Origin of the sequence: Facklamia sp. P13069 (genome assembly GCF_050409405.1) — a bacterium.
Lineage (GTDB): Bacteria > Bacillota > Bacilli > Lactobacillales > Aerococcaceae > Facklamia.
On record NZ_JBNUPN010000002.1, the window covers coordinates 1 to 57,671 of the forward strand.

General features: G+C 37.5%; 49 protein-coding genes (1 of these 49 running past the window's edge). 3 read left to right on the plus strand and 46 right to left on the minus strand.

What is annotated here, in order from left to right; translation table 11 throughout:
* Positions 1–154 precede the first annotated feature (154 nt).
* From ACQV2T_RS00740 to ACQV2T_RS00765, 6 genes are all read right to left on the minus strand, one after another.
* On the minus strand, positions 155–331 hold the full coding sequence (locus ACQV2T_RS00740; protein WP_428881823.1) for a hypothetical protein: 177 nt from the start codon (positions 329–331) through the stop codon (positions 155–157).
* Between the two features lie 514 nt (positions 332–845).
* Positions 846–1,781 carry an excalibur calcium-binding domain-containing protein gene (locus tag ACQV2T_RS00745; protein WP_428893103.1) on the minus strand — a complete coding sequence of 312 codons (936 nt, stop codon included), beginning with the start codon at positions 1,779–1,781 and terminating at the stop codon, positions 846–848.
* A gap of 210 nt (positions 1,782–1,991) precedes the next feature.
* Positions 1,992–3,194 carry a M20 metallopeptidase family protein gene (locus ACQV2T_RS00750; RefSeq protein WP_428873662.1) on the minus strand — a complete coding sequence of 401 codons (1,203 nt, stop codon included), beginning with the start codon at positions 3,192–3,194 and terminating at the stop codon, positions 1,992–1,994.
* Between the two features lie 12 nt (positions 3,195–3,206).
* Positions 3,207–4,316: a M20/M25/M40 family metallo-hydrolase gene (locus ACQV2T_RS00755; protein WP_428893104.1), complete on the minus strand. Its 1,110-nt coding sequence runs from the start codon at positions 4,314–4,316 to the stop codon at positions 3,207–3,209.
* A gap of 13 nt (positions 4,317–4,329) precedes the next feature.
* A complete protein-coding gene (locus ACQV2T_RS00760; RefSeq protein WP_428893106.1) occupies positions 4,330–4,995 on the minus strand; it encodes a hypothetical protein in 666 nt (221 codons plus the stop codon).
* 20 nt (positions 4,996–5,015) lie between these two features.
* Entirely contained in the window at positions 5,016–5,717 is a 702-nt protein-coding gene (locus ACQV2T_RS00765; protein ID WP_428881830.1) for a DUF5058 family protein, read from the minus strand.
* A 191-nt stretch (positions 5,718–5,908) separates the two neighbouring features.
* Here ACQV2T_RS00765 and ACQV2T_RS00770 point away from each other — a divergent pair, with 191 nt between their 5' ends.
* Positions 5,909–6,832 carry a LysR family transcriptional regulator gene (locus ACQV2T_RS00770; RefSeq protein WP_428884788.1) on the plus strand — a complete coding sequence of 308 codons (924 nt, stop codon included), beginning with the start codon at positions 5,909–5,911 and terminating at the stop codon, positions 6,830–6,832.
* A gap of 64 nt (positions 6,833–6,896) precedes the next feature.
* Here ACQV2T_RS00770 and galU read toward each other — a convergent pair whose 3' ends face one another.
* The 28 genes from galU to tig form a co-directional block, all read right to left on the minus strand.
* On the minus strand, positions 6,897–7,769 hold the full coding sequence (gene galU, locus ACQV2T_RS00775) for a UTP--glucose-1-phosphate uridylyltransferase GalU (protein WP_428893138.1): 873 nt from the start codon (positions 7,767–7,769) through the stop codon (positions 6,897–6,899).
* A 26-nt stretch (positions 7,770–7,795) separates the two neighbouring features.
* Positions 7,796–9,298, minus strand: a complete 1,503-nt coding sequence (locus ACQV2T_RS00780) for an oligosaccharide flippase family protein (RefSeq protein ID WP_428893107.1) — start codon at positions 9,296–9,298, stop codon at positions 7,796–7,798.
* Positions 9,282–10,733 carry an O-antigen polysaccharide polymerase Wzy family protein gene (locus tag ACQV2T_RS00785; RefSeq protein ID WP_428881833.1) on the minus strand — a complete coding sequence of 484 codons (1,452 nt, stop codon included), beginning with the start codon at positions 10,731–10,733 and terminating at the stop codon, positions 9,282–9,284. Before ACQV2T_RS00785 ends, ACQV2T_RS00780 begins: the two co-directional genes overlap by 17 nt.
* Positions 10,733–11,746 (minus strand): glycosyltransferase family 2 protein, encoded by a 1,014-nt coding sequence (locus ACQV2T_RS00790; protein WP_428881835.1) that lies wholly within the window; start codon positions 11,744–11,746, stop codon positions 10,733–10,735. Before ACQV2T_RS00790 ends, ACQV2T_RS00785 begins: the two co-directional genes overlap by 1 nt.
* 24 nt (positions 11,747–11,770) lie before the next feature.
* Entirely contained in the window at positions 11,771–12,796 is a 1,026-nt protein-coding gene (locus tag ACQV2T_RS00795; RefSeq protein WP_428893108.1) for a sugar-transfer associated ATP-grasp domain-containing protein, read from the minus strand.
* A 13-nt stretch (positions 12,797–12,809) separates the two neighbouring features.
* Positions 12,810–13,817: an ornithine cyclodeaminase family protein gene (locus ACQV2T_RS00800; protein WP_428881837.1), complete on the minus strand. Its 1,008-nt coding sequence runs from the start codon at positions 13,815–13,817 to the stop codon at positions 12,810–12,812.
* A 14-nt stretch (positions 13,818–13,831) separates the two neighbouring features.
* Positions 13,832–15,073, minus strand: a complete 1,242-nt coding sequence (locus ACQV2T_RS00805) for an ATP-grasp domain-containing protein (RefSeq protein ID WP_428881838.1) — start codon at positions 15,071–15,073, stop codon at positions 13,832–13,834.
* Positions 15,074–15,093: 20 nt separating this feature from the next.
* On the minus strand, positions 15,094–15,684 hold the full coding sequence (locus tag ACQV2T_RS00810) for a sugar transferase (RefSeq protein ID WP_428893109.1): 591 nt from the start codon (positions 15,682–15,684) through the stop codon (positions 15,094–15,096).
* A gap of 5 nt (positions 15,685–15,689) precedes the next feature.
* Positions 15,690–16,922, minus strand: coding sequence for an ATP-grasp domain-containing protein (locus tag ACQV2T_RS00815; protein WP_428881841.1), 1,233 nt, complete (start codon positions 16,920–16,922; stop codon positions 15,690–15,692).
* Between the two features lie 2 nt (positions 16,923–16,924).
* A complete protein-coding gene (locus ACQV2T_RS00820; RefSeq protein WP_428893110.1) occupies positions 16,925–18,118 on the minus strand; it encodes a DegT/DnrJ/EryC1/StrS family aminotransferase in 1,194 nt (397 codons plus the stop codon).
* A gap of 122 nt (positions 18,119–18,240) precedes the next feature.
* Complete coding sequence (locus tag ACQV2T_RS00825) at positions 18,241–19,218, minus strand: acyltransferase (RefSeq protein WP_428875876.1); 978 nt, start codon at positions 19,216–19,218, stop codon at positions 18,241–18,243.
* A gap of 28 nt (positions 19,219–19,246) precedes the next feature.
* A complete protein-coding gene (locus ACQV2T_RS00830; protein ID WP_428893111.1) occupies positions 19,247–19,828 on the minus strand; it encodes a YdcF family protein in 582 nt (193 codons plus the stop codon).
* Between the two features lie 32 nt (positions 19,829–19,860).
* Complete coding sequence (locus tag ACQV2T_RS00835) at positions 19,861–20,193, minus strand: hypothetical protein (protein WP_428893112.1); 333 nt, start codon at positions 20,191–20,193, stop codon at positions 19,861–19,863.
* On the minus strand, positions 20,147–20,587 hold the full coding sequence (locus ACQV2T_RS00840) for a DUF3307 domain-containing protein (protein ID WP_428893113.1): 441 nt from the start codon (positions 20,585–20,587) through the stop codon (positions 20,147–20,149). The genes ACQV2T_RS00835 and ACQV2T_RS00840 overlap by 47 nt, the downstream gene beginning before the upstream one ends.
* Positions 20,574–21,236, minus strand: a complete 663-nt coding sequence (locus tag ACQV2T_RS00845) for a SatD family protein (RefSeq protein WP_428893114.1) — start codon at positions 21,234–21,236, stop codon at positions 20,574–20,576. Before ACQV2T_RS00845 ends, ACQV2T_RS00840 begins: the two co-directional genes overlap by 14 nt.
* Positions 21,237–21,513: 277 nt before the next feature.
* Positions 21,514–25,449, minus strand: a complete 3,936-nt coding sequence (gene addA, locus ACQV2T_RS00850; protein ID WP_428893139.1) for a helicase-exonuclease AddAB subunit AddA — start codon at positions 25,447–25,449, stop codon at positions 21,514–21,516.
* On the minus strand, positions 25,424–29,026 hold the full coding sequence (locus ACQV2T_RS00855; RefSeq protein WP_428893115.1) for a PD-(D/E)XK nuclease family protein: 3,603 nt from the start codon (positions 29,024–29,026) through the stop codon (positions 25,424–25,426). The genes addA and ACQV2T_RS00855 overlap by 26 nt, the downstream gene beginning before the upstream one ends.
* Positions 29,027–29,098: 72 nt before the next feature.
* Positions 29,099–30,325 (minus strand): peptidase T, encoded by a 1,227-nt coding sequence (gene pepT / locus ACQV2T_RS00860; RefSeq protein ID WP_428873639.1) that lies wholly within the window; start codon positions 30,323–30,325, stop codon positions 29,099–29,101.
* Between the two features lie 14 nt (positions 30,326–30,339).
* Complete coding sequence (locus tag ACQV2T_RS00865) at positions 30,340–31,143, minus strand: Nif3-like dinuclear metal center hexameric protein (protein ID WP_428893116.1); 804 nt, start codon at positions 31,141–31,143, stop codon at positions 30,340–30,342.
* Positions 31,124–31,867, minus strand: a complete 744-nt coding sequence (locus ACQV2T_RS00870) for a tRNA (adenine(22)-N(1))-methyltransferase (RefSeq protein ID WP_428884804.1) — start codon at positions 31,865–31,867, stop codon at positions 31,124–31,126. Before ACQV2T_RS00870 ends, ACQV2T_RS00865 begins: the two co-directional genes overlap by 20 nt.
* A gap of 62 nt (positions 31,868–31,929) precedes the next feature.
* The gene (locus ACQV2T_RS00875) at positions 31,930–32,625 is read right to left on the minus strand and encodes a YjjG family noncanonical pyrimidine nucleotidase (protein ID WP_428884805.1); all 696 of its coding nucleotides are present in this window, start codon (positions 32,623–32,625) and stop codon (positions 31,930–31,932) included.
* A 183-nt stretch (positions 32,626–32,808) separates the two neighbouring features.
* Complete coding sequence (locus tag ACQV2T_RS00880) at positions 32,809–33,651, minus strand: aldo/keto reductase (RefSeq protein WP_428873635.1); 843 nt, start codon at positions 33,649–33,651, stop codon at positions 32,809–32,811.
* Positions 33,652–33,775: 124 nt separating this feature from the next.
* A complete protein-coding gene (rpoD, locus tag ACQV2T_RS00885) occupies positions 33,776–34,918 on the minus strand; it encodes an RNA polymerase sigma factor RpoD (RefSeq protein WP_428873634.1) in 1,143 nt (380 codons plus the stop codon).
* Between the two features lie 12 nt (positions 34,919–34,930).
* Positions 34,931–36,772: a DNA primase gene (dnaG, locus tag ACQV2T_RS00890; protein WP_428893117.1), complete on the minus strand. Its 1,842-nt coding sequence runs from the start codon at positions 36,770–36,772 to the stop codon at positions 34,931–34,933.
* A gap of 34 nt (positions 36,773–36,806) precedes the next feature.
* Complete coding sequence (locus tag ACQV2T_RS00895; RefSeq protein WP_428873632.1) at positions 36,807–38,063, minus strand: MFS transporter; 1,257 nt, start codon at positions 38,061–38,063, stop codon at positions 36,807–36,809.
* A gap of 11 nt (positions 38,064–38,074) precedes the next feature.
* Complete coding sequence (gene yihA, locus ACQV2T_RS00900; protein WP_428873631.1) at positions 38,075–38,668, minus strand: ribosome biogenesis GTP-binding protein YihA/YsxC; 594 nt, start codon at positions 38,666–38,668, stop codon at positions 38,075–38,077.
* 16 nt (positions 38,669–38,684) lie between these two features.
* Positions 38,685–39,929: an ATP-dependent Clp protease ATP-binding subunit ClpX gene (gene clpX, locus ACQV2T_RS00905; RefSeq protein ID WP_428875885.1), complete on the minus strand. Its 1,245-nt coding sequence runs from the start codon at positions 39,927–39,929 to the stop codon at positions 38,685–38,687.
* A gap of 113 nt (positions 39,930–40,042) precedes the next feature.
* Entirely contained in the window at positions 40,043–41,323 is a 1,281-nt protein-coding gene (tig, locus tag ACQV2T_RS00910) for a trigger factor (RefSeq protein ID WP_428873629.1), read from the minus strand.
* Between the two features lie 210 nt (positions 41,324–41,533).
* On the opposite strand from tig, the gene recU reads away from it, so the two are divergent.
* Entirely contained in the window at positions 41,534–42,136 is a 603-nt protein-coding gene (gene recU, locus ACQV2T_RS00915; RefSeq protein WP_428873701.1) for a Holliday junction resolvase RecU, read from the plus strand.
* A 29-nt stretch (positions 42,137–42,165) separates the two neighbouring features.
* Positions 42,166–44,637: a transglycosylase domain-containing protein gene (locus ACQV2T_RS00920; RefSeq protein ID WP_428892005.1), complete on the plus strand. Its 2,472-nt coding sequence runs from the start codon at positions 42,166–42,168 to the stop codon at positions 44,635–44,637.
* 117 nt (positions 44,638–44,754) lie between these two features.
* On the opposite strand, the gene ACQV2T_RS00925 is transcribed toward ACQV2T_RS00920, so the two are convergent.
* The 12 genes from ACQV2T_RS00925 to ACQV2T_RS00980 form a co-directional block, all read right to left on the minus strand.
* Complete coding sequence (locus ACQV2T_RS00925) at positions 44,755–45,483, minus strand: DnaD domain-containing protein (RefSeq protein WP_428873703.1); 729 nt, start codon at positions 45,481–45,483, stop codon at positions 44,755–44,757.
* 19 nt (positions 45,484–45,502) lie between these two features.
* Positions 45,503–46,801 carry an asparagine--tRNA ligase gene (gene asnS / locus ACQV2T_RS00930; protein WP_428874784.1) on the minus strand — a complete coding sequence of 433 codons (1,299 nt, stop codon included), beginning with the start codon at positions 46,799–46,801 and terminating at the stop codon, positions 45,503–45,505.
* Between the two features lie 15 nt (positions 46,802–46,816).
* Positions 46,817–47,293, minus strand: a complete 477-nt coding sequence (locus tag ACQV2T_RS00935) for a hypothetical protein (protein ID WP_428893118.1) — start codon at positions 47,291–47,293, stop codon at positions 46,817–46,819.
* Between the two features lie 36 nt (positions 47,294–47,329).
* Positions 47,330–49,864: a 3'-5' exonuclease gene (locus ACQV2T_RS00940; protein ID WP_428884810.1), complete on the minus strand. Its 2,535-nt coding sequence runs from the start codon at positions 49,862–49,864 to the stop codon at positions 47,330–47,332.
* Between the two features lie 26 nt (positions 49,865–49,890).
* Positions 49,891–51,105 carry a CCA tRNA nucleotidyltransferase gene (locus tag ACQV2T_RS00945; protein ID WP_428893119.1) on the minus strand — a complete coding sequence of 405 codons (1,215 nt, stop codon included), beginning with the start codon at positions 51,103–51,105 and terminating at the stop codon, positions 49,891–49,893.
* A gap of 4 nt (positions 51,106–51,109) precedes the next feature.
* Positions 51,110–51,640, minus strand: a complete 531-nt coding sequence (locus ACQV2T_RS00950; RefSeq protein ID WP_428873708.1) for a YpiB family protein — start codon at positions 51,638–51,640, stop codon at positions 51,110–51,112.
* Positions 51,641–51,673: 33 nt separating this feature from the next.
* Positions 51,674–52,870: a tetratricopeptide repeat protein gene (locus ACQV2T_RS00955; protein WP_428873709.1), complete on the minus strand. Its 1,197-nt coding sequence runs from the start codon at positions 52,868–52,870 to the stop codon at positions 51,674–51,676.
* Positions 52,871–53,030: 160 nt separating this feature from the next.
* A complete protein-coding gene (locus ACQV2T_RS00960) occupies positions 53,031–53,306 on the minus strand; it encodes an HU family DNA-binding protein (protein WP_428873710.1) in 276 nt (91 codons plus the stop codon).
* A gap of 132 nt (positions 53,307–53,438) precedes the next feature.
* A complete protein-coding gene (der, locus tag ACQV2T_RS00965; protein WP_428873711.1) occupies positions 53,439–54,752 on the minus strand; it encodes a ribosome biogenesis GTPase Der in 1,314 nt (437 codons plus the stop codon).
* A gap of 98 nt (positions 54,753–54,850) precedes the next feature.
* Positions 54,851–56,131 (minus strand): 30S ribosomal protein S1, encoded by a 1,281-nt coding sequence (gene rpsA / locus ACQV2T_RS00970; RefSeq protein WP_428873767.1) that lies wholly within the window; start codon positions 56,129–56,131, stop codon positions 54,851–54,853.
* Positions 56,132–56,482: 351 nt separating this feature from the next.
* Positions 56,483–57,148, minus strand: coding sequence for a (d)CMP kinase (cmk, locus tag ACQV2T_RS00975; RefSeq protein ID WP_428893120.1), 666 nt, complete (start codon positions 57,146–57,148; stop codon positions 56,483–56,485).
* A gap of 61 nt (positions 57,149–57,209) precedes the next feature.
* On the minus strand, positions 57,210–57,671 hold the 3' portion of the coding sequence (locus ACQV2T_RS00980) for a LysM peptidoglycan-binding domain-containing protein (protein WP_428873713.1). 141 nt of this gene lie beyond the right edge of the window; only the last 462 of its 603 coding nucleotides appear in the window; the start codon falls outside the window, past its right edge; the stop codon is at positions 57,210–57,212.

A 57,671-nucleotide genomic window follows, 5' to 3' on the forward strand; every position in this document is an offset into this window, starting at 1 on the left:
AAAGTAAAAAATAGAGTTGAGGCCTTCGGCCATCAACCCTATAAATTATAGAACCTGATTTTTTCATTAGTCTTCCTCCTTGAATTTTGACATGAAAAAAACGGGCCGAAAGCTAAGGAATATCCTTACAATCTAGCCCGTCTAGCGGTTCTGCTTAATTCTTATTTTTATTTTTATTTTTCTGAGTTACCTGCGCTTCTTGAATGGTTACACTATCGGATGGAAGAAATTGAATCTTGGTTTCAATTCCTTTGCTAACAATAACAACCGTTTTCTGTTTCAAATCGAGCTCACAGACTTTCTTGTTCCTCGAATTCCTTATTTCGAGCATCCGAATCCTCCTACTATATTCAATTGAGTCCATGTGATGACTCATAGTTTCTCATCACTTTATTCAAAACACAACTTATATGATAAATGGCTTATAACAAAACAAAATAGCAAATTAAAAGACAACTAAGCGATTCTTTTTCTTATAGCTATAGGTAGCAGGCTCCCCCTTCCTCAGATTTATTGTTAAATGTTGATCAACAATTTGAATTATACATATTTTTAAAGCCTTTGCAATACTCTTAAGTTTAAAATTTTTAATAATTGAAATTTTTATTTAAAAAAGGGCCTCTTTTCCTCACTCTAAGCCGATATCATACTCTTATTAAAATAAAAACATATATTTAAGATGATATAAGCAGAAGTGTGAAGAAAAGATAGTAGCTTTGACAATCGGTTAAAAGTTGACAAAATTTTAAAAAATTATAAAAAGTTGCTGACTAGAAAATAAAAGAGCCAATAGCTCGGATCGCTATCAGCTCTGAGGGGCAATAGTCAAGATTTAGCGTTCAGCTTTACTCGCAACCAATACCATCATTATCTCGGTCTAAGTGTGGACCATATCCAGGTTGTCCACGATAGACGGGAGCGGCTCCTGCTTGACGGGCAATGGTACAGTTCGCATAATAAACATTTTGCTCTGGGGCTGGTTCTGTATTAGTGTCAACAGGTTCTTTTGACACTACTGGCGCTGAAACTTCTTCCGTTTGATTAATGTATGAATTATTAGATTCTTGCGTTGGATGGGATGGGTTATTTTTGCTCGGTAATTCAAATAAAGCATTTGCTTTTTGAGTATTATCGGCTTGAGAAACAACGACTTGACCCGTTTGTGTATTTTTAATCACTTCAGGGAATTCGGCATTGGCTAGAAACTGATTGGAGTTATCCTCCCAAACATAATAACGATTTTTGGCAGCATAGTCTTGGGATTGAACAAGAACATCTAAGTATCCATTAGCCATTTCTGCTTCTTTTGTTTGGTCGAGTTGGATCACTGAGTAGCCTTCTGTTAAGAGAATTTCTTGCACTAATATGCCATCTAACCATAGGTTTGCCGCATAATCTTCTTTTTTAACCGATTCATCTTGGAGATCTTCTTTTTCAACTTCAAATAATTCTAATTCGACCTTGTCAGCATCTTTCATCAATTCTTCTAAGCGCTCTTTAGCTTCTTGGGCATAGGCTTCATCTTTTTCTTCTTCTGGTGAGAGGATATGCAGTAAGTTAAACGTCATAAGCTTGTCCTTATCACTCTTTAAGCTGGCTTTCATGGTATTGGCCGAAAGAACCTTATATTTGTCCACTTCTTCAAAGTTTGATTGGTCTTCTCTTTCAGCAAAGACCACATAGCCTAACTCTTCCTCATTGACTTCTGCACTTACCCACGTATTAAAGAAAAGACCTGAAGTCAATAAGCCGACAGTGGCTGCTAGTAACCATTTTTTCATTGTATGCTCTCCCTTATAATTGATAGTTAATGTTAATAATTATAACATAAAAAAAGAGCTATTTTCTATATCAAAAGCGAATAATCATGGTGTAAAACATCTTGTGTAAACTTAAAAATGCTCCTTGTATAGAAAAAGAGGCCCATGTCTTGTAAGATTAAGTTACGACAACTAAATCCCAAGAACATTGGAGGTCCTCTTTTAATCAATCTATTGTAAATAATCAAGGGTTGCTAAAATAAAGGCCTTAAAGGCTAAGATGAGCTTGCTTTCATCGATATCGAATTTAGAAGAATGGTGACCATGGAACTGGCCTTCAATCTCTCTTGGGTTGGCTAAAAATAAGAAAGTTGCTGGAAGCTCTTTACCATAATAGGCAAAGTCCTCAGCCCCCATTAAGGCCTCTGCTGATGGAATAATGTAATCATCGCCTAGTCCTGCTTGTAAAGCTTTAACAGTATCTAAAGTAGAGGCTTGATCGTTTACTAAGACGGGGTATTTATACTCATAAGACAGGTCAATTTTTACATCATAAGCGACTTCCAAACCTTTGGTAATCTTATTCATTCGCTGATGAACAAATGCTCTCAAATCATCATTTAAAGTCCTTACGGTGCCTTCAATGAAGACTTGATCAGGGATAATATTTTGATTAAAGCCCCCTTCAATATGGGTCACAGAAACGACTACTGGATCACTGGCTTTAATATTCCGACTCTTAATGGTTTGAAAGGCCATTATCAATTCAGCAGCCACTGTAATCGGATCTTTGGAAGATTCAGGATAACCGGCATGAAAGCCAAAGCCTTTGATTATAATCTGAAAACGATCCATCGAGGCCATCATAGGACCAACACGATAAGAAATATGACCCGGAGCAATTGCTTTATCTAAATGACCGATATGAAAACCTAATACCCGTGTTACATCCGGATTTTTAAGGACACCTTCTTGAATCATTGGCTCTGCCCCTCCGGGGTATTCTTCACCGGGTTGGAAGATTAGTTTAACCTTACCTCCAAATAAATGACGGTGATGGGATAAAAAGTCAGCGACGGCTAGAAGCGTAGCCGTATGTCCATCATGGCCACAAGCATGCATATTACCGTTTCTCGAAGCAAAAGACAAGCCCGTTTCCTCTTGGATGGGTAACCCATCCATATCGGCTCGAAGTCCCATTACTCGATCATTTGGACTCCCTTCTTTGCTTCCTTCTATGACGACAGCCAAGCCATTTCCGTTGACATAATGGTCTTCAACCGAAAGACCCATTCCTATGAGTTGACTGCGAACATAATCCACTGTCTTCGGCAAATCTAAGCCTAACTCAGGAATCTGATGTAAATCACGTCTCCATTGAATGATTTTTTTTTCGTATTGATCATTTCTTTCAAATAGTTCTTTGCTTGGCATTAAACCACCTACTTAACCTTTACTTAAATAATTGATCAACGCTTTAGTCGTTAGGATCATTTCATCCGTATCTAGGTATTCTTCCGTCGTATGAACCAGCTCCATTCCCACACCGACAATGGCTGAGTTAAAACCTTCTTCGGCAAAAAAGTTGGCATCCGATCCTCCACCGATAATTTGAGGCTCTGCTTTGACACCGACTGTTTCGTAGGCTGCGACAATTTCTTTGACGAATTTGAGGTCATCTTGACTGGCAAGGGCTGGGTAGTCACGACGCGTTTCGATGGTATAGTCGTTTGTATACTGCTGGATAATGCCTTCGTAGGCTTGTAATAATTGGTCGACCTTTTCTTCTTGATGCGAGCGGATTTCACCGGTAAAGATACAAGAATCTGGCACCACATTATTAGGGAAATCAGAAGTAATTTGCGACACATTGGCGGTTGTTTCGTCATCAATCCTTAAGAGCGGCATTTGGCTAATGACTTTGCTCGCTACTTGGATGGCATTAATGCCCTTTTCTGGTTCGATCCCCGCATGGGCCTTACGCCCTCCAATGGTGATCTCAAAGCGGTAACAAGTCGGTGCTTGGTAGGCGACCTTATTGGCCTTGCCGGCATTGTCAGCTACAATTAAGTTTTTAGCAGGATTGATATGCTGGTAGACACTTTCCCAATTAATATTCCGCGCACCTAACATCCCCTGCTCTTCACCGGGAGTGACGATTACATAAATATCTTGGTGACTAATCTGATGCTTAACAATGTATTCCACAGCGGTTAAAATAGCGGCCAGACCGGCCTTATCGTCCCCACCTAAGGTCGTCGTCCCATCTGAGGACCAAATATTGTCCTTTTTAACGATTTTTAAGTTTTTATTGGGCTGAATCACATCGGTATGAGCATTTAGTGACACGCCCTCGCCTTCTATGTCTCCTTTAATTTTCGCAAAGATAACTGGCGAATTGCCACCGTAGGTATGCTGGCTTTCGTCAAGATGAATCTCGGCACCAAGATTTTCAAGAAATTTAATGACATAATCTGCCATTTCTTTTTCCTCTTTAGAGGGCGAATGAATCATCAACATTTCTTCAAAAATTTCTAAATTACGTTGGCTAATCATAGTATACCTCCTATTAGTTTAATAGACCTTTTTCTAATTGTTTACGCGCAAATAAAATAGTAGTAAAGATAGATGTTAAAGTAATAACAAAAGATGGATTTCCTGGAATGAACTGAACAATGTAGATCATAACGGTTGAAATCAACAGTGCAAAAAGACCGGTCTTGTATGACTTGACCATAAATTGGCCAAAGATTGCCCCATAAATGCCTGGAATGATTAGCTCAAAATACTTCGCTAAGTCGGCAGGTAAGGTAGTAATCACCGTTTGTCCTAAAATGGTCGCAAAAATCACAAAGAAAACAGCCACATAGATGGATACAGCTAAACCGATTGTCCCCATCAAAGCCCCTTCATCTGTCCCTTGCTTGTAGCCTGAGGCTTCCGATGAAATGGCTGCGGCAGGAATCTTCATATTGACCCCATTACCTGATAACATGGTTAAATATAAGCCTGATGTACCAACAATTGGGAAGTAAGTTAAAGGTTCACTCAGATAGAAAGCTCCAGAAACAGTCATTTGTGAAATAGCTCCGGCGATGATGGCGGCAAAACCTGGATTATAACCAAAGACAAAGGTCATGGTTAGAGGGGGTAGTAATACGGCAATCACTCCCAAGACCATGGTTAAGCGACCAAAATTAGTTATACTTTTGGTGAATTTTTCATAGGCTCCCATTCTTTTTCCTCCTTATAGATCTATACAAAGAACATGCCACATAAAGCACCGGCAAACATGGCAATCGTTAGTGACCAAGACTTTAACCATTCGTATTGGTCGCTTAATTTTTGGCAGATAATCATAATCACTAAAGCCGATAAAGAAGCGACGGCGTAGGATGGATTGACATTAATTTTTACGACATTATTCATGACAAAGTAGGCAAAAGACCCTAACATGGCACCGACACTGACTGCTGGTAGTAAGGCTTTTTTTCCACCGGTCATAAAATCATTGATCATGTTCATGCGATGGCCAAAGAAGAAGGTCACAATTAGCCAAGGGATAACCCCTAAAGCCGGCGTCCATAAGGCATTGGCATACACCGTTGGATCCATCATTGGAGAGAGTTCTCCGCCTGCTGCTTGCGCACCAAAGGTGGCGGCCATGGTTTCATAGTTGGTACCTCCAATAATTGACATCCGCAAGGCTGAAACCGGCGCACCTAATGAGACAATCAAGGATAAAATACTCCCTACAATCCCTAAAGCCGGTCCAATACTGGCCATGGCTGCGACTCGTAGGCCTTTTTTAACGCGCTGTTGATCCATATTTAATTCTTTGGTTGCCTTCATCGCTTTCTTTAGGATGTAGGTCCCTTGAATCAACACTAAAGCAATACCAATTCCACTAACCAGATACATCAAAGGATGGTTGGCAAATTTTAGATGGTCTGACATACAGATTCCTCCCTATTAAATTTTAAAAAAAGACTTCAACTATGATAAACTTATTGAGAACCGTTCTCTTTTAAAGATAGCGCTTACATCTTTAATTAAATTTTACCATCATCCTCTAGCAATTAAAAATAGATGATAACAATACCACCTATCCTCATTTACTTATAATCAAACTATTAGGAGCTTAGACCATGGACATTCATCATATTCAATACATTTTGGAAATCGCTAAGACAGGTTCAATCAGCAAAGCTTCTCAAAATCTTTTCGTTTCACAACCCTATTTGAGTTCAATATTAAAAAGGTTTGAAGAATCGATTGGTTTTACTATTTTCGATCGTACTCACAAAGGGGTTCAACTAACGAATGATGGCCAGCAAGTTCTTAATGATTTGGAAAAACTCGATGCCCTTTATCAGTCAATTGAAACCAAATATCTAACACCGACTAATTACTTCTCTTCGCTTTCTATTTCTGCCAGGAGGTCTTCTTATATTGCTTTTGCAATCGCCAAAATGATCAACCGCCTGCAAGAGGAACATCATAACTTATCGATCAAATTTTCTGAAACAACCAACTTACAAGTCATCGAGGATGTTAATAGTGGCAATGCAGATATTGGTATTATTCGTTTTTATACGGAGAACAAGGAGCATTTTGAAAATCAATTAAAAGCGCGTTATATTGAGTGGAAGCAGCTTTCCTCCTTTCCTCGAGTCGTTCTGATTTCTCAGCAGCACCCACTGGCTAAAAAAGAGCATTTAGCACTTAAAGACTTAGAACCCTTTACAGAAATTATCCACGGTGATTTTGAATGGGATGATTATACTGAGGCCTATTTATGGCAGAAAAAAATTAATTCCTCAAAGAAATTAATCCAAGTTTATGAGCGAGGTTCACTGCTTGACTTTATCGCCACCATTAAAGGCAGTTACACTTGGACCACAGCTACCTACCCTACCATTCTGGATAAATACAAGCTAATTGAAAAAAGCGTCTTACCGAGTCATTCGGAATGTTTAGATTATATTATTTATAAGGCGAAGCTTGAAAAATCAGTCATCCTTAAACTAGTCGAAGAGAAAATCGATGAAACGATCCAATTATTTAATTAATAAGTAGGGCGAAAATAAAAATCCCTAGAGCTAACTTCAACTCTAGGGGGTTAATCTATTCATCTTATTCTTCCAACTTCTCTCGCATATACTGACGGATTTCCTCAGCGAATTCGCGGTGGAGGGCGAAGTCAATGGTGGTCTTAATAAAGCCGATTTTCTCCCCGACGTCATAACGAATGCCTTTGAAGTCATAGGCATAGACCGGTTCGACTTGGTTTAACATTTGAATGGCATCAGTCAGTTGGATCTCTCCGCCGGCGCCGACTTGTTTCTTGGCAAGAAAATCAAAGATCTTAGGCGTTAAAACGTATCTTCCCATAATGGCTTGATTGGAAGGGGCTGTTCCTTGCTTAGGCTTTTCAACAAAGGTTTTGACCTTGTATAAGCGCCCATCTTGTTCCAAGGGATCAATAATACCATAGCGATGGGTTTGGTCTTGAGGGACCGTCTGGACACCGATAACGGAGGAGCCGGTTAGATGGTATTCATCCATTAATTGTTGAATGGCTGGTTGATCACCCTCTTCTGATACCACAATATCATCACCCAGAAGAACGGCAAAGGGCTCATTACCAATAAAGCTTCTGGCGGTATAAATGGCATCGCCCAAACCTTTCATTTCTTTTTGGCGAATAAAGTAGACGTTCGCTAGGTTGGAGGCCTTTTGAACCGACTCTAACATAGCAATCTTCCCCTTGTTCATCAGGTCTAATTCTAACTCGGTATTCTTGTCAAAATGGTCTTCAATGGCTCGTTTAGACTTCCCTGTAATGATAATAATATCCTCAATACCTGCTGCCACTGCTTCCTCTACGATATACTGAATGGTCGGCTTATCAATAATCGGTAACATTTCTTTCGGCATGGCTTTAGTAGCTGGTAGAAAACGCGTTCCATAACCAGCTGCTGGAATAATGGCTTTACGAACTATTATTCATAATATTCATCCAAAATATTTATTTATCTTTTTACGAAGCCAACAAGATTTATAATTAGCTTTTTCTCATAATCATTCATAGTTAAATAACAATTGATTAAATAAAACGAAAGAAATAATACAAGCTTTAGAATAAAATTAAATAAAGAAAATTCATCAATTATTAAATTTATAAAAAACCCAACAAGCACCGAAGGTATTAAACGTATCGTAATAAATATAATTTCCTTCCAAAAACGGATAATATCTAATTTAACAATGGAATAATAATACCAATTTAAAATAAATCCACTTGTTATTAGCATTGTAATTCCCGTTGAAAGCGCAGCACCGAGCGCTCCCATATATTTAGATAAAACTAAAGTGGATAATATATTAAGAATTGCTGAGAACAAATATATTTTAGCTCGAAAACTATACTTATTAATTACTTGTAAAATATTTAAACCTATATGTTGAACAATATCTATAGTAAAAGGAATCATAACTATGAGTGCAATATAGTAAGATTCTTCAAAATTAGATCCAACCCAAATATGAATAAATTCTTTTCCAAATAACATAAACCCAATAACAATCGAAAACAATAAATAATAAGAAATCCTTCCAACTTTTATAAAAAGATTAGACATTAATTGTATTCCATCACTCTTCTGATTCAATCTTGATAGTTCAGGATAAAAAACTGTAGATGCTTGTATCCCTATTAGCATGTAATTATAGTAAATTTGAGAACCAATTGAATATACAGCGACGATAGTAGGTGAAAACATACTACCTAATATTAACTGATCAGTTTTCCAAAAAATCTGATCAGCTATACTAGATAACAATATGCTAGTTGAAAAAAACAACATACTCCTTAATAAAGTAGGATTAGAGATCTTTCTAGGAATAGTAATCCTTATATGTTTTTTGAAATATAAATATCTAAAAAGACATAAAATTAAATTTATGCATAACTGAATAACCACTATTGTAACTGCATATGGAAAGATTTTTAAAAAAAATGAATACATCAGAGGTTGAATAAGTTTTGAGACGATTAAAATTAATCTCAGAAAGGTAAACTTTTCATAAGAGGTAATAGCAGCTAAATAAATTGAATTTGATAAAGAGAATATTAAGTTTAAAAAAAGGAGTATTATCATTATTAAACTTTCATTCATTTGACTATGTAATAATGATTCCTCATAAAAGAATTTAAATAACGTTAAAAAAAGAACACAAATTAGCACTAAAGCAAAAGATAAATATCTATTTATTTTTCGCGAAATTGATAAAACAATCTTCATATCTTGTTGACTTTTTTTGGCTACAGCTTGCGAAAAATATTTCAGTGTTCCTCCTGAAATACTTGTTTCAAAAATAGCAACGTATGAAATTAAAGCTCCTACAATTTGATAGACACCGTATTCTTCTTCACCAACAAATTTTAAAATTATAGGCACACTAATAAAGCTAACAAATATATGAGTTGCCATATATATATATGACAATGTAACCCCTTTAATTCTTTCTTTCATAGGAATTTCCTTTTAAAATTATTGATCTGTAATTATTCTTACTTAATATTTGCCCTAAATATTTTACAAACAAATATATGAACAATATGTATATCACATTGGTAAAGCTAAATGTACTTGATATAAAGGATAAGGCGGTAGATCTTGGTGCATAAAAAATTCTAGATAACATGAAAAAAGAGAAATATGACAAAACAATATTACGACCAAAGTTCATATCATTATATCTTAGTACTAGACCATAAATAATATTTATAAAATATACCCCAAATAATCCTAATGTGTGATAGGCCTCTGCAATATAATTAGAACCTAAACCTCGTCCTAATTTGTAAGTATAAGGTAATACTAAATATGATATAGAGTCTCCAAATGAATTTCCCCAAAAAGCTGATTCAATTGTTTGAGGTTTATAATAAGTAAAGTCAAAAAACATCTTGGTTATTTCATTGTATTTTAAAAAATCAATTATCGGTCCGAATAAATAAGGTTGATCAGGTAAAACATCTTGAAAGTATTTCCCATATTGAATAACAGTAATGCTAACCCCCTGATCTTTAAAGAAAGACAAGAACGATTCACTCAGATCAAAAGAAAGTGGCTCTCCATTTCTAAAGTTACTTATATTATATAAAAGCAATATAAGTAAAGGAAAAGATAAAACAGCTGTTATAACAAACTTTTTAGTAATCCATTTTTGATTGTCATCTATAATATTTCTTATTAATATATAGAAGAACACTATCATAACAGATAACATAAAATCTGTTCTCCTTCCAGATAATAAAGATACACTTCTTACTAATAGGAAGACAGTTGAAATAATCAATACATTTTTCTTTTTAGGAAATGTTGATAGATATAAATAGAAACTCATTATAAAAAATTGAGATAATCTAACCAATATACTGTTAAACGAACTTCCACCTCTCAAGTAAAGCGACTCATATGAGTTTTGAGAAACAAATTCTACATTTTCTCTTATTAGTAAGATCATAGGTATTAAACCAATTGTAAAGAAAATAATAGATATTAATCGAATGAGATTTAAAGAGTTGATATTTTTATTTGGAGCATTATTCTTTCTTTGAAAGTTGAAAATAGCATAACTTAAATAAACAGTAAATTGCGAAATGAGTAGTAGTATATAAGTGTGTAATAGAATATCTTCATTAAAATTGTATAAAGGTTCTTTTTTAATAATGTAACTAAGTATGCTCCCTCCATATAAAAATACAAACGAAGTTATTTGATAACATAATAAGCTAGGTTTTATATTTTTTATAAAAATTGAATAATAAGAGACCATTAACCACATTACAAAAGAAAAAAGAAAAACATATAAAGAATTTCTTAAAAGATAGGATGATATTCCAGCGAGAAAGACACTAGTGCATAAAATATTAAAATATAAATTTTTTCTATCGAAGTTCATTATAACTTCTCCTTCAACTTAATATACAAATATATAATCAAATAAAAATTACTTCTCAGTATCAGATAAGATATACCTATAGTTCTAAAACCTTTTGAAATATTAGTTAGCTCATTCATTTCTTTCATAAAAGAATCTACTATAATATTTTTTAATAATTTCTTTTTTTGTTTAAATTCTTTGACACTGAATATGATGTTTTCACATGCTAAATATGCATAAACATAAAATTTATAAGACAAATCTTCTTTAAGTAATATATCTTTCTTATCTACTGAAAATCTTATCAAATCTTTAAAGATTTCTTTAACGACATCCCAATAATTCTCTGTATATGTATGTGTAATCGAGGAATGAACTTGTCTGTAAACAGAAAACTTTTTACTATACATAACATACATATCATTGATATAGTAATGAACTTTAACTAAAAACTGAAAGTCCTCTGATCTATAAACATTCTCATCAAAAAACAAATCATTATCTATGATGATACTTCTTTTAATCAATCGAATGAAAAGATAAGATGGTACATTAAATTTAGTATTGGATCTAACCATTTTTTCCAAGAACTTTCTTGAGTCTTTAGAATTATAGTGCCCCTCTTTTATTTTAAAAGTCGTATTAATTTTATTGTTTTTTCCATCTATACTAAACCCGAAAATTATCATTTCAGGCAAATAATCATAGATAATTTCCTCTAAAGTCTTCAAAGAATAGTCCAGTAAATAATCATCCGAATCTATAAAATATATATATTCTCCTTTTGAATATTTAATTCCCATATTTCTTGCTGCACTAGGTCCTTGCTTTTTACATTTATAAACTTCAATTCTATCGTTATTATTAGCTAATTCTTCAGCAATTATTAAAGTATTATCCACAGAATTATTATCGATCAAAATTATTTCATAATTTGAGAAATTTTGTTTCGTAATACTATAGACAGTTTCCTGAATATATTTTTCGCTATTATACATTGGTATTATGATGCTAATTAAAGGACTATTCATTAAAACTGCTCCTAACTAAATCTTTTAATTAATATATTTTTTATAGTCTTCCCACTTTCCAATCTGATCCGGCATTTGAGTGATATCAGGATCAGAAGCACAGTTCCCCTCAATGATACAAATTGTTCCATCCTCTTTAATAGAGACATCCCAACCTATATATCTAATCTCAGGATTAATTAAGGCTGCATTTTTTACAGTAGCTTTTACTTTCGTCCAATAAGGTATATGAAATCCTATAATTTCTTTATGTGAATAGGGATGTACAATAAATTTTTCATTCAATTTATTAATACCTTGAGTATAAACAATACCAAGCTCGATATCTATTAAAGCTGCTATTCCTAGATGATGAAAATTATCTGTAAAGCCTTTACCAGATCCAGCCCTAAACACAGCATGTACTATTTCCACTTCTTCGTTATTAACCACCGTAACGAGTCTTATTGTGTTAACTGATGAAGGATTGAATTTTTTCATTTCGGAATGTTGATGGATGATTTCCTCAATTATTAAATTATTTTTTTTGAAATCCAAAAAATCATTAATTAGACTTTTACTCTCTTGACTTTTATATATACCTATACCGTTGCCACCACTTCCTACTTTGATCTTATAAATAAAAGTAGGATGTTTTTTTACAAAATCTAAAAATTCTTCTTCACTTGCAATACTAGTATCTAACCAATCACGTCCAAGAAAATTATCATATAATGAATTAAAATGACTTTTATCATCTATTAATTCATTGGTCAGACTTCCGTTAAACTTCTTCACCATATAAAGCCATTTCCTTCCAACAATAAAACGTTTACGATCATTATATTTTCGATAATAGAAATTATATTGAAAATAATCATTTATCCCAGCGCCTAGGAAAATTACAGAAAAAATAAAATCAACTGCAATATGCAGTCTCTTTAAAAAGCTCATTTCACTATCTATAAATCGATCAATCAATAAATTATATTTTTTAAAACGACTTCTTAAATATGAGATGCCTTTATCATCATTATATCCTGTAATTCTAATATGATCTTCGTTACTCAACTACTCTCCCTCCCTAGCTATCTTTAAATTGGAATTTAAATGCATCTTTTTTATCCCTATAGCACTCGTAAACATAGTTGGCTATCATAACATCTATGTATGCTAAACCAACAGAATTGAAATAGATAAACTCATCTTCATTCTCTCTTCCAATTTTTTTACCAGCTATAATTTCTGATAAATCAGCGTATATATTTTCATCAGTAAGCAAGCCACTCTTGTACATTTTGCTTATTGTCTGACTTCCTCTGTGCTTCACATTTTCCCATTTATCGCACACAATTTTTGATGCAGATAACGCAACATTATATTCATCTTCGTAACCACCTACATGAACATAGGTAGCGCCTGATTTTATCCAACTCTCTTTAAGTAACGGTTTTTGAGCGCTTGTAGCAGTGACAATAATATCAGAATCAAAAACTGCTTTTTCGAAATTATCTTCGCAATTAATATAATTTACATTTGAATATCGCTTTCTAACATCTTTAATAAAGTTTTCATTTGATTCGAAAGAATTTGAGGATACAAAACAGCTAGCAATAGTTGGAAATAAATCTTTAATAATTTTAAAATGTGCTCTTGCTTCAGCGCCTGACCCTATAAAGCCAATGGAGTCAGGGTTTTTCTTTGATAAATATTTCAAAGCGCAAGCTCCAACTGATGCTGTTCTTATACTGGTTAAAGCTGCACAATCCATAACTGCGATTGGTTGTCCAGATTCAATCTCGGATAAAATCATTAATCCATTAACATTGTCTAATCCATACATAGGATTATTAGGAAATACAGAAACCCATTTGACACCAGCGACCTTCTCTTCAATAAGTGTAGCAGGCATACAATTAATTCTGTTTTGGATCATCTCATCGAAAATTTGTGAATTCTTTTCTGGAAGAATGGTCTTTCCTTCAGTATATCTCAAAAAAGATTTTTCAACTAACGAAATTAAAATCTCTATATCATTTAATACCTTAGTAACTTGATTATTTGTTATTAAAATTGTATCTTTCTTTTTCATATATTATCTCCTATTTAGATAATTCTAAATAACATATCGTCATTTTCTGTATTTTTTACACTAATATGATTGAGAATATCATCAATAATTGCATTAATTTCACCTTTACTATCAGCTAACAAATGTAAATAACAAAAAACTTGGTGGACATTTCCTGAAGATTCAATCAAGTCTCCCTCGACATGACATTGGGCAAGTGCGTGAAAGCCATCTATTTGATTTAAATCATCTAGTCCACTTACCTTCATAATTGTACCGGGATATATATGAATGGGAGCTATACAATAAATCTTATTCGTATTTTTCAAATCATATTGAAAAGATTTTTCTGAATTATTAAGTGTATGATTTATTAGTAAACTTATTTGATTTAAACCAGTAAAATATTCTACTGGATGGTAGGTCATTGAACCTCCAAACCGATAACCCATCTCATTAAAAATTAAATCTTTTCCATCTGAAAAAGCTTCTATCCATATCGGTCCATTTTTAAAGCCTTCAGATTCCAACATATATGAAACTTTCTTTTCATATTCATTAAAGAATAATTTTTGATTGTTGGATGGGAAATATTGGAGTGCCATAACTGGGGCTCCCTCAGAACTGATTTTTCTTGAAATTTTATCAGACATTCCACTAAAATATGCCTTACCATTAATCATGGTATAGTGGATAATAGTACTATCCATATTTATATATTTTTCAACAAGCACATCATTTGAAATAGAATTATTATAAGCCTTCATAAAACCCGAAATAAATTCTAATGAGTTATTACAAATAGTTATTCCAGTCGATCCATTATTATCTACTGGTTTAGTCACAACTGGATAAGGTATTGTATCAGCTTCGCTGAGATAGTTTTCTATATTAATATTAAAAAAAGGAGTAACATTTATTTCATATTTCATACACATTTCTTTAAATACTCGTTTATTTGTAGCAATATTCCAAAGTCTTTCACTGCAATAAAAAGGAATATTAAATTCTTCACTTAGTTGTATAGCTATTGGCATATTAGTTTCACTCGCTCCAACATATATACCGTTAATACTCTCATTCAATATAATTTCACTTAAAGCTTTATAGTCTTGTGTACTAATTTCAAAGGATTTATTTGCTATATTTTTGCATATTGCATAGTCTTTATTCTTTTGATCAATTGCTACTGTATAAATATTGTTAAAGTTTGCATACTCATATGCATCTTTGAAGAAAGGCGATGCACCAAGAATCATTAATTTGTTTTTTGCCATTTAAAACATCCTATCTTTTTCTAATCCACAAAAATATTCGATTTTTTAAAAACGCTCTTTATTGTTTGTATAAAAATTTTTAAGTCAAGCATAAGGCTTAATTCCTCAACATATTTACCATCTAATAAATATTTCTCTTCTTGAGATATCGAGTTTCTATAAAAAGCTTGACTATACCCTGTAATTCCTGGTCTAACTTTTAATCTTTTTTTTCTAATTTCATCCATTTCTCTATAATCTTTTGAGACTATAGATGGTCTAGGCCCTATAAAACTCATATCCCCCTTCAAAACATTGAGAATTTGTGGAATTTCATCAATAGAACTTTTTCTTAGCAGTTTTCCAAATTTAGTCAATCGATTATCATTAGAACTATTAAAAGTAGACCCATCTGGATTTCTAATATCAGGAGAGTCAACATACATTGATCGAAATTTGTACATAGAAAACACTTTGCCGTTCTTTCCCCTTCTAAAAGCGTTGTAAAAGATCGGACCCGGATCATCCAAGTAAATAATTATCCCAATAATAATAATTAAAATAAAGACAAGGGGTAATAACAAAAATGCCAACAAAAAGTCTAAAATATTTTTAAAATATTTTTTATACATTTATATCATTTCCTTTGTTTATCAATATCTATTTTTAGATAGTTCAAAGCTTTATCACAAATATCATTTGCTTCTTGACTAGTCTGAGCTTGAGCTATTACAAAACCAATTCTGTCAACGCTGTTAGAAACTTTTTTTACTTCTTCACCAATACCCCTTAGAATATTAATCTGTATAACACCTTTTATGTTTTTTGCAAGTTCTAAACCACTTATATTTTTAACAATACCACTCGGTACCTCTATATACTTAATGGCAGAAGCTTTTTTAAAGCTTACATTAATATCTACTTGCTCCCCAATTGCAAGTCTAATAGTGGCTTCAACCATATCTACACCTGTAGATAAAGGAACTAAATGAGTACCAATATTATCCCCACCCAATCGAGCTCCAATCTCAACTATTTTAGGCCCTTGATTTGTCACCATAATTTCTGTATGTGAGGGACCAAATTTAATCCCTAAAGCTTTATTGGCTTCTTTTGCTAAAGTAATAATCTTTTCTTTTGTATTTATCGGCAATTCTGAAGGCTGAGAATGACCCATTTCAACAAAGTTGGGTGCTCCAGTTGTTATTTTATCAGTAATTTGAATAATATGACAGTCTCCATCAATAGAAAAAGTTTCTACACTAACTTCTTTACCCACCATAAATTCTTCAATAATTACTTCTCCAGTCCTTGAAAAAGATGAACTATATTCAAATGCTTTTCGACAATTTTCATCTGAGGTGTCTTCTAATAAGAATACACCCCTACTACCCGAACTATCTACCGGTTTAAATATAAAATTTTCAATTAAATTAGTATTTTGATGTACAATTTTGATGGATTCTTTGGCTGAATTAGCAATAGCAAAAAATGGTATAGCCACATGATGATCCTTCAAGGTAGTTCTCATATGTTTTTTACTTGTAGTTTTTAATGCAGTATCTTCGCTAATTCCGTTCAAATTCAGTTTCTTAGCTACATAAGATACTGTTCTCATGGGCATATCACTCGCTAGTGTCATAATTCCATCGATATTGTTTCTAATAGCTGCTTCATAAACAAGCTCTTTATCGATTGTACTTATAAATTCCTTTGTTATACCCTTAATTTTAAAACCTACTGCATTTGGGTTCATATCAACGACAACAACATCTAAACCCATTTTCATTGCTTTTAAAATAGCAGGTAACTGTAAAATACTAGCACCTAAAATCATAACTTTTTTCTTTTTTATTATACTAAATGTCATAATTATAAATATTCCTTAAATGTATCAATGATATATTTGACTTCACGATTCTTTAATAAAGTATGAAGTGGCAAGGTTATTTGATTCTGATATTGTCTAAATGCATTAGGATAATCATCAATTTTAAATCCTAAATTTTTATAGGCAGTCATCATAGCTAGCGGCTTATAATGAACGTTAGTAGCAATTCCTGCTTCTGCCATTTTTACAATTAAATTATTTCGCTCTGATTCTTTATATCCATTTACTCTAACTAAATACAAATGGCGACATGATTCACTTTCTCTATTTTCGTGTGACAGAATTTTAACTGGTAAATTGGCTAAACCCTTATCATATATTTCAACGATTTTCTTACGACGGTTTAGAAGTTCAGGATATCTTTTTAATTGAGCTAGCCCAAGAGAAGCACTAATATCTGTCATATTACATTTAAAATAAGGCGCTACTATATCGTATTCCCATGAACCTAATTTAGTTTTAGCCAAAGCATCTTTATTTTGTCCGTGAAGAATTAATAACATAAATTCTTTATAAATTTCGTTTTGATTTATTGGGATATCCTTTCTCCAAGTAAGCGCTCCGCCTTCACCAGTTGTGAAATTCTTAACAGCGTGGAAAGAAAAGGAAGTAAAGTCAGCAACTTCTCCAGCATTCTTTCCTTTATAGGTTGATCCAAGCGCATGTGCTGAATCTGCTAGTATAACCACACGATCAAAAACCTCTTGCTTAGTTCCTTTAGAAGGACTAAATTTATGTTTTTGATTTTCAACAATTTCATAAATCCGATCATAATCACACATTACTCCACCTAAATCTACCGGAATGATAACTTTCGTTTTCTCGGTAATAGCAGCTTCTAATTGATCATAATCCATTTCAAATGAGTCTGGAGCAGTATCTACTAGCACTATTTTAGCACCAACATGATCAATTACACTTGCTGATGCTGTATAAGTATATGCTGAAGTTATAACTTCATCGCCTGGTCCCACACCTAACAACCTTAAAGTCATTTCCATGCACGCTGTTGCCGAATTCATAACAACCGCTCGATCAGTATTACAGTATTCTGCTAATTGAGATTCTAATAATTTTGTTTTAGGGCCTGTTGTTATCCATCCAGATCGTAATGTATCAACAACTTCTTTAATTTCAAGTTCTGTAATATCCGGAGGAGAAAATGAGATTTTCATAATATCGCTCTCTTTCTATAAGTATATGATGCTTTATATTCACCGTTAAAAGTATAACACAAGAAATCTCATTTTGAAGGCATTCTTCGTTTTTCTTTCAAAGATTACATTTATTACATAACCTAGCTAAGCCAGCGTTTAAAAGGCTCACGGTCGACAACTTTTATTAAGAGATAAAGGCATATTAATAACCCACTTCCAACCACACTAACATAGATAAGAGGGGGCATCGATAAAGCCATTTTTTCAACCGTCCCTTCAAGTAATTTCAAGAAAAGAACATGAGAAAGATAAATTAAGAAAGAATACCGGCTAAACCATAGGAAAAGCTTCTCAAAAGGCAACCTATATAACATAAAAGTCAAGACCAAACCGATCGAATAGAAAGTAACCAAAGGTCTCGTATTGGCAATCACTGCTCCCCCACTTAGATAAGATTCTTCAATCAACAAGCCTAGCATTATTACCGTATAAATCAAGATACCATAACGATAAACTTGAAAGCTTTTAAGCTTAGCTTGAAAGTCCCGGCTTAACCAAATGCCAAAGAAGAAGCAAAAAGCATAGCTATAATAGTCTTGGACCTTATCATAAGGAATATAGCCTAGTAGGTGATCACTGACATCTTGGAAGATGAAAAGACCCACGAAGGCTATGGCTAAGTACTTGTTATCGGCAATTTTAGATAAAAGTGGGTAAAAGATATAAAGTCCCACAATTAATGGAACAAAATACAAGTGATAGGAAGTCTTCCCTAGCAAGAGAAACTGCAAGAAGGTCAAAAGACTCAATTCTTCACCTACCAACCAGAAATTAGCCCAAGCATAGATTAAAGACCAGCACAAATAGGCCGGGATAATTTTTATGAGGCGGTCTTTTAAGAAGGCGGGGTAATCAAGTTGTGAATCCAAAGCATCGGTCCGATCCAAACCCCAACCTGAAAGCATTAAAAAGACAGCTACCGCAAAGCGTGTCGCTTGATTAAGGGCTAGGATCCATAATTTATTTTCTCCTAATAAAGGGGCTGTAAGATGAATCAAGAGGACCGCTATCGTTGCAAGCCCTCGTAGTAAATCAAATGGAATAAAACGTTTCGTCATTTTTGTCTACCTTTTCTAATTCAATTATTTATTGGTCAATCCAATAATAGAGTTCTAGATAATAGCCGATGTATTTATAGACTTCAGAAGCCATTATCCTTAAGGCCTGGCGACTGTCTTGATAAAGGACTTCCTCACCCTGAGCGTTCTTTAAATAGGCACTGACATAATAAAAGTGCATATCCTTTCCCCGACTCGCACGCTCAAAAGCCAATCGAGTGCGCCGGGTATGATAGTCGGTCGTAACTACTAAGGCCGTTTGCCATTCCCTTTCTTCCATGATGGCGATAGAATTGGTCGCATTGGTCCAAGTAGAAGTTGCTTCTAATTCTCCAATCACTTGGTCTTCCGATAAACCGGTGTCAGTTATAAAGTCAATTAAGGGTTTGGTGCCGATAAACTCATTTAAGGGAGAAACAATCATTGAGTGTAATGTGACATAGCCTTCTTGGATTAATTCAGCTGCCTTCAAGGGACGAACTATTTCCCCACCTGGTACAATCACCACCTCAGCTTCAACCGCTTCTTGACCAATGTCTAAATGACTAGCCAACCAGACTAGATAGGTCACTAGCGCTACAAGAAGGATAAATAGAATCTTTACTTTCATGTTTGGGGCCTCCTTTTTTCATTTAATAGCTGCTAACTAGCTAAGACTAAGAAATAGACACACAGGGCATACAGAATACTGTATAAGCTTCCCATCAAATAATACTCCGCAACCCCCTTGTCTTCTTCTAAATGTTTGAAACGCGCATTGGATTTGGCCGTATAAATCAAACCAATCGCATTCACCTGGCCCATGCCTAAAAAGATCAAGGAAAAAATCCGCTCCAAATGGCCGATTAAAGCGCCCGTCCCTTGTAGACCTTCTTGCTGAATGGCCTGACTTTGAGGATAAGGACTGAAGGCTAGTTTAAATAAAACATTAGCCGGCTTGCCGACCAAAAGGATCGCTAATAACCCCGTCAGCATTTGAAGGTTCAAAACGCAGAAAAACAGACCCTAAGGAGTTAGTAAAAAACACTTGGACCAAGAGAATGATGAGGACAATATGTAGGATTTGATCAATTAAGAAAGTATATAAGCGATAAGAAGGCTGAAGCTTGTCAAAGCCACTCTTTATACAGTCGATCAGACTGTAACTAATCCAAAGCATCAGATAAACATAAAAGGCCGGCCAAAAGACTTGATAGTATAAGCTCCGGATTAAGGGATAGAAGAAAAAGAGGCCATGAATCGCTAAATGAGTTGCCAAGGCTTGCCTGTTAGGCTGCTTGTCTACAGCTAATTGAGGACTTTGTAATTGAAAATCACCTAAAAAGTGCAGGATTAAAATCATGATTGTCCATTGATTAAAGGGACTCATGATTCCCCTCCAAAAATTCTGCAATCGTTTCTCGACCCCTCAAGTAGATCTTAATATTACCCAGTGATAAGCGCTTGCTCAAACTGCTCTGACTGATTTGAATCGTTTGGGCAAAATGGGCCTGATCAAATTCCGCTTGGTAGATCCCTTCTTCAAGCATCAACTTGAAAGTCTCCCGTTGCAGGTCGGTCCATTGGCTTTTCAAGGTTTCACTCAAGAGAAACAGGCTATTGACCATCTGATTAATCGAATCGTCTTGGGTCCTGAGCGCCAGATGACACTTGTTACCATAATGATTACGGTGGACAGCTTCAATCGCCTCGCGCGCTCGCCAAAAGGCTGGACCATCGGCTCCAATACTTCGTTCAGGATCGATGGCCGTCGTGATCTCACCGATACCGATTCCCAGCCGAAAAGGATGGGGCAATGTGACATATAAGTCATCTAAAAAGTTCAGCCAGTTTGAATCCAACTTCATAATCACTTGAAACTCATCGCCAACTGTTAAGGTCAATTGAGAAAGCAACTGCTTTTGATACTTCTGATTAAGGCGCTTGAATATGTCTTGCACTTGCTTTTGGAATACCTTACGTTCTTTGATTTGCTTAGACTTAATAAAATCCCCGATGATAACCACATCCGTAGCCATCGAACTCCTCCTTCCTGCCTACTTACTTCATTTTTTACCATTGTTAGAAGAAACTTACGATCATAACTGGTTAGGTTTCCCTTTCCTTGAGGAAAGTAATTGATATTTCTTTCCTCATTCAAGGAAATTTGTTAAGTTTGCCTTGTTTAGGGAAAGTTTACCCTAAACAACCTTTAAAAGCAAGCGATTCCTTGCGAGCATTCATCTGAAAAAAAGCATCCGCTTTAGGCTTAGGTCAAAAGACCCATGCTTCTTTTGCGAATGCTTAATAAAACGATTACTGATTCATCTGTTCATCCATCGCAACCACCTGGTCGAAGCCTAAGGCCACGATATAAGTACCGATATTAGGTAGTTTAAGGTGGCTAGCTAAGGCGTCCTTGTAAAGATTCAACTGGTAGCGATACTTGTCTTTTAACCCTTCCAATTGTTCTTGTTTGGATTGACTCAGATGCGGACGGTAGCGGTCCGTCTTGAAGTCAATCAAGACAAAACCTTGATTAGGTATCACATAATAGCTATCAATTACCCCGTGAACCAGAATCGAATCTTGCTCCATCTGCATACTTTGCTTGCTCTCAGTCAGATTGGCGAACAAGTCCTTAGCCGGTACCAGGTAAGAAAAAGCTTGTTCCCGTTTAAGTTGATCGCTGTTTTCTATCATTTGTTGGCCGATCGGACTTCGGAGGAAGTTAAGAATTGTTTCCAGGTACAGATGTGGCCGATCTTCTGCTTCCATCAAACCTCGCTCGATCATCAATTGGATCTGGTCTTGTAAGATCTGGTTATAATCGGCTGGGTCAGCTAATTTAAAGGGACCAAAGTCCACCTGCTCCATCAGATAGTGGTTCAAAGTTCCTATCCGAGCTGCATCTAGCGTTTTGGACTGCATAAAGCTTGGGGCTTCAAAGGTGTCTTGCGTATAGCGAATCCCTTGAATCCCTTGAATCCCTTGATCTATATCAATGGATGCATCTAGCTCATGCATAGATTCCTTCCGCCGGTCTGTATAAAAAGAAAGAGCTGGATGCGGTGGTTCTTCGAACAAACGTTTTAATTCCGAAACAGATTGATAGGCAGCTGTCTGACTGGCTAATTGATAAGGGTATTGAGCAGTTAGCAATTCTTCAAGCTGGTTGATCCTCTCATGCTTGTGCTTGGGTTGATCGAAAGCTTCGCCCTTTTGTAGCGCCTTCAACCAGGCCGGTGGGCTGGCTATTGGATGGCTAGCCATCACGCTAGGTACATTGGCTTGAATTTGGTCTTCAGTATAGATACGTGTGATAAAGTCTTGAGCAGTAATTGTGGCGAGTGATTGATGGTTTCTTTGAGCGAGGGAAGTTGCCTGATGAATCCAATCCAAGAAACTATTAGCCTGTGATCTGAGTTCTAGGGCCACTTGCAAGCTGTCAGGGTCAGTCATCATTTGATAATGGTCGCCCTTTTCTTGCCATTTTTCCCTACTCTCAATCGAACCCACTATCATTAATTTCTGCTCGGTTCGCGTCAAAGCTACATAGAGTACCCTTAATTCTTCGGCTTTTGCTGCTTGATCTAGGAGCATTTGTCGCGAGGTTTTACTGATGGATTGATAATAGACAAAGTCATCCGTTTGGTAGTGGTTCATACCCACTCCATAATGCTTGGTCGCCACAATAGCTTTTTGGCTATCCATTAAATTAAAGCGGTGATTACTGTTAATTAAATAGACAACCGGGAACTCACTCCCCTTAGAAGCATGAATGGTCATAGCCCGCACCATATTTTGATCCTTGTCTAATTGTAGGGGTTCTGCCAAGTCTTTGTCTTGTTCTAAAAGAGTCTCAATATAGTGGATAAAACTTGCTAAACTGCCTCCTAAACCTTGATTAATGGTTTGAGCTTTTTGATAAAAAGCATGAAGATTAAGCTGACGTTGGCGCCCCATCTCTAAGCCCACCACATAGTCTAAGAAGGAAGTGTCTAGATAGATTTGCCAGATGACTTCATCAATAGCCTGGTGGCCAGCAAAGTCACGCCATTTTGCAAGTTGGGTAAAAAAGTTTTGCACTTTCTTTTGTATGGCTAATAATGGCTGATCCTTTTCAAATGCTTGACTCAATAAGTCTTCTACCGCTTGATAGAAGGAAGCTTGTGGATGATTAACCCGAATCAAGGCTAAGTCATTGTCACTCAAGCCTACAAAGAAAGACTTGAGAATAGCGACCAGAGGAATATCCTGCATGGGATTATCGATTAATTTTAAGAGGGCTAAAATTAACTGAATCTCTTGTCGCTGGAAATAGGTCTCAATGGCTTGTGAAGTAAAAGGTAGCTGATAATGGCTGAAGGCTGCCTGCAAATTGGCAAAGCTGGATTTGGTAGAACTTAGCACCACAATATCCTTAAAGGTCATCAAACGATCCTTACCCAATTCTTTATCATAGATTTGATAGCCTGCGCGCAACTTAGCTTGGATATCTTGAGCAATCAGATGGGCTTGGTAATCAATTCCCTTGTCTATTAATAAATCAGGACGATCTGCTTGCATTTGATCTTCTTCGTCTGAGCGTTCCTTGCTATGTAAGAGCAATTCAATGGCATAGTGGTCTATTTCCTTTGCAATTGTGAAGTCCTGGTTGCCGGTCATCAAACGCTCATTTTTACCATAGGTCATTTCTCCAAAGGATTCATCCATCAAGCGTTCAAACAGATAATTGGTAAAGTTTAGGACTTGGTCCCTTGAGCGGTAATTCTTATCCAAGATAATCAAGTGACCTTGGTCACTGGTTTGGTAAGTACGGTATTTTTGGAGGAATAGGGATGGTTCTGCCATCCGAAAGCCATAGATAGACTGTTTGACATCTCCTACCATAAAGAGATTGCCTTTGGTCGCTTCCACCCTTTCACGTGATAAGTAGGATAAGATGGCTGCTTGGATTTCGTTAATGTCTTGATACTCATCCACTAAGACTTCTTCAAAGAGGGCTTGGAAATATTCAGCTGCCGCCGATGGCTTACGTTTTCCTAATTGAGCATTATAAGGCGCTAAAATCTGCAAGGTTAAGTGCTCAAGATCTGAATAATCAATCCACCCTTCTTGAAATTTATAGTCTTGCATGGCTTGGTAAAATAATTTACTTAGATCGCTTAATTTTCTTAAGTAGGGTTGAATCGCCGCTTCGACTTCCTGCATAGTTTGGTAAGGATAAGGAAAGTAAGACTGAATCTTAACTAAAGTATCCTTACTAGCCTGACGGTATTGCTTAATTATTTGCAGTGTTTCTAAGTCTTCTTCATGGGCTTTTCCTCTTGAACTCGGCCAACGGCTAAAGCTTAGGTTATCTAAAAGTTGACTAAAGTGGGCCATATCGTTTTGTAAGAAAGCTTCTGTTAGTTCGACCACGCGCTGGCCTTCTGCAGATAATACTGGTTCAAACTTATCTAGCGTCGGCCTTGAACAAGAAGCTAAGAGACTCAAGCCATCTTGATAAGAACGATCAGCAAGCTTTAACTGTGCTTGAAGTTGGATTTTTAGACTTTCTTGATAGAGTTCACTCTTCCAAAAGCTTTCCAAACCATCGGTCTCAGCCACCATTTGGTCCAACCAGATTAAGGGTTCCGGATTGGCGCGGGCAAACTCATAAATATCTAAAACAATTGAACGCAAGGCTTGATCATCACGACCACTGGTTAAACGAATTAATAGGTCTTGATAATCGGCTTGTGTGACTGCCAGTTGAGAATCGGCTTGACTAATTTGATCAATAAGCTTGTCCCAGACTTCTTCCACCATGACTTGCTTTTGACTTTCATCACTTAAGAGGTTGAAGGCTGGATTAATAGCTTCCAGATAGAAGAAGTTTTGAATCACAAATAAACAAAATGAATGAAGTGTTTGGATGTGGGCACTAGGCAGCTGATTAATTTGACTAAGCAAGTATCGCTTTTCTTCCCCGTCTAGCGATTGGTTCACCGCTGATTTTAACCGTTTCTCCATTCGTTCTTTCATCTCATTGGCCGCAGACTCAGTAAAGGTCACGACTAAGACTTCTTTCAATTCGGCATAACGTGTCAGTAGATGATTCATAATCCGTTCGATTAAGACCGTGGTCTTACCTGAACCCGCTGACGCAGCGACTAAGATATTATTTCCCCTTTGATGAATAGCCTGCCATTGTTCGTTGTTAAATTTACTATTATCCGGTTTAATCGGTAGGGTTTCTATGATGATCGCCTCCTTCGCTTGCTGCTTTGTTAAGTAGTTTTTCCTTCATATGAGCCAAAACTTCTTTTTTATTGACTTGCTTATGGCGATAACGGTGGAAGGATTGTGTTCCATCAAAGCCTGTAATCACTCGGTATTGAGCATTTAAGGAGAGGGTATAAGGATTTTCGTAAAAAGGAGCTAAGGCAATATCACCACTTTGAATAGCCTGAGCTGCTTGTTGGAATTGATAATGCGTATAATCTAAGAGTAAATCGACTTCTTCTTTAGTAAAGAAAGGACTTCTAGCATGATAGCCCGTCTTGGTATAAGTCACCGGATAAATGCGACTTTTACTAGCTTGGTGATCAAAGGATTCAACTATTTGTAAGTCATCCGCCTCAATGGTTACAAACCCTCTCAATGTTCGTTGACTTAAAAGCGTCTTAGTCTGTTGATCAACTTCTCCTTGGGCATAATGTTTGTCCGCTTTATAAAAACTTGGTAAAAGATGCTGGTAAAAAGCACCCAGAGGCTGGTAATCAGGAAAATTTTTCAAAGCTACTGCTAAATAAGTTAATAATTGTAAGTCTAAGCCATAATAAGCATCCACTAAGTCAAAGTCTTTTTTACCTGACTTATAATCGACCACTTGTAACAGTTTCTGCTGACCTTTTTGAATACGATCTAAACGGTCGATCTTCCCTCTTATGCTTAGTAATCCTCCCGCAGCCAATGGGTATTCAAAGCCAGCCACTTGACTATTGCCCCCTGTGCCAAAGACTAATTCTGAGGCTAAGGGTTGGTAATGAGTCAAATTGTTTTGTTCTTGCATTAATTGAACAAAATAAAGCAGGCGTTGATTTAATAGATGATGAATCGCCTGCATCCGCGGATGTTTGCTGAGCACTTGGTAATTAGGATCTTGGTTTAAAGCGTCAATCACTCCACCTAATAAGTCCTTAACTTCTTCTTCTGACAAGTCAGCTAAAGATTTCCCTTGGGCTTGTACCAATTGATTGAACTGGTCTAAGGCCTGGTGGAAGTAGTCACCTGAAAGCGCAGCATCCAGTTCAAAACGTTCTCTTTCCTTCAATCGTAATCCATAGCGTAAAAAGTGGGAATAAGGGTCAGCAAAAAATTGTTCAATCCGAGACACCGATAGTGATAAGTTGCGACCGAAGAGTGCTAAGGCTAAATCGCTATCAATCTTATCCGGTAGGTCATTAAAATAAAAGGTTTGAATAATTAAGTCGACGATGCCACTTGCTTTAAGGCTTGCTTTGTTTTGCCTTTCATAATCTACCATCAACTTCAATAATTCTAAGAAAGCGGGCTGAGGGCTTTTACCCTGCACAAAGTCTTGATGGATTTGATATAAAATAGGGGCCTTGTTACTGGCATACCGTCCAAAATCGGCTAGTCTTAAAGGCGTTGCTAAAGTTAGATCCCTACTATAGTCAGCTTGGTGAATCAGTTTAAGATTGGCGATGTCTGCCGCTTGTTGCAACCATGGTGAAAAGTTACGGACTTGGTCGCCTTGATGAATGGCATAGGAAATAATCAATTGATCCGTCGCTAACAGTAAGACTTGATAAGCTAATAAGTATTCCATTTGATACCCTTGATGTTCCTGATCGGATAAATATTGATGGGCTAAAAGTTCTTGATTGATAGCTTGGCGATGACTGGGGGTCAACAAACTATCCCTAGCCTGTTTAGCTGGCAAGGCTTTTTGATCCATACCAATCACAAAGGCAATTTTACAAGGTTGAACTTGAGGGGACACAATATTTGAAATCATCACTTGGTCCAAAGTAGGTGGAATGATATGATAGGTCGCTGCTGAAAGACCAGCTTCTAGGATTTCAAAGAAGGAGGCTAGGTCTAAATCTGCTTGCCCATAGATTTGGTGGTATTCATCGAGACTATTGACCAATACCTGCCAAACTTGTTCATCTTGGCGCGATTGTTCAATCTGACCCTTTTGAAGTGCTCGGTCCCTTAAATCCATAAGAGCTTGCCTGATGCCGATTGCTTCTAATTTTTGATAGAAGCTAGCGGCTAATCCATTCTGGCCTTTGCTGCTTTTTAGGGCTTTTTTATTAAATCCAAAGTGTTCAACCAGATAGGTCCTAATCCAGCTAAAGGCCTCAGCCAGTGTAAAATCATAGACCTGTCCTTCAGCTGAATGAAAAAAAACATCTTCCGTCATAAAGAGCCAGTCATAGGATAGGTTAGCAAAGCGATAACCCTCATACTGATAGGCTATTAAATAATTCTCAAAGGAATAGACCAAGCGCTCTAAGTCTTGGTCAGCTAATTCAGCAAAAGCCGAATGAAACTGCCCCAGCCTTACCAAAGGAGATTTTAAAACTTCTAGAATATCAATCAGTCGCCAGTTATAGCGGTCCAGGCGAATGAGGTGTTGGATAAGGGTAAAAAGTGGATGGTCAGTCATAGCCTTAGCATGGTCAAAGAAATAAGGAATTTGATTGGCCGCTAGAATCGGAGCAATCATGGATTGATAGGCTTCTAAATCTCGGGTGTAGACTTGAATGTCTTTATAACGGTAGCCTTTTTTTGTAACCAGATAATGAATGCGATTGGAGACATACCGTAATTCACTCTGGATGGAATCAAATTGTAAAAAGCGGTGGCTGTTAAAGTCCCTATCAGCTCTTTGGTGGGTAGCTGATGGCAGTAAGTCTTGTTGGGCTTTAAAGGCTTGCGCTAAGCTCAAAATCGAATCTTGGTAGTTAAAAGCCTGGTCTTTAATTTCCCAATCGGGTTCAATCGCTAGTCCCATCTGCTGAGCTAAACTGCGAATGCGGTAGTAGGTTGCATAAGGTAAGGCGGTAGTCATCAAGGCTTGATTAGCCCTTAATTCAGCGCTCTTGATGGGCAAGACAATCTTAACTTTACAAGCATGCTTAGCCAAACTTAAAAGTAATTGCATTTCCTGGCTATTAAAGTAATAGTAGTGGTCCATTACAAAGAGATACTTATTTAAATTTTGATGGTTGATATAGTCCATCAAGTCTTCCTGCTTGGCAAAATTATCAATCCGAAAATCACTCAGTGCCTTTAGAAAGGCTTGATAAAGCATTTGTAATTCTTTTTGCTTTTCTATTTCCAAATCCATCCAAGTAAAATCTTGCGCTGGCTCAACTTGTAAATCTTCCACTTGAATATTGCCTTCGATAAATTCTTTAAAAAGAACGACTAAGTCTTCGATAAAACCTTGATAGTGAGCCTGCTTTTGGTAAACCACTAAGTTTTCCCGGTATTGGGTTAAGACTTGCCGTACAATCATCGACAGACCTAAGTCACTAATCTCATGACTGGGCTTTTGATCTTTCATCAAGAACCAGTTTAAGCGTGAAAAAGAAGCCACCTGCAAATTAAAAATAGAGCTGGCTTGGTCCACTTGATGGTCACGGATTTCTTCTAAGACAAACTTTTCCATTTCAAATTTCAAGTGTTCTGGCACGATATAATAGACTTTTAAGTCAGGTGTTTCTTTCAATTGGTCCATGATGGCTTGAATAAGAAGGCTTTTTTTATTTTGACTCAAGTCGCCGGTAACAAATTGAATCGTCAAGCTATCTCCTCCTTTGGGTAGAAGAACAGGCTGGATCCCTGCTCCAGCCTGTAATTATTATTTAACTTTTGCTTATTGGGCATTTAATTCCGCAATTTTGATAATTACTTCTGTCGCCTTAACCATGGATTCAACTGCCACGAATTCAAAGCGTCCGTGCATGTTTTCGCCACCGGCAAAGATATTTGGGGTTGGAATCCCCATGAAGGAAATCTTCGAACCGTCGGTTCCACCACGGATAGGCACAATGTTAACAGGAATATCTAAAGCTTCCATGGCTGCTTGGGCTAGGTCAACCGGTGTCATATCCTTTTCAATGATTTCAGCCATGTTGTAATATTGGTCTTTCATTTCCAATGTGATAGGTGGTTCAGCATATTCTTTGTTGATGTTAGCAACGATTTCTTCCACCTTGGCTTTACGCTTTTCAAAAAGATCACGGTTGAAGTCACGAATAATTAGCACTAATTCTGCTTCATCGACCGTCCCTTCTACACTTAAGACATGATAGAAACCTTCGCGGCCAGAAGTTTGCTCTGGTACTTCTGCTTGTGGAAGATCAGACATGAAGAGATTCATAATGGTTGTGGCATTAATCATTTTGCCTTTAGCAGTTCCTGGGTGTATATTTTTACCACGAATTTTCAATACTGCTTGAGCCGCGTTAAAGGATTCATATTCTAACTCACCAACCGGTCCGCCATCCATGGTATAAGCAAAGTCAGTCGCAAAACCTTCTGCATCAAAGTGATCTGCTCCACGTCCAATTTCTTCATCCGGACCAAAGGCTACACGGATTTTACCGTGTTTGATTTCTGGATGTTGGATTAAGTACTCCATGGCGGTCACAATCTCAGCAATACCGGACTTATCATCAGCCCCTAACAGAGTAGTTCCATCAGTGGTAATGAGGGTTTGACCTTTATAAGGTGGTAGGTTAGGAAATTCACTGACCCTCATTACCCAATCTTCACTCAAGTGCAGATCTTTACCGTCGTAGTTTTCAAAGACTTGTGGCTGCACATTTTCAGAATTAAAGTCGGCTGTATCTACGTGAGCAATAAAACCAATGCTGGCTACTTCTTTATCAGTATTAGCCGGTAAAGTAGCTGTGACAAAGGCATTTTCAGGATTTAACACCACTTCTTCCATACCGATTGCTTTTAATTCATCGACCAAAAGATTTAAGAGGTCAAATTGAATGTCAGTCGATGGAATGGTGGTTGAATTCTCATCCGAGCGAGTATTAATCTTAGCGTAACGAATTAAACGTTCTTTAGTTTTTTCAAATAAGTCCATAATCATTCTCCTTTTTATTCATAAGTAAAGGGATCAGTGGAAACTGTGGAAGCAATCACTTCAAGATCCCAACCCTTTTGTTCGATAGCTTCTTTTATTCTGGCCACTTCGACTTCAATAAATAAATGCTCAATATAATGACTGGCATCAATAGTCATAAAGGGCTTTTCATATAGATCATGCCCTGTATGGAAGCTGATATCTCCGGTAATAAAGACATCGGCTTGGACCTTTTCGACCTGGTCCATAAAGCTAGCTCCGGCTCCGCCTACAATAGCAACTCGTTGATAAGTGGCTTGCGGGACTTTTTCAATCACTGTTAAAGCAGGTCGTTTGAAGACTTGCTTGACATAGGCAAAAAGTTCATGGCGCGTTAGAGCTCGAGGCAAGTTGCCTATCCGGCCAATCGCTACCTGTCCTTCTTCTAGATCGATTAAGGGTTTAATATCAGTTAACTTCATAGCTTGAGCCAAAATATCATTCATGCCACCAGGGGCGGCGTCATAATTGGTGTGCATGGCAAAGACATTGATGCCTGCTTGAATGGTTCTTTGATACATTTTTATCTGGGGCTTAGACTGGTCGAAACGCTCGATTGCTTTGAAGAGGGGCGGATGGTGTAAAATCAAGCTATCTACATCTTCTTCAATAGCCTCTTCAACCACTTGTGGTCGCATATCCAAAGCGACCATCACCTTTTTAATCGCTTGTTCAGGATGGCCAAAGTGTAAGCCGACCTTATCCCACTCTTCGGCATAAGCCGCAGGATATTTTTGATCGAGATAAGCCATTAACTCTTTAAAAAAGAGCTTTGTCATAGTCTACCACCTCCTCTATTTTATCTATTTCGGCTTGAATAATGTCTACCTTATTTTTGCGGTCTTGGGCCATTTGCTCATATTCTACTCCATGAAACAACTGATTAAGAATAAAATGGTGGTGGTTTAATTCATTATGCCAGTAATCTTCAAAGATTGGCCCCCTTTGAGTCAAATGTATGGGACCAAACATGATTTCTTTATCAGTGTAAATTGCTTTTTCTGCTTGCTTTTGAGCAACCATTACTTCATAAAATTGCCCCTTTTCATCAATAAAGCATTCGTTAAGAATATGGTAATAATGATCTTGTAACCAGGCTCTGACTTTGGCAACTGCTGTGTTAGCTTGTAAGACTAAGAGTTTTGGTAATTTTCCCGCATGATAACCTGCTTCTAAGATGGAGACAATCAAACCACCTCCCATACCACAGATAGCTGCTGTATTAATGGCATCACTGGTTTCAACTGCCGCAAAGCCATCGCCAAGACGGACGATGATTTTATCTTGCAATTGACTTTCATTGACTTGTTTCACAGCCGATAAATAAGGTCCTTCCACTACCTCACCTGCCACTGCAAATTCTATCTGTTTGTTTTTAAGTAAATTACATGGTAAATAAGCGTGATCACTACCGATATCTGCCAACCGAATCGGCGCTTGACCATATTGAACGATATATTGCGCAACTTTTTCCAGTCGTTGAGATAGTCTTTCGATATTCATCCGATACTCCCTTTCATAAGTCTATTATATACTAGAAAAGCATTTTTGAGACTACCTATTTTTTATCTGTAGATGATTTTGGCTAAATCATTATAGTTATCGACCACATAATTGGCCGGTAAGTGGGACTGTTTGTTTTCATTCAAATGATTAAACCAAACACAATCAAGCCCTGCGTTTAAGGCGCCTTGAATATCAGCACTCAAGGAGTCGCCAATAACGAGTGTCCTTTTAGAATTGAATTCTCTTATATTTTCAGCGACATAATCGAAAAAGCCTTTAGAAGGCTTCACATGGCCAATCTCTTCTGAAATAAAAATTGCTTCAAAATAAGGATTCAACTTTGCATGTTCTAAGCGCGCCCTTTGAATAGCAGAAATACCGTTGGAAATGGCAAACAGACGCTTCCCCTCCTTAAGACAAGCATCGAGGAAGCTTCTTGCACCTTCAATTAGCTGGGCTTGTCTGCCTATACACTTTTGATAGGCTTGAGCCAATTCTACCCCATCCCGCTGATAACCAAAGTGATCAAATAATAAGGCAAAACGACTAGAAATTAGTGTTTGCCGATCAATTAACCCTAACTCTAACTTGTCCCATAAAGAATGATTGAGCAAAACATAGTAGTCAATAAAACGAGGAATAGCTTGCTGGGGAACCCCTTCTTGGCTTAAGAATTCAAGTAAGGCTTGGTCTTGGGCTTGATTAAAATTAAATAAGGTGTTATCTAAATCAAATAATAATAATTGATAAGTCAATTGATCCTTCCTTTCATTCTTAAAGTCACTATTATGCGCTTATTATAAACCAATTTGTCGATAATATATAGCTTACTTAAGTAAATATTTAATAAATTTTTATTATTCAGCTAGACGCACTCAATCATAAAAAAAGCCGGAAAGCTATTAAAGCTTCCGGGTCATCTGTTTAAAGTTCCTTTTTTAAAAGTCAACTTGATCAGGGTCGCTTTGTGTTTTCACCCCCTCTAATTGATCCAACTTTTTGCGGTCTTCTGCTTCTAGCTCAAAGTCAAAAATGTCTAGGTTCGATTCAATATTAGCCGGTGTTTTTGATTTGGGTAAGGGCAGAAAGCCTTTATCAAGCGACCATCTTAGGGCAACTTGCGCAACACTTTTCTTATATTTTTTTGCTATTTCTTCGACTGGCACTTGCTCAAAAAGACTACCACTTCCTAGCGGACTATAGGCTTCTAGAACCATATCATGTTGTTGGCAAAAATTAACTAAATTCTCTTGCGTAGTTCCCGGAGCGAGTAAGACTTGGTTAACCATGGGCTTTATCTTGACAGAGGCTAGTAAAGCAGCTAAGTGATGAACCATGAAATTGGACACCCCAATGGCTTTTAGTTTTCCATCTTGATATAATTCTTCCATCAACTGCCAAACTTCTTGATTAGCTTGCATCCATGCCTTGTCCTTGCGTAAGTGAACGGGATTAGGCCAGTGAATTAACAAAAGGTCTAAATAATCTACTTGCAACTTTTGCATGGATTCTTCCACCGCTTGTTTGGCTAGACTGTAGGAATGCTTGTCATTCCAAATTTTAGTAGTTAGAAAGATCTCTTCACGTGGAATACCTGAATCTTTAATGGCTCGACCGACACTGGCTTCATTGCCATAGACTTGAGCAGTATCAATGTGACGATAGCCTACCTTTAAGGCATGAAGGACACTTTGATAGGCTTCTTCACCTTCTTTTAACTTCCAAGTACCAAAACCAATTTTAGGAATCTTGACACCGTTCTTTAATAAATAACTTTCCATTAATCTTCCCCCTTTTGCCTACCTTAAGTATAAAACGATTAAAGCGCTTTCGCAAGTAAAGGCTTAAACACGAAAAACTCCTTCCGCTCATTTAAGCGTATGAAGGAGTTTTTCTTGTCTTATTCTATTCGATAAAGTCTTTTAATTGTTTAGACCGACTAGGATGGCGTAATTTTCTCAAAGCTTTAGCTTCGATTTGACGAATACGCTCACGCGTTACACCAAAAACCTTACCGACTTGTTCAAGGGTGCGAATATTGCCATCATCCAAGCCGAAGCGTAAGCGTAGAACATTTTCTTCACGGTCAGTTAAGGTATCCAACACATCTTCTAACTGTTCCCTTAAGAGGGCTGAAGCCGTATGATCTTCTGGACTTAAGGCGCCTTCGTCTTCAATAAAATCACCTAAGTGCGAATCGTCCTCTTCACCAATGGGGGTTTCCAAGGAGACCGGTTCTTGAGCAATTTTTAAGATATCACGTACTTTTTCAGTCGGTAAATCCATTTCTGCTCCGATTTCTTCAGGCGTCGGTTCTCTACCCAGGTCTTGTAACAATTGTCTTTGGACTCTTACTAATTTGTTGATGGTTTCCACCATATGAACCGGGATACGAATGGTTCGCGCCTGGTCGGCAATGGCTCGTGTGATGGCTTGACGAATCCACCAAGTAGCGTAAGTTGAGAATTTGAACCCTTTAGTATGGTCAAACTTTTCAACCGCCTTCATCAAGCCCATATTCCCTTCTTGAATGAGGTCTAAGAAGGACATACCACGACCCACATAACGCTTAGCAATCGATACTACTAAACGAAGGTTGGCTTCAGCCAATTCTTGCTTAGCTAATTCATCGCCTTCTAAGATACGCTTGGCCAATTCGACCTCTTCATCTGCATTTAATAGATCGACACGACCAATTTCTTTTAAATACATACGAACAGGATCTGCTACCTTTATTTTTGAAGCGGCTGCTTTTTGGGCGGCTGTTAGGACTTCTTCTGGTTTAACGTCTTCTGCTCTAACCATTTGTTGCTTGGTTGGTCCACCATCATCACCTACTACCGCAATCCCTTGGTCTTCCACCTTTTGAATGAGCTTATCAATGCCATTGGCATCTAATTTATATGGAATGGCTAATTGATTGCTCAAGTCATCATAGTGAACTTGACCGAGAATTTTCTTTTCTTTTATCAGCTTTTCAGTGGCCTGGTCTAAAGTCAGCTTTAATTCATTTTTACTTGCTTTATTGTCTTTCTTTTCTTTTGCCATAAAGTAAGCCCCCTATTCTTTTGTCTTTAATTTTCTTTGCAACACCATTAAGCGATTAATCACCTCGGTTGCCTTATCGGCTTCTTGCTGTTGGTGATATTGTTTAAATTGGGTCTTTAATTCTTCTATTTCTTGTTCTAAAAAGGCGATTTGGATGGTATTTAAACAGTCGGTCATCGCTTGATCTTGATAACCAATCGGTTCAAAATCCCACATTACATTCGTTAAAAGACTATTGACTTGAACCTCTTCAATATTACCAACTATTCCTGTTAAAGGCAATTTGTTACCTTGATAATAGTAATCCGTCAAGGCTAGAAAGGCCTTTTGTGAAAAGTCATGGTAGAGAAATGGCAGCTCATTTAATTTTTCTAAATAATTCCAAGCCTCTTGATAGTACATTAAAAAGCCTAACCATAATTTTTCACTTTGAAAGGCTTTAAAAGAATCTACTTTTAAGGCCTGCTGATCACTTTGTAATTGCGGAGGTGGTTGATGATGGTTGATAGCTGGTTGCTTTTTAGCAGTCTTTCTTTGACCCCCACTCAAGCGCAACATTCGCTCTTGCAAGAAGCTTTCTGCTATTTGAAATTCTTCAGCAAGTTCCACCAGATACAATTGTTTCTCGACGGGTGATTGGATTTTGTTTAAATCAACTAATAAACGGTCGATATATTCCGCCACAGCAGCTTTATCATCCATTTGAAAGAATTGCTTGTGATAATTTTTGAAAAAATTAAAGGAAGTTTGTGCTTGGTTTAAAAGTGTTTGGAAGGATTCTTTTCCCCTGGCTTTCAACCACTCATCAGGGTCCATCCCTCTAGGTAAAAGGATTGATTTAAATTGGGCTTTGGGAAAATCTTTTCCCAATTCAAAGGCTTTAGCTGTAGCTTTTTGCCCTGCTTCATCGCCATCAAATACAAAGAGAATTTCATTGGCTAATTTGGTCAAATAAGACAAGTGATCATGGGTCAAGCTAGTCCCCATGGTAGCTACTGCCTGTTCGAATCCTGCTTCGTAAAGTGCAATCACATCCATAAAACCTTCACAAACTATAATTTGTTTTAACTTGCGAATGGCTGGTCGTGCCAAATCAAGATTATAAACCAGCTGACTCTTATGAAAAATAGTGGTTTCAGGCGAGTTAACATACTTACTCTTGCGAGAGTCCCCTGCTTGATAGAGGCGTCCAGAAAAGGCTAAAACCTTTCCTTGATTCGATCTCAAAGGGAAGATAATCCGTCCACGAAAGCGGTCGATAATGGCTGGACTATTTTCAGCTTGGTAAAAAATACCCGAAGTCAGTAATTCTTCTTCAGTGAAAGACTGATCCTTTAAATAAGTCCATAAGAGCTCAGAATTATCAGGCGCTAACCCTAAAGCAAAGGCGTTAATCGTTTCCTTCTTTAAGCCACGATCGCTTAAATAAGCATAAGCTTGATTACCATTTTCTGTAGCAGTTAAAAAGTAATGATAGAATTGACTAGCTTTTTCATAGATCGCATACAATTGTTTATCTTGATGAGGAATTGGACTATAATCATCTTCAGCTAATAAACTTGAATCCAAAGGGTAGTCTGCAAACTCTGCCACCTTAATAACCGCTTGTTTAAAGGATAACGATTCAATTTCCTGGATAAAACCAAAGACATTGCCCGCTCTACCACAAGAGAAGCATTTGAAGATTTGCTTTTCGGTATGAATGGAAAAGGATGGGTTATTGTCTTCATGAAAAGGGCAAGAGGCAGAGTAGCCTGGACCCCTTTTAGTCAGTTGCACATATTGACTGACAACGTCTTCGATTTTAACCGACTGCCTGATAGCATCAATCACCTCATTCGGTATATAGGCCATGGCCTGCCTCCTCTAATAAAATTTCAAGCTTGTTTTAAACAGCTTTAGTAATTGGCTTTTTAGCTTTCCACAGTAGGAAGGCACCCATCATAAATTGAATCACAATTACAAACAAGCCTTTGAGCGAATCGCCCGTTAGTTGGGTAATAATTCCCAGAATGGTGGTACCTAAAACTGATGAAAATTTACCGAAAATATTATAAATACCAAAAAGCTGGTTATTTTTCTCCAGTGGAATAATAGAACCAAAATAAGAACGACTAAGAGATTGAATCCCACCTTGAGCTGAACCTACTAAGATAGCGATGATCATAAAATCCACAAAAGAGGATAAGGATAGGGCCATTAAACAAATTAGAATGTAGGTCCCAATACCTGTAAAAAGCATAGTGCGCCTTCCCCAGCGTTTGGCTAAGATGCCATAAATAATTGAGCACGGAAAGGCAACGATTTGAACCACTAACAACATCAATATTAACTGAGTAGCTGTTAAGCCCTGGTCACTTCCGATGGAGGTAGCCATTTTGATAATCGTTCCTACCCCGTCTATGTAGAAGAAATAGCCGATTAAGAAATAAACAATCACCTTGTCTTTGGTTAGTTCCGTTAGAGTTTCTTTGAGAGAAGCTAAAGTTGAAGCGATAATATGGGGCTGCTTTGGTTGGTCCATATAGACCTGGTCGACATTTTTCCAATAAGGAATGGTAAAAACAAACCACCAAACAGCCGTTAAAAGAAAACCGATATTAACCACTACACCCTCTTTTAACCCACCTGAAAATTGTAAAAGCATAAAAATTAAGAAAGGAATCACACTTCCGATATAACCAAAACCAAAACCGGCTGAGGACACTAAGTCCAAACGGTCGCGACTGGTGACATCCATCAAGGAAGCATCATAAAAAATATTAGCAGTCGAAAAACCGACAGCTGAAAAGCCATAAAGTACCAATAGCCACTGCCAAGAAACTTGACCAATCAAAATCATCGATAGCACTGAGAAAACACCTAAGAGCGTAGCAGTGGTAAATAATTTTTTACGGTAACCAGGAAAATCTGCTAAAGTCCCTAAAAAAGGAGCCATCATAGCGACAGCGATCGTCCCGATAGCATTGGTATAACCAAGATAGGCTGTTGAATTAGCATCAGAGACCCCCGCATTGGTGGCAATACTCTTATAAAATATAGGGAATAAAGCGGTGGTGATCATTAAAGAATAGGCAGAATTGGCCCAGTCTTGTAGAATCCATGAAAATTCCTTCTTGGTATAAGTAGAACATAGCTTTTTCACTTTATTGACTCCTATTCATCCATTAATAAACTTTCAAACAAGTCTAAAATATCTTCGCGACCTTCTCCGGTTACCGATGAAAAAGTGAAAAGCGCATCGGTTGTTGGTAAATTTAAACTTTTCTTATAGAGGGATAAATGTTTATTCCATTGGCTTTTTTTGATTTTGTCCGCCTTGGTCAAACAAATGGCAAAAGGAATGTCTAATTCTTCGGCAAATTGATACATTGCTTTGTCTAATTGAGTGGGCTCGTGACGAATATCCATCAAGAGGATTAATAAACGAAGATTTCTTCTTTGCCGTAGAAAATTCAAATTCATCTTGGCCCAATTTTTACGATTTAGCTTGGAAACCCGAGCGTATCCATAACCTGGCACATCCACGACACGAAAAGCAGCGTCGTTTACCGAATAAAAGTTTAAAGTTTGGGTCTTACCAGGCTGTCCAGAGGTCCGGGCCAACTTATTACGTTGGAGGACCTTGTTAATAAAACTGGATTTGCCAACATTTGACCGCCCGGCAAGGGCAATCTCAGGCACTTCATCTTGTGGCGCTTGGGACTCTTGAACAGCTGAAATTACAAATTTTGCTTCTTTAATGTGCATTCGTCTACCCCATTTTTTATTTGCTTATCTTGCGATTACTCTTATTATAATAAGTGGCGCGACTTTTGCCCAATACCGTGTCTTTTGTGACCTTGATGCGTGAAATATCTTCTCTTTGTGGTACTTCAAACATAATATCTAACATAGTGTTTTCTAAGATTGACCTTAAACCACGCGCTCCAGTGTCGCGAATAATAGCCTGGTGAGCAATTTCTTCCAAGGCCGCTTCTTCAAACTCTAGTTTGACATCTTCCATTTCTAAAAGACGTTGGTATTGTTTAACCAAAGCGTTCTTAGGTTGGGTTAAGATACTGACTAAATCTTCTTGTGATAATTGATCCAAGACCGTTAAGATGGGCAATCGTCCAATGAATTCGGGAATTAAGCCGAATTTAAGCAAGTCTTCTGAACTGGCTAATTGCATGATATTCTCATCACTATGTTGTCGATGAGTATCCGTACCAAAACCAATTACTTTAGAGCCTAAACGTTCTTTAATCGTAGTTTCAATGCCAGCAAAGGCTCCACCTACAATAAAGAGAATTTGCGAGGTGTCGATTTGAATATAATCTTGGTTAGGGTGCTTACGCCCTCCCTTAGGTGGGATATTGGCTACCGTTCCTTCTAAAATTTTAAGCAGAGCTTGTTGGACACCTTCACCTGAAACATCACGGGTAATCGAGGTGTTTTCAGATTTTCGTGCAATCTTATCGATTTCATCCACATAAATAATCCCTTTTTGAGCACGTTCAATATCATAATCAGCAGCTTGTACTAATTTCAGTAAAATATTTTCAACGTCTTCCCCCACATAGCCTGCTTCGGTTAGGGTGGTAGCGTCCGCTATGGCAAAAGGAACATTTATAATGCGAGCCAAGCTCTGGGCTAAGTAGGTTTTACCCGAACCGGTCGGACCGATAATACAGATATTAGACTTTTGCAATTCGACATCATCGTCATCAAGGGCTTTAAAGTTGATGCGCTTATAATGATTATAAACTGCCACGGCTAAAGATTTCTTAGCTTGATCTTGGCCAATCACATATTGGTTTAGTTGATCAACAATCTCTTGCGGTTTTAACACTTTAACTGGTTCTTGCTCTTTTTCAAAGCGCATCTCTTCTTGAATGATTGATTGGCATAAATCAACACATTCGTTACAGATGAAAACATCTGGTCCAGCAATAATCTTATCGACTTCATCTTGTGATTTACCACAAAACGAGCAGTAATAATCATTGATATTTGTAGTCTTTCCCATGTTTCCTCCTTTTTGGTCTTACTTACTTAAATAAGACTAAAAAGGGACGCAAAAGTCACTTTAAAATCAGACTGTTGCGATCCCTCTTTTGTTATTTCTTCTATTTTAGTATCCTATTTTTCTTCAACAGAGTCAACAATTAAGCTCATGGCTTTCTTCAAGCGAATATCAGACTTCAACATATCTTCAGTCACATATTGTTTCACTTGATCAGTTGGCATTCCGTATTGACTGGCTAATAATTCAATTTCCTTATTAACTTCTTCTTCATTGACATCAATCTTTTCTTTTGCAACGATTGCTTCTAAGACTAAGTTCGTTTTAGTTCTTAGGTCTGCTTCTTCTGCAAACTGTTCATGGAGATCTTCACGAGTGCTACCAGAAATTTGGTAATAGAGATCTTCGTTAATTCCTTGACGCTTCAAGTTGTTTAAGAAGTGATCCATTTGACGGTGGATTTCTTCGTGAACCATTGCTTCAGGCATTTCGACGATTTCAGCATTTTCAACCGCTTGACGTAATGCTAAATCTTCAATGACCTCTTTAGCTTGCTTTTCTTTTTCTTCTTCTAATTGAACACGTACTTTATTACGCAATTCGTCCAAGCTTTCTACTTCGTCATCTGCATCTTTAGCAAATTCATCATCGAATTCTGGTAATTCTTTTGCTTTTACTTCGTGAACACGCACTTTGAACATAGCGTCTTGACCAGCCAGTTCCTCCGCATGGTATTCTTCAGGAAAAGTAACTTTAACTTCTACATCATCACCAGGTTTAGCACCTACTAGTTGATCTTCAAAGCCAGGAATGAATGAATTGGAACCTAATTCTAAGGAATGGTTTTCACCTTTACCCCCTTCGAATGGTTCCCCGTCGCGAAAACCTTCATAGTCGATTACGACAGTATCGCCTTCAACCGCTGCATCTTCTTTAACAACTAATTCTGCTAATTGTTGACGCTTTTCTTCTAAGCGCTTTTCTACATCTTCATCGCTTACCTGGCGGTCTTGTTTTTCTACTGTTAAGCCCTTGTATTCACCTAATTTAACTTCTGGTTTTAAGGTAACTTTGGCAGTAATAACCCATGGCTTCCCTTTTTCCATTGATTCAATATCAATTTCAGGTTGAGTAACCGCTTCAATCTCTGCTTCTTCCACAGCTTGTTGATAGGCGCCTGGGATTAATTGGTTTAATACTTCTTCATATAATGAAGCTTCACCATAAACATTGTTGAAGATTTGACGTGGTACTTTCCCTTTACGAAATCCAGGTACAGAGATATTTTTACGTACTTTATTGTAAGCTTTATCTAAGCCTTTGTTGATATCTTCTACTGGAATTTCAAATGTTAAAACTCCTTCATTGATAGAGCTTTTTTCAAATTTAATTGTCATAATTATTCTTCCTCCAAGACTAGTATATAATTTACATACCCATACATTTTAACGAAATTCCCTGCTTTTGTAAACACCAAATCAATATTACCAATAAAGTCTAATAAAATTCATTTTTTGTTGTTAGACTAGGTCTTAGAATAAGTCTGAATTGAAACTAGGTATCTGACTAAAAATTCGCTATAATAAGACTTATTGAGGAGTGAGTCCATGTTTAATTATCCTGCAGGACAAGGTCCGCGTTTTAAATTTAAAAGGAAAGAAATAACATCCAAACAAAAAACACAATACGGTAGTCGAGGGATGTCCTTTGAAGAAATGATCAATCAGAGTAATGCTTATTATTTAAACCGGCAACTGGCGGTCATTCATAAAAAGCCAACACCAGTGCAGATTGTCAAAGTCGATTACCCCAAACGATCAGCCGCCCGTATTACTGAAGCCTATTTTCGTCAGGCCTCTACCACTGACTATAATGGTGTCTATCTGGGCAGGTATATTGACTTTGAGACTAAGGAAACGCGTAACAAGACCTCTTTCCCTTTATCCAATTTACATGACCATCAAATCGAACATATGAAGCTTTGCTTCCAGCAAGGAGGCATCGTCTTTTTGTTGATCTACTTTAGGGTACACGATGCAATCTATCTGATTCCCTATCCCCTGCTTGAAAATTTCTTGCAAAAAAACCAAAAGCAAAGCATCCCTTATAGTTTTATTCAAGCCCATGCTTATGCTTGTCCCCAAGGCAAATTTCCTATTTCAGTCGATTATTTAAGTGCCTTGGATGCCTACTTAGAAGAAGTCAAATAAAAAGTCTCTAATAGAAACGAGGAATAAATATGGTGACAGGAAGTCGCGTAGAAAGAAAAAAATATCATCAACAACATCCCCCTAAGAGATCAAAAACAAATTTCATGACCTGGTTCAAGCGCATTGTCATAATAGGCCTGTCTTTAGGTCTACTTACTTTAATAGCTGGTGCTGGTCTCTTTACTTATTATGCCATGTCAGCCCCTGAGATTGACCAAGACGATTTAACTGGTCAAGTCTCTTCTAAAGTCTTTGATAATAGAGGTAATTTGGTCAAAACCCTAGGTGGTAAGAACCGCGATCTAATGACAGCCGATCAAGTCCCTGAAGTCTTAAAACAAGCGGTCTTAGCCATTGAAGATGCGCGCTTTATGGAACACAAAGGAGTTGACCCTATCCGAATTGTAGGGGCGGCCATAGCCAACCTTAGAGCGGGTGACATTCGCCAAGGTGGTTCTACCATTACTCAACAGTTGGTCAAATTATCGGTTTTTTCCACTAAATTTGAAGATCAAACCTTAGAAAGAAAGGCCCAAGAAGCATGGTTGTCCTTGAAGTTGGAGCAAGAATATTCCAAAGAAGAAATCCTCTCTCTCTATCTCAATAAATTGTTTTATTCTAACAATGTTTATGGGGCTAAAACAGCTGCTCGGTCTTTCTTTGATAAAGACTTAAAAGATCTGACTCTAGCAGAAGCTGCTCTTTTGGCTGGATTACCGCAAGCCCCTACGCAGTATGATCCCTATCTTTATCCTGAAGTCGCCCAAGAGCGTCGGGATACCGTCTTACAGGTCATGCTCAAACGTCAAATGATTAGTCAGGCTCAATATGATGAAGCTGTGGCTATTCCAGTGGCTTCCATGCTGTCTCCTTTAAATGATGACACCCTTAGTGAAATGGACTTAATAGTCGATGCCTATATCGATGTAGTCGCTCAAGAAGTTCAAGATAAAATGAACTTAAATGTCTATACGGATGGTCTAGAAATTTACACCAATCTCGATATAGACGCTCAAAAATATCTCTATCAAACGGTTCAAGATGCTAATGGCAATCTCTTCCCTAATGATGAAATGCAAACAGCTGTTTCTATCATCAATGTCGATAATGGACAGCTCACCGCCCTATCCGGTGGACGTAACCAAGAAGTGGCTATGGGACTTAACCGCACAGCCACCCTTAACCGCAGTATCGGTTCCACTATGAAACCGTTAGCCGATTATGGACCAGCGATTGAATACCTCAATTATTCAACTGGCCAAACGGTCGTTGATGAACCTTACACTTATACCTCGGGGGATGAAATTTATAATTATGATAGAGACTACAAGGGAAAACAAACACTTAGAGAAGCCTTAGTAGGTTCACGTAATATCCCGGCCTTGAAACTCTTACAAGAAGTGGGCTTAGACAAGTCTTATTCCTTCCTACAAAAGATGGATATAAATATTAAGAACAATAACCAACGCGAATTAGTCGAATCCAATGCCATTGGGGGTGAAATGACGCCCATTCAATTATCGGCTGCCTATGCGACTATTGCTAATTATGGTAACTATCATAAACCCTATACCGTTAACAAAGTCGTTACTCAAGCAGGAACCATTCAAGAATTTCAAGCGGAAAGTCGTCAAGCTATGAAAGACTCTACTGCTTATATGTTAGTGGATATCTTAAAGGGTGTTCCTGGAACCTTTGCTGAAAAAGCGGGCGTCAATGGTCTCTACCATGCTGGTAAGACCGGAACAACCAACTATTCCGACCAACAAAGAACGGAAATTGGCATTGATCCACAAAGTTTTGCTGCACCCGATGCTTGGTATGCTGGTTTTACTCCGCAATATGCCATTGCCACTTGGGTGGGCTATGATGATCCTTATAAGGCTGGTAATCAATTGAGCTATCAGGATTCACTTATTCCACAGCTGATTTACAGCCAGATGATTCAATATCTGATGCAAGAAGTCCCGATAGCTGATTGGCAAAAACCAGACTCGGTCGAAGTAGCTGAAATTGAAAAATATACCCAGCCACTGCAAAAACCAAGTCCCCAAACACCTGCCAATATGCGGTCAAATGAACTCTTTGTAAAAGGTAGTCAACCGACCCAGATTTCACCTGTTTATAAAGTATTAGCTTCACCAAGTGGTTTCGATGCGGAATACAATGAAGAGACTGAAGAAATTGAAGCCAAGTGGGAACCATTAACCATTCAAGCTAGCTTTGAGTTAAGACTGAATGGTGAAATCGTCTATTCAGGAACAGATACTGAATTTAAAGTTCCAGCACCTGCTCCTGGCTATTATGAATTAGGCTTACGCATTGTCGATGGCCATTCTGCCTCTGATCAATTAATTATTACCTTTGATTTATCTGTCGAAGAAACGACTACTAGTGAAGAAACTACCTTAGAAATTAGCGAAACGACTCTGGCTCCAGATCCTAATCCATCTGATCCAGAAGACAAACTGAATACTGTCGAAAGTATTGGCGGACCTTAGAAATTTAGGCTCCTATTCAAAAGCTTCATCCTCCCTATATAGGAAGATGAAGCTTTTATTTGTACAAAATAAAGCCTAGCTGTTCGATAAATCTCACCGATCAGCTAGGCGGGTTCTTTAGTCCTTGTTATGCCATTTTAAAATGGGTATTTTAAATTTGGATGTTTGATTGGGTTTTTCTGATTGAATACTTTGATTACGGTGGTTGTATTGCTTGCTTGCCACTATAGCCTCATCTACAGTATGAATGTTTTGTTCTTGCCAATTCAGCAGTATGCGGTCAATATACTTTAGATTAAAGACTTGACGAATAGACGCTTCTTTAAGTGCTTGATAGACTAGATCTGGCTGATAACCATCCTTTTGAATCCATTGGTAGAGCGTTTCTAATTCTACACTTGAAAGTGAACGGCCGAATGCTTCTTCAAAGACTTGAATCAATTGTCCGGCCTTAACTTTCTGATCAGCTTGAACTTGTTTATTGGACAGAGCTTCTGTCTGACTTGTTTTTTGGTCAGCCACTAATTGATCTAACTTATCAAACAAGGGACGCAAGGTATAATGGTCCGTTTGTTTACCCTCTTCATCTGGTACTAATTCAATATTAAGATAGTTCTTATCTAACAAGGAATTGAGTGTTTCGTAGAGAAGGTCACTCTCCCAAGCAAATTGATTGGATAAGTTTATAATAGTATCTGCAGATTGGGACTGATTAATTTGCTTCAAGAGATAAGTAATAAATAAAAATTCATTTGAATTAAGGCCTAGTTGACCAAAGTGATCAATCAAAAGATTCGGTACCATGGTGTAACCCGTTTTCATCCAATCATAAACTGAGTTTGCCATTGGTCCAACTCCTTACATTTTATGGGTAGAGACGGTTTAACAAACGTGGGAATGGTGATGTTTCACGGATATGTTCAATACCAGAAATCCAAGCAACAGCTCTTTCAAGACCTAAACCAAAACCAGAACAGGGCACATTACCATATTTTCTTAGATCGAGATACCAGGCATAAACGGCTGGATCTAAATTAAAGGCCTTAATATTCTCTGCTAAAGTCTCATAATCGTCGATCCTTTGTGAACCACCAATAATCTCGCCATAACCTTCTGGCGCTATCATATCGGCACATAAAACGGTTTCTGGGTTGTCAGGATTGACTTTCATATAGAAAGGTTTGATAGAGCGTGGCCAGTTGACAATGAAGACTGGTTGTTCATGTTGGTTAGCAATAAAAGTCTCGTGTGGTGAACCGAAATCATCGCCCCACTCAATATCATCAAAACCATTATCTTTTAATAATTGAACGGCCTCAGTGTATTCAATACGTGGATAAGGAACTTGAGTATACTTTTCAAGCACATCAATATCACGCCCTAGTGTTTCCAAGGCCATGCTGCAGTTGTCAATCGTATTACGTACCAAGTAAGCCACATATTCTTCTTGGACTTTTAAGCTTTGTTCGTGGTCGGTAAAGGCCATTTCAGGCTCCATCATCCAGAACTCAATCAGGTGACGGCGAGTTTTAGATTTTTCCGCTCTAAAAGTTGGTCCGAATGAGAAGACTTTACCAAAGGACATAGCGGCTGCTTCCATATATAATTGACCAGATTGAGAAAGATAAGCATCTTCTTCAAAATACTTAGTGTGGAACAGTTCAGTGGTTCCTTCCGGTGCTGACCCAGTTAGAACGGGTGGGTCAATCTTAATGAAGCCACGGTCATTATAGAATTCATAAGTTGCACGGATAATTTCGTTACGAATTTGCATAATGGCATGCTGGCGACTAGAACGCAACCATAAATGACGGTGATCCATTAAAAAGTCTGTCCCGTGTTCTTTAGGTGTAATTGGATAGTCATGACTTTCGCCGATCACTTCCACTGAATGAACTAAAAGTTCATAGCCTAAAGCAGAACGGTCGTCAGCTTGAACAGTTCCGATTAGTTTTAGACTTGATTCCTGCCCCAAGCTCTTAACAGTATCGAATACTTCATCTCCCACTTCAGCTTTTAAGACGATTCCTTGGAAGTAAGTCTTGCCGTCACGTAGTTGTAAAAAGGCAATTTTACCGGAAGAGCGTTTGTTTGTTAACCAAGCGTTAATTTGTACTTTTTGGTTTAAGTGTGATGCCGCTTGGTTCATTGTGATAGTTTCCATTTATTTTCCTCCTACTTATATGTTTGATATGGTTTGAATCCACTTGCCGGTCTTGGCAGAGAGTAGAAAATAAGTGATGGTGTTGTTGTCATTCTTTAAAGTCATTTCCCAGACAGGTTCCGATTGATAAAGACCTAAGCGAGCTTGCATAATCTTTGGCTCTTCAATTTGGCTAGCTGTCACGGATTTTGCTTCTTCTTCAGTAAATAATTCGTTCACTGAATAGTAATGAATGTCTCCACCTTCTCGTTCAATAATAGCATAGTGTTGCTGATTATTCTCGTCAAAAAAATCAAGAGCAAAGGTTGCTTGATCAATGGTGGTCCAATAAAAATTATTAACCTTTTCTACCGCATAATCATATGTCACTAAAGCGATTGCTTCTTCTTGAGCCAAGTTATAAGCTGTCTGACTTTTCATAAAAACAGCTAATAAGGCTATCATGATTGACAAGGTGATGACTGTCAAGATTGAAACTGTCCGTTTACTCATAAGTTTCTATGCTTCCCCTCTAAAATATTCTATTCCTTATTGTAAATTAAATTCTACCAGATGTTCAAGCTTCTGTCTGATTTCTTTAGAATAATATTTGGTAAAGACACGATCGTCTAACAAACAGAAATTTTGACAGTTAAAGTGGCGGTCTAAATAGTCGAAAGCAATGGCAAAATCGACTAGCATTCGATCGATTAATAAGTGATCAAAGATTAGTTCGAACGGCAGATTCAAGTGGTCTGCTAATGCTAAAATATAAGCATCTTCTAACGATCTAAAAGGTAAGCGCAGCCAGAATATATGGCAAGGTCGCTTATCTAACAGCCAGTTTTCATTTAAGAGCGACTGCCATTGAATGACTAAAATGGTATCACAATCATCCATAGCCAACCGTCTGATTTTATTTAAGGATCCAGATACATGTTGACCCAACAATCGAACTTGTTCTTGATCTTTTAACTTGCCTTTTATTTGGCGATAAACATCAATAGCTTGCTGGCGATTGTTTACAATAATCAGACTTAAGGGTGGCAGCTGATCAGCTTCAATGCTTTCAAGCAAGTTTTCACCGATTAAGCGACCTTGCTCTTGATTTCTTTGAGAATCTTGACTTTTTTTAGCAATCCAATCGAATGGTACGTCAATGACTAACTTTTCCATTGGTTGTGGTAATTGCAAGTAGTTGTATAGATCGAGTCCTAACTGATAATAACTCCCGCTATTTAAGCGAAAATGTAGATCCCCTGGACTAAAGAGTAGGACTTGTTGAAAGCTTTCAAAGGCATGTTGATATTCTTGAACTAAACGAATGGGTTTCCATGTCAGTTGGAATTGATAATAACGATCTTCTATTTGGCTGACACGAATAGTTAAATAACCTTCGGACTGACTAATTTTAGCTTGAAAGTTGTCTAAATTATTTAAAAAGGCCTGTAGGTGCAGCATTTTTATCTTAAGATGATGTGGCTTGCTTGCTAAAAGATCTTTTAATGCTTGTTCTTGAAGCAGTGTTTTTAAAGCCTTATGCATTTGCTGTTGAATGCTTAAGATAGCTCGAGTAGTTGACAAGGACACCTTGACTTCTCTGCTGGACTCCCGCTCAACCGCTCGGAAGTGGTGATTTTGAATTTCACTTTCTAAAAGATTCAATACTTGCCGGATTAGATTAATTAAATGATCCATTCTTAAGATTGAAGCTTGAATAGCAGCATGCGTTCGATCCTGATGATATAAGATATCCAAGACTTGTTGGCACAAAATTAAGAGTTGACTATAAGCCAACTGTATTTGGTGGAAAAAGGACAATTGTCTGCTTAATAGACTGAGATTATCACACACTAGGAGCTGCTGTTTACTAAAACTGCCCTCTTGACTCGCTTCTTCCATCAAATAGCTGGTTTGAGTCAGTACGACTGCTTGTTTATCATGATTGGATAAAGCTTTTTGGTAAAAATAGGAGGCTCGATAATTCGGATAAAGCCCATGATTAAAGCGATTAATTTGATCGCTAATCTTCAATTCTTGGTTCATTTCCATCAGTAAGCCTGTTTGGGTCTCTTCTAGCCAGACTAAGGTTGAAGCAATCACTAAAATTTCTTGCTGATTTAATTGAGAAATCACCACTTGATCAAGGTAGCGTTTAAAATGATCTAAATGTAAATATTGACTCGGTCTCAATAAGTAAGAAAAAGGGATTTCTTCTTGCTTGAAGAAAGTAGCCCATTCTTCGAGAGCCGATTGACTAGAAACAGCTAATACCAGCGAAGACTTATTTTTAGCTAAAACTTCAAGCAACCAATATTTTACCACTAGTGGATCAATTGGCCGCCATTGTCCTTCTACTACTAATCGATTTGTAGTCTGCATTTTTTCTAACAACCAATTAATTTGAGCTTTTGCTTTCGTACTTAGAAGATTTTCTTGATCAAATGGTGGTTTTTTATCTAATTGAGTGTCTGCTGCTTGATTGAGTATGAATTGCTGCGGTTGTTGAAAGAAAATAATTTCCTGCTTATCTAAAGCCTGAGCTAAATCCAATAAGAGGGTTTGTGTCTTACTAGGCAGTTGCATCCACTTGCTAGCCATCGCATTTAGTATTTTTGCGGTTATTTTGGCATCTGCTAAAGCTTGATGTGCCTGGTTAAAGGGAATGTCTAAATAGAAGCTTAAATCTGTTAAATTGAATCCTGTGGCCTGAGGGAAGATAATTTTAGCTAACTTGACGGAATCGATGGCCAAAGGGTTAAAATCATAGCCACACGCTTGGAAATGGTGTTGCATAAAGGTCAAGTCATGGTTGAGATTATGCGCTACAAAAAGACAACCTTCTAAACGCTTGAACCATAAGTTTGCAACTGATTCAAAAAGAGGTGCTTGATCAACCTCTTCTTGTGAGATACCGGTTAATTGTTGGATGTTTTGTGGGACCTCACGTTCAGGATTAATCAGCATTTCATATTGACCAATGATTTGACCTTGATCAATAAGAACCGCCCCAATTTGAATAATTCGGTCTCCACTGTCTAGACGTGGTCCGGTTGATTCGAGGTCGACGATGGCATATTTCATGAAGTCCCTCCTCTCTTTTAATATATTTATTGGTCTTTGAGCCAGTCAATAATGGCAGCGGTTTGATTAGTTAATTCTCCTCTAATAACCTTTGCTTCGATTTGATCGAGCAATTGTCCAATCACCGGCCCACCTTTTGCCATTTTAAGTGCTTGCATAATTTGCTTACCATTAATGGCTAGTTCTTGCCGCTTTCTAATAGGTAAATTACTTATTAAAGCTTCTATTTCTTTTTTGGTAGCCATTTGATCAGTGATTTCTAAATAAGTATTCATTTGATCAATCACTTCTTGAGCATAGCCATAGACGGTTTCGATGGTGAAGGTCTGCTGGCTAATTTCATGGTCAAGCTTTAAAAAAGCGACTACTTGATTCATTAAACGATTAGATAAGGTCCACTGCTTCATCAAGTGTCTTTGAGTCTTTTCTTCATTAATTTCCATTCCCTTTAATAGCAAGGACCAAGTGATAAGTGGACTAAGGCCTGCTTGTCCTGTTGTTTGATTTACCAAGTAAGTCAAACCTTCTACATAATCAAATTGATTGGCTTGAGGGAAAGCTTGGTCTAGCTTAGCCTTTTTAAAGGATGAAATGGTTTGTGTTAAATAAGGCCCTGCCATCATCTTTTCTAATTCAATGCGGATGCGTTCAATGGAAATTTTAGACAGATTGCTAGCTAATTGGCACATGGCTTGGAAAGTTTTTTCTTCTAATTGAAAGCCTAACTGAGAGGCAAAACGAATGCCACGCATGATTCTTAAGGCATCTTCTTGAAAACGTTCCAATGGCTCGCCGACAGCCCTCAGCAACTTATCTTTCAAATCTTGATAGCCCCCATGAAAATCATATAAATTGCCCTTGGCGTCTACTGCCATGGCGTTGATCGTGAAATCTCGTCTCAGAGTATCTAACTCAAGATTTCTGACAAATTCTACATGGTCGGGCCTTCGATAATCCGAATAAGTCGATTCGGTACGGAAAGTAGTTATTTCATAAGAGTTTCCTTGATATAAAACCACAATGGTGCCATGTTGGATGCCTACATCAAAGTGTTTGGGAAAGATGGTTTGAATTTCTTGAGGAAAGGCGGAAGTCGCAATGTCAATATCCCCTATTGATTTTTCTAATAGCACATCGCGAATGGCCCCTCCAACAAAATAAGCCTCATAGCCATGAGACTCAATTTTTTTTAATACAGGAATAGACGCTTGAAAAAGCGAATCCTCTAAAGATATTTGCATGCTATCACTCCAAACCGGATTGAAATTGATCAAGCCATTGCTCAATTTGATCGTAATTATTTGTTTCTAACGCACCGTCAATCTTTTCCATGATCATTTGTTTATAAGCTTGGCGACTAATTTGATGTAAGCTTTGATTGACTTGATCTAAAGCCTTCATTTGGATGGGGACAAATGGATTTTCTTTTAAAAGACCTCTTTGCATCGCCTCTAGTTGATAATCGGCTAAATCAAACTCTATGTAAAAGCTTTGACCCTTTTTAAGTGAGTTCAACCGAAAATCGTGAAAGGCTTGATCAATCTGATGGTAGATATAATCTTCTTTATAATAGACCAAGGGGGGCTCTTGCAAGGGGGGATAGGATATCTTTATTCCTCTTGGAGCATAGATGACATCATGCGAAAACTCAACCCATTGCAGCTCACTAGGCCTCATTTGTAAATAGGCTAAAAAAATCATTATCTCGCGATTGGGATGAGGATGGTTGAGAATCATCCAATTTAAAAATAAGTGTTTATCTTGAATATTTTCCATGGTCTTACCTCCCTCATGAGTTTTTAAGATTGACTAGAGATTGGACAATTGCTGGATCATGTCAGGTAAATCTTTAGCAAGAACTTGTTGATCCCATGCTAGATCTAAATAAGCCTTAGCTTGCTCTTTTTGTCCTTGATGAAATAAGATTTTGCCTTTTAAATAGGCCAAGAGTGACTCGTCAATGGCTTGTAAATCAAATTTTTCCATAAACAAGTTTGCCTGTTGATAGTCTTTTTGATCAAGATAATAAGCCACATAGGCCGAGAGAACTAAGAATTGATCCTCAGCATTATCCAATAAAGGGTAGTAATCCTCCAATAATTGAATGAGCTTGGCTGTAAAGACTCCCATTCGATCAGCCAAACGCAGGCAATCCATAACCACTCCATCATATGGAGGTAGGCTTTTTAATAGTTGATCTAACTGATTGGCAAATCGGCTAGTTTCTTGTAGATAGGTTAAATTTTCTAATTGTAAGAGTCTTAATTCAAAATGGTCGGGATCGATTTGAAGGCCTAACTCGCAGAAATGATTTGATCGATTGAAATCATTAATTTGGGCATAAAAATGCGCCAATAAATAACATTCATCAGCTGTTTCAATCGTCAAATCTTCATTATCTTGATCAAATAATGCACTGATTTTTTCAGTGTCGATTCTCTCACTACTTAAATAAAGGGCTAAGAGATCTGTTCGCCATTGGCGCCTTAAAGAATCATCCTCTGAGATAAAATATTCCATTAAGGTCTCAAGATAGTAGATTGCTTTTTCATTAATAGCCTGCATGCGATAGAATTCACTCATTTGATGATAAGCTCGATAATCTCTTGGATGGTCGTTAATGATAGCTTGTAATTCTTTGCGCGCTTCATTTAAGTGTCCTAGCTTAAGATTGACATCCGCTAGCAATAAGCGACCTTCTAGGTCCAAGTCTTGCTTATCGACTTTATCCAACCATTGATAAGCCCTGTCATATTGACTAACTGCGGAATAACTATACCCTAAAAGAAAAGCTAACACTGAGGACGGAAATTTTTGATAAAGAGCTTCATAAGCTTGAATCTGCAGATGTCGGTAGCCTGATTGACCCCAAAAAGCCATTCGGTCTAATATTTGCGCTAAAAAAGCTTCATCCATTCCATCCATTCTTTTTAAATGGCGTTTAAAGAGCTTATATTGCTCCTCAATCTGATTAGTAGACTCCATTAAGCTGAAAAAATTATCCATTTTGGTTCCCTCCATGTCTAGCCTATTATACCATGCTAGACAAAGACAACCAAATAGATCATCCCTTTGAATCTATTTTCATATTACTATTAGAGGATAAAGACTGCTAAATAAAAAAGTGATGAAAGCCAGAAACTTTCATCACCAATCTAATGCTTAATTATTTAACTGCCTCTTTTAAAGCTTTACCAGCTTTGAAGCCAGGAACTTTAGTGGCTGCAATCTCAATTTCTTCACCAGTTTGTGGGTTGCGTCCTTTACGAGCTGCACGATCGCGAACTTCGAAAGTTCCGAAACCAATAATCTGAACTTTTTCACCTTCAGATAAAAATTCTTGAACTGATTCGAATAATGCTTCAACAGTGGCTGTTACATCTTTCTTTGTTAAGTTAGTTTTTCCAGCTACACGTTCTACTAATTCTGCTTTATTTGCCATTAATAAATCTCCTCCTTTATTTCTATAGATTGGAAAATAATCATCTGTTGATTATTTCTTGTATAGAATAACATAACATCAAGGTTAAGACAACGAATTGACCTTGATTTTACAACAAAATCTTCCTATCTCTTAATTTCGATTACGAATAATTAGATTGAGCGGTGTACCGTCAAAATAAAAGGAATCACGCATCCTGTTCTCTAAGAATCTTACATAAGAGAAGTGCATTAATTCTGTATCATTAACAAAGACGACAAAGGTTGGTGGATTGACAGCCACTTGAGTCATATAATAAATCTTAAGCCGACGTCCCTTATCAGTGGGTGTAGGGTTCATGGCAATCGCATCCATCAAAACGTCATTCAAGACCGAAGATTGAATGCGACGATAGCGGTTTTCATAGATTTCTTCCAAAATAGCCGGTAGTTTCTCTAAGCGTTGGCCCGTCTTGGCAGAAACGAAAAGAATGGGCGCAAAAGATAAGTATTGGAATTCATTCCGGATATCATCGGTAAATTTCTCAAATAATTTGTCGGTCTTATCGACGGCATCCCATTTATTGACTAAAATAACCATGCCCTTATTGGCTTCAAAAGCGTATCCTGCTACCCTCTTATCCTGTTCACGAATGCCAGTCTCTGCATCGATTACTAGACAGACAATGTCTGAACGGTCAATGGCTGATAAGGCTCGCATGACAGAATATTTTTCGGTATTTTCATAAACCTTGCCTCGCTTACGAATACCTGCTGTGTCGATTGCTGTAAAATGGCGTCCAGATTGACTAACAAAATCGGTATCGACTGCTTCACGGGTTGTTCCCTCAATATTGGATACAATCACACGTTCTTCTTGTAATAAGGCATTAACCAGGCTAGACTTGCCGACATTTGGCCGTCCAATAAAAGAAAAACGAATGCGTTCGCGATCATCTGCATCCGGACTATCGGCTGGGAAGTGCGAAACTAATTGGTCTAATAAATCCCCTGTTCCGGTTCCGTGCGAAGACGATATGGGATAGGGATCGCCATGACCTAAAGCATAAAATTCATAGACTTGCTGCCTTTGTTCTGGATTGTCCGCCTTATTGACTGCTAAAACCACCGGTTTATTGGTGCGGTGTAAATAATGGGCTATGGCTTCATCCGCATCGGTGACGCCTTCTCGACTTGAGGTCATAAAAATAATAACGTCAGCTTCTTCCATTGCAATTTCAGCTTGATATTTAATTTTATGCATGAGGGGTTCATCACTCATATCAATACCCCCGGTATCAATCAGACGAAACTCACGACCTAACCATGATCCTGTTGCATAAATTCGATCACGCGTCACCCCTTCATAATCGGCTACAATCGAAAGACGATCGCCAATTAAGCGATTAAATAAGGTGGACTTACCGACATTCGGTCGGCCCACAATAGCCACTACTGGTATTTCCATACTTTCACCTCCATAAATTAAAAACCAATTGTTTCTTCCATTAAGCTAATCAGCAAAATGGAAGAAACAATTGGAGTAAGTAATGTTATTAGAATCGATTACTCAGCATCGTCTTGTAAAGACTTGAATGCATCGCCTAACATGTCACCCAATGTGAAGCTTCCTTCATTGGCTGCATCATTAATTGAGTTAGTGTTTTGACGGGCTTGGTTAGAACGGTTAGCTGTTTGATTATTTGTATTACGGTTTCTTCTTGGACGACGTGGACGATCTGAATCATTTGATTCTTGACGTTCGCGACGAACTGGCTCTTCGTAACCTTCAGGCTTGTCTAATAAAGCTTTAATGGAAAGGGATAATCTTTGAGCTTCTGCATCTGTTGAAAGAACTTTCACTTCAACTTCTTGGCCTTCAGTTAAACGATCTTGAGGAGTTTCAATATGCTCATGAGCAATTTGAGAAATATGTACTAAACCTTCAACACCAGGGAATACTTCCACAAAGGCACCAAAGTTAGTTAAACGTTTAACAGTTCCTGTATGTACAGAACCTTCTGGTGCTTTTTCTTCAATATTTTCCCAAGGTCCTTCTAAGGTATCCTTGATTGAAAGTGAAATACGTCCTTCTTCCTTGTCGATTGACAAGATTTTAACTTCAATTGTTTCACCAACAGTTAATTTATCACTTGGATGTTTAACGTGTTCGTGAGCGATACGGCTGATGTGAACCAATCCGTCAACGCCACCTAAATCGATGAAAGCACCGAAGTTAGTTAGACGAGCTACTTTACCTTCTACAACTGTATTTTCTTCTAATTCTTCCATGCGTTGAGCACGTTCAGCTTCACGTTTTTCACGTGCAATTTCTTTATGAGATAAGATTAAACGGTTGTCGTTTTCATCAATTTCAATAATCTTGAACTCTAATGTTTGACCCTTATAAGGTGAGAAGTCATCCACAAAGAAATCTTCTACCATTGAAGCTGGTACAAATCCTCTAACGCCAGCGTCAACTACTAAACCACCCTTAACAACATCTTTAACAGGTGCTTCAATTGTTTCGCCATTTTCTGATTTTTCTTTTAATTCTGCCCACACTTTTTTAGCATCGACACGTTTTTTAGATAATAAGAAGTTACCATTTTCTTTATCTTGGATTGGCTTGATAACTACTAATTCGATTTCATCACCAATTGCTACAACTTCAGTAGGATCTTCAACGCGTGTTGCAGCTAGTTCGTTAGCTGGGATAACCCCTTCTAATCCACCACTGTTTTTAATTGCTACACGTACTTGATTATTTTCATCAAAAGCTAAAACATCACCGTAAACGGTATCGCCACTTTTAATATCTAAGACACTATCTAAAGCATCTTCCATTGTTTCAATAGTTTCTGAACCATTGCTTTCTTCTACTTGAGTAGTCTCAACCTCTTCCGTTGCTTCTACTTCTTCATTTACTTCATTATTCTCAACAAACTCTGACATTCTACCCGTTCCTCCTAAGCGTTACCTATAAAAATTGTTACTTACATAGAGTCTACTAATAGACACTATGCAAGCACTCTAAGAAACATTATAACAAAAGAAAGGGATATCGTCTAGCGAATATTGCGAATAAGGCCGATATTATCAATAAATTTATTATTACTGACTTTTATTCATTTAAACGAGATCTGATTATCTAGTTTCATCAAAATAAAAAAAGGCTCATCAGCCTCCTTTTTAAAATTATTTTATAGAATCGATATAGTCACTTAATTTTTCAACCACTTGATCAATGGATAAGTCTGAAGTATCCATTTCAATAGCATCTTCTGCTTTTTGCAAAGGACTGTGTTGACGATTGCTATCGTAGTGGTCGCGTTTAATAATCTCAGCTTCAATCTCTTCTAGGGATTGGGTCTCCATGCCCTTAGTTAGATTTTCTTCATAGCGTCTTTGAGCTCTTACTAGACTGGAAGCTACAAGATAAAACTTAAGACTGGCATCTGGTAGAACTACCGTGCCAATATCTCGTCCGTCCATCACCACTGCTTCTTCACTAGCTATAGCTTGTTGCTGCTTGACTAAGGCTTGTCTGACACTTAGATTAGCAGAAACCTTAGAAACATTTTGTGTCACTTCCACCGAACGAATTTCTTGACTGACATCATGCCCATTGATTAAAACTTTTTGTTGGTCACCATCCATTTCAAAAGAAATTTTGACTGCTTGTAAAATTTCTCCTAAACGATGGGGATCATTAATATTTATTTTATTTAGCAAACAAGCTAGAGTGATTGCGCGATACATAGCGCCAGTATCGATATATGTCAGTTGGTATTTTTTTGCGATAAGTTTAGCGACGGTTGACTTACCAGAAGCCGCTGGGCCATCGATTGCAATTGAAAACATTGGTTAATTCCTTTCTCATAAAAAGGCTGAGAATTAACTCAGCCTTAACCTTCTTATTCTTTTATGGAATGACGATTTGTGAGCCTGGCATCAAAGTACCGTCAATTGTAGTTCCGTTGGCAGCAGCTAAGTCATAAACATCAACACCATAAGCTTGAGAGATTGACCACCATGATTCACCCGCACTTACGGTATGGTAAGTTGACGCTGCTTGTGGTTGAGCAGAAGTCTCAACTGCTGGTTGAGTCGGTACAGGCGCTTGAGTCGTAGTTGTTGCTTCGATTTCACGCGTAACAGCTTCAGTAGTTGTTGTCTTCTCTTCTTTGGTTGTCGTTGCTTCTTCAGTTGTGCTCTTACTTAGAACAACCTGTTCAGCCGTTTTACTTTCTAAAGGCTTATCACTCTTTTGTGAGTCGATATAAGCATACAATGCAAACGGGAAAATCAAAGTGAAAATTAAGAAGAATAGCAAAGCGTTTGATAAAACGGTTGCTTCCTGCTTCGGTTGATTTCTAGCCGAGCG

Coding starts and splice junctions, on each gene's coding strand:
- pepT (WP_428873639.1), bottom strand. CDS start 30,325: ATGGACTTATTTGAAAAAACTAAAGAACGTTTAATTCGTTACGCTAAG.
- ACQV2T_RS00785 (WP_428881833.1), bottom strand. CDS start 10,733: ATGAACTTCGATAGAAAAAATTTATATTTTAATATTTTATGCACTAGT.
- ACQV2T_RS00755 (WP_428893104.1), bottom strand. CDS start 4,316: ATGATTAGCCAACGTAATTTAGAAATTTTTGAAGAAATGTTGATGATT.
- ACQV2T_RS00750 (WP_428873662.1), bottom strand. CDS start 3,194: ATGCCAAGCAAAGAACTATTTGAAAGAAATGATCAATACGAAAAAAAA.
- recU (WP_428873701.1), top strand. CDS start 41,534: ATGTTTAATTATCCTGCAGGACAAGGTCCGCGTTTTAAATTTAAAAGG.
- ACQV2T_RS00960 (WP_428873710.1), bottom strand. CDS start 53,306: ATGGCAAATAAAGCAGAATTAGTAGAACGTGTAGCTGGAAAAACTAAC.
- ACQV2T_RS00805 (WP_428881838.1), bottom strand. CDS start 15,073: ATGGCAAAAAACAAATTAATGATTCTTGGTGCATCGCCTTTCTTCAAA.
- asnS (WP_428874784.1), bottom strand. CDS start 46,801: ATGGAAACTATCACAATGAACCAAGCGGCATCACACTTAAACCAAAAA.
- ACQV2T_RS00740 (WP_428881823.1), bottom strand. CDS start 331: ATGCTCGAAATAAGGAATTCGAGGAACAAGAAAGTCTGTGAGCTCGAT.
- rpsA (WP_428873767.1), bottom strand. CDS start 56,131: ATGGAAGATGCTTTAGATAGTGTCTTAGATATTAAAAGTGGCGATACC.
- cmk (WP_428893120.1), bottom strand. CDS start 57,148: ATGTTTTCAATTGCAATCGATGGCCCAGCGGCTTCTGGTAAGTCAACC.
- clpX (WP_428875885.1), bottom strand. CDS start 39,929: ATGGGAAAGACTACAAATATCAATGATTATTACTGCTCGTTTTGTGGT.
- ACQV2T_RS00770 (WP_428884788.1), top strand. CDS start 5,909: ATGGACATTCATCATATTCAATACATTTTGGAAATCGCTAAGACAGGT.
- ACQV2T_RS00825 (WP_428875876.1), bottom strand. CDS start 19,218: ATGACGAAACGTTTTATTCCATTTGATTTACTACGAGGGCTTGCAACG.
- ACQV2T_RS00810 (WP_428893109.1), bottom strand. CDS start 15,684: ATGTATAAAAAATATTTTAAAAATATTTTAGACTTTTTGTTGGCATTT.
- ACQV2T_RS00840 (WP_428893113.1), bottom strand. CDS start 20,587: ATGAGTCCCTTTAATCAATGGACAATCATGATTTTAATCCTGCACTTT.
- tig (WP_428873629.1), bottom strand. CDS start 41,323: ATGACAATTAAATTTGAAAAAAGCTCTATCAATGAAGGAGTTTTAACA.
- ACQV2T_RS00880 (WP_428873635.1), bottom strand. CDS start 33,651: ATGGAAAGTTATTTATTAAAGAACGGTGTCAAGATTCCTAAAATTGGT.
- ACQV2T_RS00790 (WP_428881835.1), bottom strand. CDS start 11,746: ATGAATAGTCCTTTAATTAGCATCATAATACCAATGTATAATAGCGAA.
- ACQV2T_RS00950 (WP_428873708.1), bottom strand. CDS start 51,640: ATGGAAAATATTCAAGATAAACACTTATTTTTAAATTGGATGATTCTC.
- ACQV2T_RS00820 (WP_428893110.1), bottom strand. CDS start 18,118: ATGAAAATCTCATTTTCTCCTCCGGATATTACAGAACTTGAAATTAAA.
- ACQV2T_RS00920 (WP_428892005.1), top strand. CDS start 42,166: ATGGTGACAGGAAGTCGCGTAGAAAGAAAAAAATATCATCAACAACAT.
- ACQV2T_RS00835 (WP_428893112.1), bottom strand. CDS start 20,193: ATGCTGACGGGGTTATTAGCGATCCTTTTGGTCGGCAAGCCGGCTAAT.
- ACQV2T_RS00865 (WP_428893116.1), bottom strand. CDS start 31,143: ATGACAAAGCTCTTTTTTAAAGAGTTAATGGCTTATCTCGATCAAAAA.
- ACQV2T_RS00935 (WP_428893118.1), bottom strand. CDS start 47,293: ATGAGTAAACGGACAGTTTCAATCTTGACAGTCATCACCTTGTCAATC.
- ACQV2T_RS00780 (WP_428893107.1), bottom strand. CDS start 9,298: ATGAAAGAAAGAATTAAAGGGGTTACATTGTCATATATATATATGGCA.
- ACQV2T_RS00945 (WP_428893119.1), bottom strand. CDS start 51,105: ATGCAAATATCTTTAGAGGATTCGCTTTTTCAAGCGTCTATTCCTGTA.
- der (WP_428873711.1), bottom strand. CDS start 54,752: ATGGAAATACCAGTAGTGGCTATTGTGGGCCGACCGAATGTCGGTAAG.
- ACQV2T_RS00745 (WP_428893103.1), bottom strand. CDS start 1,781: ATGAAAAAATGGTTACTAGCAGCCACTGTCGGCTTATTGACTTCAGGT.
- ACQV2T_RS00925 (WP_428873703.1), bottom strand. CDS start 45,483: ATGGCAAACTCAGTTTATGATTGGATGAAAACGGGTTACACCATGGTA.
- ACQV2T_RS00815 (WP_428881841.1), bottom strand. CDS start 16,922: ATGACATTTAGTATAATAAAAAAGAAAAAAGTTATGATTTTAGGTGCT.
- ACQV2T_RS00830 (WP_428893111.1), bottom strand. CDS start 19,828: ATGAAAGTAAAGATTCTATTTATCCTTCTTGTAGCGCTAGTGACCTAT.
- ACQV2T_RS00955 (WP_428873709.1), bottom strand. CDS start 52,870: ATGGATAATTTTTTCAGCTTAATGGAGTCTACTAATCAGATTGAGGAG.
- dnaG (WP_428893117.1), bottom strand. CDS start 36,772: ATGGCCTATATACCGAATGAGGTGATTGATGCTATCAGGCAGTCGGTT.
- rpoD (WP_428873634.1), bottom strand. CDS start 34,918: ATGGCAAAAGAAAAGAAAGACAATAAAGCAAGTAAAAATGAATTAAAG.
- ACQV2T_RS00845 (WP_428893114.1), bottom strand. CDS start 21,236: ATGGCTACGGATGTGGTTATCATCGGGGATTTTATTAAGTCTAAGCAA.
- ACQV2T_RS00765 (WP_428881830.1), bottom strand. CDS start 5,717: ATGTCAGACCATCTAAAATTTGCCAACCATCCTTTGATGTATCTGGTT.
- yihA (WP_428873631.1), bottom strand. CDS start 38,668: ATGCACATTAAAGAAGCAAAATTTGTAATTTCAGCTGTTCAAGAGTCC.
- ACQV2T_RS00760 (WP_428893106.1), bottom strand. CDS start 4,995: ATGGGAGCCTATGAAAAATTCACCAAAAGTATAACTAATTTTGGTCGC.
- ACQV2T_RS00870 (WP_428884804.1), bottom strand. CDS start 31,867: ATGAATATCGAAAGACTATCTCAACGACTGGAAAAAGTTGCGCAATAT.
- ACQV2T_RS00800 (WP_428881837.1), bottom strand. CDS start 13,817: ATGAAAAAGAAAGATACAATTTTAATAACAAATAATCAAGTTACTAAG.
- ACQV2T_RS00940 (WP_428884810.1), bottom strand. CDS start 49,864: ATGAAATATGCCATCGTCGACCTCGAATCAACCGGACCACGTCTAGAC.